We start from the raw sequence: 57671 nt of genomic DNA, 5'->3' as shown, positions 1-57671 counted from the left end.
CCGCAATAATTTTGTCGATTCCATTGCACAAAGTGCAATCTGAGCTATGGTCTTTATAGTGGCAATATAAATGTTGCTTAGGTGATGAAGTTAGTCAGTCAGTTAGTTAGTTAGTTAGTTAGTTAGTTAGCTAGTTAGTCAGTTAGTCAGTTAGTTAGTGGAAGACAATAGCTCTGGTTGAGTTAAATAGTGATCATAGGATCTTGGGAGGTTGTTTATTATGGCTAAACGCAAACAAATCAAATTTGGTGCTTTGATACATGGTGTGGGTGGAAATGTGTCTGCATGGCGGCATCCTGAGGTGCCGGTTGACGCAAGCGTGAGCTTTTCATTTTATAAGCAGCAGGCGCAATCAGCAGAAGCAGGGAAATTTGATCTCGTGTTTATCGCTGACGGTTTGTATATTAATGAGAAATCTATTCCGCATTTTTTAAACCGTTTTGAGCCGATTACGATTTTGTCTGCTTTGGCGGCAGCAACCTCGAGGATTGGTCTAGTCGGTACACTTTCAAGCTCCTATAGCGAGCCGTTCACCGTTGCAAGACAGTTTGGATCACTGGATCATATTAGCGGCGGCCGTGCAGGCTGGAATGTGGTAACCTCACCGCTTGAGGGGTCTGCGAGCAATTTCAGCAAAACCGATCACCCGACGCATGACGAGCGCTACAAAATTGCTGAAGAATATTTGGAAGTAACACGCGGACTATGGGATTCTTGGGAAGATGATGCTTTCGTGAGAGATAAAGAGTCTGGTGTGTTCTTTGATCCGTCTAAGCTTCATCGTTTGGATCATAAGGGTGAATATTTTTCTGTTCAAGGCCCGCTTAACATTGCACGCTCGAAACAGGGGCATCCTGTTATTTTTCAGGCGGGATCGTCAGAGAGCGGCAAGAAGCTAGCGGGGAAAGCCGCGGATGCAGTGTTCACCGGTCACGAAACGATTGAAGAGGCGAAGACCTTCTATAAGGATGTTAAGGACCGCGCCGTTGCTGAAGGCAGATCGGTTGACGATATCGTTATTCTGCCTGGTATTAGTCCAATTGTTGGACGTACGGAGGAGGAGGCTGAGAGTAAATATCAAGAGCTGGCTGAGCTCGTTACGATTGAAAATGCCTTGAACTACTTGGGACGCTTCTTCGAGCACCATGACTTCTCGCAATATCCGCTTGATGAGGCTTTTCCGGAATTGGGTGATCTCGGACATAACAGCTTCCGAAGCGGTACGGACAAAATTAAGAAATCAGCGAAGGAGAATAATCTAACGCTGCGCCAGGTAGCGCTGCAATCGGCTACGCCGAGAGGATTGTTTATTGGAACACCTGAGAAGGTGGCTGATCTCATTCAGCATTGGCATGAGGAAGAAGCTGCGGATGGTTTCATTATCCATTCCTCCATTCCGAGCGGGCTGCATGATTTTGTTGAGCTGGTGGTGCCTATTCTTCAGGAGCGCGGCATTTACCGTAAGGAGTATGAATCCGATACGCTGCGTGGAAATTTAGGGCTGCCAATCCCTACTAATCGTTATGCAGAGAAAAAAGAGAAAGTGAGCAGCTAAGCTATGAATACGAATCCGATTTTTACGCTGCTGGAGGAGCGGGAGCAGGAGTGGACTACGCTAAGGCGAGAATTCCATCGTTTACCGGAGCTGATGTATGACGTAGATCGGACCTCGGAACGAATTGCTGAGCTTTTAGACAGCTATGGTCTGGAGGTTCAGCGAAATGTCGGCAATCATTTTGGCAAAGGCGTCATTGGCTTGCTGCGCGGGAGCAAGCCGGGGAAGACGATTTTGCTGAGAGCAGATATGGACGCACTGCCTATACAGGAGCGAAATGATGTAGACTATCGTTCAAGTATCGATGGTGCTATGCATGCCTGCGGGCATGATGCTCATGTGACCATGCTGCTTGCTGCAGCCTACGGATTAAGTCAGCACCGCGAGGCGCTGGCGGGAGAAGTAAGGTTTGTATTCCAGCCAGCGGAGGAAGGTGCGGCCGAGAGTCCGCTGGACGGAAGATTGCTGAGCGGTGGGCGAGATATGGTAGAAAGCGGAGCAGCGGACGGGGTGTCCGCTTCTTTTGCGTTCCATGTATGGCCGGGGCTTCCGGTGGGACACGCTGCTGTTCACCGTAAATATGCGATGGCAGCCTCGTCGCATTTTCAGGTATCGTTTCGAGGACGATCGGGTCATCATGGTGCCCAGCATTTAGCTGCTGACGCGCTGCTGATGACCGCACATTTTGTAACGGAAACGCGAGCGGCAGTGGCAAGCGCTGTTAACCCGTTTGAGCCGACAGCCTTTGCCTTTGGCAAAATGGAAGCGGGCACGGTTATTAATGCAATTGCAGAAACGGGTCAGATTGAGGGAACCTATCGTGCTTTTGAGCCAAGCACGGTTGAGCGTATTCGCCATATTATCGAGCAATGTGCGAACGCTTGCGCTGAGCGTTTTGGTGGAGAAGCAGAGATCCGTTTCCGCATGGGCAAGGCGCTGATAAATGATGAGGCGGCGGTAACGCTGGTGGTGGCTGCAGCTGAGAAGGTGTTTGGCAGCGCTCGTGCTAGTGTGCTTGATCAACCGAGCCTAGCTGGCGAAGACTTTAGCTATTATTTAGACCATTCGCCGGGAGCAATGGTTTTAATTGGAGTTGGCAATGAGGAGAGAGGCATCATTCATCCACTGCATCATCCGCAGTTTGATTTGGATGAGCACGTGCTTGTGCTTGGTGCCAAGCTGCATGTCCAGCTTGTGTTGGATACGTTAGCGGGCGGATTGGAATAATAGCTGCTAGTTTGCTAGTTTGCTAGTTTAAAGCTGATGAGGATGAGGGCTATTATTTAAGGAGCTGCAGGCTGTTAGGTATGAAAACATAATTGATTTAATCATTCTAACAGTTATAGCGGTATGAAGAAGCATAGGCGTTGTATATGACCTAGAGAGAGGAGAGTAGGCTATCCTGCATATTTGCAGGGTAGAGTGCTCTTTTTACTGTTTCTTGGCAGCTATCCTGCACATTTGCAGGATAGCTGCCAAGAATAGATACAAGATGGCTGAAAATGGACTGAAACGGCGAGCTATAATGCGTGCGTACAGGATAGCTTGCTAGAAGCGCCTCAATAGCACGAAGTTACTGCAAAAGTGCAGGATAGCTCCAGCGTTAGGAGTAGGGGGCGTGGAATTTGGGGAAAAGTATCGAGCGTGGAGTAAGTCGAGATAAGGTGATTGAGTAGCATGATTTAATCATTCTAGCAGCTATAGCGGTATGAAGAAGCATAGGCGTTGCATATGACCTAGAGAGAGGAGAGTAGGCTATCCTGCATATTTGCAGGGTAGAGTGCTCTTTTTACTGTTTCTTGGCAGCTATCCTGCACATTTGCAGGATAGCTGCTAAGAATAGATACAAGATGGCTGAAAATGGACTGAAACGGCGAGCTATAATGCGTGCGTACAGGATAGCTTGCTAGAAGCGCCTTAATAGCACGAAGTTACTGCAAAAGTGCAGGATAGCTCTAGCGTTAGGGTTAGTAGATGGGGAAATTGGGGAGAAGTATCTAGTGTGGGGCAACTTGAGGTAGTAGGCAAGAGAGCAGCATTGAGCTTGGAGCAACTTGAGGTAGTAGGCAAGAGAGCAGCATTGAGCTTGGAGCAACTTGAGGTAGTAGGCAAGAGAGCAGCATCGAGAGTAGAGTAAATTGAGGTGCAAGGCGATAGAGCTGCAATGTCAGTTATTACACGGCGTGATACGAAGTGAATTAACGCTATGCTACTTATGTGCATCATGCGATGCATATGCGATTTATCGGTGAACGAAACTGCAGCTCTCATGTATAATTAGTTTAGAATGAGGGAGAAAGGGAAGGGTGGAATGAAGCTTAACGAGACGGAAATTGAGAGTCGTCTGGCGGCTTGTGAGGGCTGGGAGCGGGAGGATGACAGATGGATCATCAAAAAATACCAGCTTCCCACCTTTTTAAAAGGTATCACATTCGTCAACGAGGTAGCTGAAGCTGCTGAGCAGCTCAATCACCATCCTTTTATTTCGATTGATTATAAAATAGTTACACTCCGCATAACAAATTGGCATATTGGGGGCCTTACAGAGCTTGATTTTAAGGCAGCGGCGGCATTTGATCAGGCATTCGCACGAGGTCAACTACCCGCCGAGTAGTTATCCTGAGCTCGCTTAAAACTATAATAAAATAAGAAAAACCTCGAACTCGCACATGATCATATGTGCGGGTTCGAGGTTTGAAAATGCTACTCCCCGCATGATCATATGTGCGGGTCCGAAGTTTGAAAATGCTACTCCCGCACATGGTCACATGTTCGCGGGATTGAGCTTTGAAATCGCTGAGCCCCGCCTCTCCTTTGAGAGCATCGAGAACCAGCGATGCTCTCAAAGGCTAAACGCCTGAATAGGCTAAGAAGCCGCCGTCAACAGGTATCGTTGTGCCTGTAACGAAGCCTGCTGTCGTCTCATCAGCAAGCCATAACAAAGCGCCGAGCAGATCCTCAGGCTTACCGAAGCGGCGCATAGGCGTGTGGGAAATGATTTTTCCCGAGCGCTCCGTTAATGAGCCATCCTCATTTAGGAGCAGCTTGCGATTCTGCTCTGTGAGGAAAAAACCAGGTGCGATCGCATTTACTCGAATTCCTGATTCTGCTAAATAAACAGACAGCCACTGTGTAAAATTGACGATAGCAGCTTTGGCTGCGCTGTATGCAGGCACCTTGGTCATTGGAGAAGGGGCGCTCATAGATGAAATATTGATGATCGTGGCGCCTTGCCGTCCGAGCATTTGCTCTGCAAAGATTTGAGTAGGAATTAGTGTGCCTACAAAGTTAAGATCCATCACGCTGCGGAAACCATCAACGCTTAAGTTAAACAGCGTGGTCATGCTCTCCGCGTTCAGATGCTCTGGCTTAAACGTTTCGTTCGTCGTATTGGCGCTGGGATGATTGCCGCCTGCGCCATTGATCAGAATATCGCATGGGCCTAGCTGCGCAAGCACTTCAGCACCAGCAGCACGAGTGCTGTCGATGCTCGTCACATCACAGGAAACAGCAATAGCTTCCCCGCCAGCAAGACGTATTTCAGCGGCAACAGCAGCCCCCTTCTCTAAAGTACGGTTGAGAATCGCAACTTTAGCTCCCTGACGTGCAAGCTCAAGCGCCATCACCCTGCACAGTACACCAGCACCGCCTGTTACGACAGCAACCTTTCCAATTAGTGACTCATGCTTAGGCAGCTGTGTCATAAGCAGACCACCTTCTCTCCAGCGGATGCAGATTGATATTGATAGCCATCCCATAGCCCCCATAAATACATGATGCCGAGTGCACGGTCATAGAGTCCATATCCGGGTCTGCATTGCTCATCCCAAATATGTCGGCCGTGATCGGGTCTTGCATAGCCTGTAAAGCCAACCTCTTGATAAGCGCGTACGATTCCCGCAATATCGACTGTGCCGTCCTGTGTACGATGCGAGGTTTCGATAAAATCGCCATTGTCATACACGCGAACGTTTCGAATATGTGCAAACGGAATACGATCAGCAAATTCATGAATCATCGCAATAATATCGTTGTCAGGATTCGCGCCAAGCGAGCCGCTGCACAGCGTAATGCCGTTGTAGGGGCTGTCATACAGCTTTAGAAAAGTTCTGAAGTTCTCTTGGCAAGTCATAATACGCGGCAATCCGAACACTGGCCATGGCGGATCATCCGGATGAATCGCCATGCGAATGCCGCTGCGTGCAGCGACCGGAATAATTTCATTCAGAAAATAACGAAGATTTTCCCATAGCTGTTCTTCTGTTACGTCTTGATAAGCCTCAAATAGTCTCGTCAAATGCTGAAGCCGCTCCGGCTCCCAGCCAGGCATCGTAAACTCGGAGTTGGCATTAATCTTATCGACTAATTGGAAGGGATCGGCATCTTCAATACGGCTCTTCTCATAAAATAGTGCGGTTGCGCCATCGTCCATCTGCTTGTGCAAATCGGTTCGCAGCCAATCGAATATGGGCATAAAATTATAACAGATCACTTTGACGCCGGCACTGCCCAGCTTTTCGATTGTTTTCTTATAGTTCTCGATGTACAAATCGCGAGAGGGCAAGCCGAGCTTAATATCCTCATGAATGTTGACGCTTTCAACCACCTCAATATGCAATCCCGCCTGCTCCGCCTGCCGTTTAACCTCCAATATCCGGTCCATTGGCCATTCCACTCCTGCCGCAATATCATGCAGCGACCAAGCGATCCCATCCGTACCGGGTATTTGCTTAATATAATGGAGAGGGACCGTGTCGTTGCCCTCGCCGAACCATCTGAACGTCATTTTCATATGCGGTAACCTCCCGTTGTTATTTATAATAGTTCGGGTACTTCACTTTCAGCAGTGCTTGATCGGCAATGTTAAGGTTGAGATGTTCAGTCATGAGCCGCTCAGCAACTGCAGCGTCTTTATTTATAATGGCGTCGACCATTAAGCGATGCTGCTCATACAGAGGCTCCCAGTTATGATCTGTTACAATCCTCAGCATCCGGCTGCGGTTCAAATGGGCATTCATTTGCTGCATGATGCCCCATGTATTGCTTTTGTTGCAGCCGTCAAACAAAATACGATGAAAAAGCTCATCCAGCTCAAACATGCTCTTATCATCTTTTTTCTGCACACATGCCTGCTGAGCTTCAAGGTTACTTTCCAACTGTAAAAGAAAAGGCTCTGAAAAGTTAGCACAAGCAAGTCGAATAACAGCTTTCTCCAGCTGCTCACGCATAAATCTAGCTTCTTCAACGAGCATCGTGTCGATTAGGGACACGAACGTACCGCGCTGTGGAAGAACCTGAACGAGTCCTTCTTGGGCAAGCCGCAGGAAGCTTTCACGTACAGGGGTACGGCTAACATTGAATAAGAGCGAGGTTTCATTTTCAGATAGCGGTGTTCCAGGCGGAAGTTCTAGCTTCAATATTTGTTCCCGCAGCTGCGTATATACGGCATCTCTAGTAGAAAGAGGCTGAGGTCGTATCCCAAAATTCATAGTGTAGTTCCTTTCCATTTCACTCTAAAGAACACACTACCATACTACCATACAAGTTGAAGCCCGTAAATTAAAAATAGATCAACGCCAAAAAGGCTGACCCAAAAGCAGAGAATCTACTTTGTGGGTCAGCCTTTCGTGTTGGATCATTTCTGTTAGGATAGGACAGCCAGATAGGGGGAGCTGCCTACTCTTCTTTAGTTATTCTCGTATTTTCACGCTCGAGCAATGTTTTTAAATAGGAAGACATAACTCTTGCAAGCTGATCCGATACCTCGACAAGACTCATATGGCCGACGTCCTCGAACGTAGTTTCTAGAATATGAGGATAATTGTACGTTGTTTCCGGCTGATTGTCGCTTGTTACTGTAAAGGTATCAGCGGGCTTAATGAGGGTATCCTCCGCCCCTGCAATAAGCAGCACTGGAAAATTCGCCTCAGCCAGCACATGGCTGCGGTCGGGACGTCGCATCATCCCTTTGAGAGTAGCGATGGCTGCTTCGGCGTCCATCTGCTGGCCTACACCAATCATCTCATTTACCTCATCACGCATGTCTCCAACCTTTTCATCGGTAAATAGATTCGGAATAATGCTGTAAAGATATTTTGAAATGCCTTTTTCACGAATTTGTTCAATATCTGCTGCCCGCTTCTCCTTTAACGTCTCCGTATCTGCTAATGCAGTGGAATGGATGAGTGCAAAGCCTGTGAGCTTGTCCGGATATTTTTCTGCGAAAGCAGCTGTAACATAGCCGCCTAGAGAATGGCCAAACATGACGACCTGCTCAATTTGGAGCTCTTCAAGCAGCGTTGCGATGTCCTCAGCCATAATTTCCATTGTATAAGTGCCCTCACCCTCGGGGGCCGTGGACTCGCCATGACCACGAAGGTCCGGGATAATGACCCGATATTGCTCGCCCAGCATCGGACATATTTTTTGCCAGTATTGTGATGAACCGCAAAAACCATGGAGCAATACGATGGCGTTTTCGTTATCACTTCCGCATTCTTCATAGACTATATCGATGCCATTGACGTGAACACGTTTTTTGTCCATCGTCCATCACCAGCCTTTTCTCAGATCGATTTGTTTCGTGTAGTCTCTTAACCTCATTGCCGGATTCTGAAACATTCAAAAATCAGCTTTTTTATTCCTTCATTAATAGCACCATATTCAGCTGAGAGATCGTATAATCGGCTGTTTCAAAGAGAGAAGGGCTGGTTATTTACATGACAAGTTAGCAAAATTAATTTTCGAAGAAAGGGTGATTCCAATGCTAGGCTGGGCATTATTGTTTTTTATTTTTGCAATCGTCGCAGGCATATTCGGCTTCTTAGGAATTGCTTCTGCATTAGCAGGGATAGCGAAAGTGTTGTTCGTTATCTTTATCGTACTTTTTATTATATCTCTTATCATGGGTCGAAGAAGAGCCAGTTAGCATCACATTCGACTTTATGAAGAGGGACATAAATACAAAATATGAAATGGAGGAATTAAAATGAATCATTTAAACAATACGCAGGTGCACACGGTGGATAATGCAGTCGAGGTTCAGGAGCAGGTATTTAAATTTCAAAGAGAAGGTTATGCGAAGGAACGAATTTATGTGCTAACGCATGACAAGGACCGGACGAAGCGGATTGTTGACCATACCGACGCTGAGAAAATCGGTGTTGCAGAGGAAGGCATTGGCAGCACGATCGCAAATATTTTTAGGTCACACGGGGACGAGCTCCGAGCTAAGCTGAGATCACTTGGCGTCTCCGAGCAAGACGCTCAGCGTCTAGAGCGCGAGATGGACCAAGATAAAATTCTCGTTATCGCTTGGGGTGGCAAGGAGTATTCCGGTGAGGAATTTGATCCAGCCGTCTACTACTATCCTCAGTACGTTGTTTAAACAAATATAACGATTACGCTAACAGAAGAAACCAAGGCCTATCCGCAGAGGATAGGTCTCTTCATTTAATTTAGCCTATTAAGTTGACGAAGCGATTCGTTATGCTCACAATATGAGATGTAGATACTGGAATAAAAGGGAGCCTGCAAATGCGTATTATAATCGTGGATGACAATGCTACGAATCAGATTATTATAAAGGCTATTTTAAATAAAGCAGGTTATAAGGAATTGAAAACAGCTTCCTCGGCAATGGAGCTCTATAAGCTGCTGGACATTGAATCGGATACGACGGCCGAGCCCAATGTGGATTTAATTTTAATGGATATGATGATGCCTGAAATTGATGGCCTAGAAGCATGCAAGAAAGTTTTAAGGAAAGAGCGCTATAAGGATGTGCCGATCATATTTGTAACCGCGCTTGGAGATTCCAATAAGATGGCTGAAGCTCTTGACGCGGGAGCATCTGATTATGTCATGAAGCCGATCAACAAGATGGAGCTGCTGGCGCGCATTCGATCAGCACTGCGGCTGAAACATGAAATTGATTGGCATAAGGAAAGAGACAAGCAGGTGAATTTTAAGCTGGAGCTTGCCAAAAAAGTGCAAAGAAATGTATTAAGCCAGCCGATTAATGATGAGTTTGTTAATATAAACGCAATTTATCAGCCATCTACGGAGCTGGCAGGTGATTTTTACGCGTGGTATCGAATCGACGAAGGTCGGTACGGGGTTATTTTACTCGATATGATGGGGCACGGTATTGCTTCTTCATTGGTTTGTATGTATATTTCCTCGGTGCTTAAGGATACGATTACACGTATTACTGAGCCAGACCTTGTTATGCATGAACTCAATCGTTATATGAATCAGCTGTATAAGAAGGAAGAACTGCTGAATTATTATTTTACTGCTATTTATTTAGTATTGGATACCAATAAGCGGACGATCGATTATGTGAATGCCGGACATCCTGCAGGCAGGCTGCTGGTCGGCGACGAGCTAATGCTGCTAACAGAGGGTTGCTGTGCGATTGGCTTATTTGAAAGCATCGACATTGCTAAGGGGAGCCTCACCTACTCGGACAATATGAGAATCATTTTGTATACGGATGGTTTAAGCGAAGCCTTGGGAGAGAATGAGGAAGCTAAGCTTGAACTGCTGGTGAATCAGTTAAATGAATTAGATCGTACTCAACATGCTAATTTTGTTCATGATTTTATATCACTGCAAAACAGCGAGCAACAAAAGGATGATATCTGCTTAGTGGTAATTGCTGCAAACTAAGATCATGATTTCCTGAGGAATATATTTAATAAATAAATATCGTGAAGCTGTTTCAAAGCAAAGGAAACGGTGTATAACTTAATATAACAAATCAGAATCATGACAATCCCGCATAGGAGGGAGATCATATGAAGAGCTTTATTCTAATCGGTTGTTTAATTGGAGGCATACTCGCTTTATCTAACGATCTTGAACCAGTCGCCACTACGTATTCCTGGACTGACCATTCAAGCTTGTCGATAGCTGAAGCGGTTGACGATGCAACGAATGAAACAGCGCAGCCTTCTATGCCTCCTTCAAGCGCGGCGGAAGCTGTCTATGCGCAAAACGTATCAACTGAGGTCAAGGCCGCGAAACCAAGCTTTACACTGCAAAGCGTCAACGACATTACACTTTATGATGATCCTGCGGCTGTAATTAAGAAGCTGGGCGAGCCTGACCGTATAACACAGGACCCGCATTTGGCGGGGGTGGTCATTTATGAATATCCGAATATGAACATCGTTTTCAGTGATGAAATGGTTAATTTCGTCGAATTAGCCGAGGGTGCAAAAACGCTGTGGATTGACGGCATTGAAGTCGAAGCTACCATAGCTGGAGTACAGGAGGCTTTAGGAGAGCCTGATTATATGACGGAGGATGGCATCGTTTTCGAGCGTTATGAAGCCTTGTTGAAGCTGTTTATCGATACCGATACACAACAGCTGACGTCTATCCATTATTTCCATATGATGTCCATGTAAAATACAATTTTGATTATTTATCGTACACGCCTTGTACTAGGACAATAGTTTTTGGTACGATTGACTAAACAAATGCGAGCGGAGTGAACGTAATGAAAGTTGAACAATTTCAAGTTATGCAAGAAGAAACGAGAGAGCAATATATTCTTCATGTTATCGGGGAGCTTGATTTATCTGTAGTGCCGCAGCTGCGGGCTGCCTTGGAGCCGGTCATGAACAAAGCAGATAAAGCGTTAGTACTTAATCTTAAGCAATTAAAATATATCGATAGCACCGGAATCGGGATTATCGTCTCTGTGCTAAAGCTGCGTGATGAGCTGAAGGCACCCTTTTTCGTGAAGGAGGTTCCTTCGCCTATTAAACGGCTATTTGACTTGACCGGTATTTCCAGATATTTAACAGAAGGGACCGAGGCTGAGGCATGAATGCCATTCGTTTACAAATACCGGCCCATGCAGACTTTATTGATACAGTCAGAATCTGTCTCTATGGAATTGCATCGAAAATGAACTATTCCTACGAAGAGATTGAAGATATGAAGGTAGCGGTCTCCGAGGCATGTAATAATGCTGTCATCCATAGTAAGCAAGATGAGAATGAAGAGGTAATCGATATATCCTTTGAGTCTGATAAAGACGTGCTTACGATTAAAGTGAAGGATAATGGGACAACGGCTTTGGCTGCGAAAACGTTGGAAGCAGCTGAGCTGCTGCCTGCTGTTGACGTGAGCGGGCTTCGCGTCGGCGGTTTAGGCATCTATTTAATGCAGGCATTAATGGATGAGGTTGAAGTGAATGCGCTGGAGCGCGGCACCGAGGTCATCTTAAAGAAATATTTGAATTATAACCCATAGGTACAACAGAAGAAGCTGCCTGAAAGGTGTATCTACCTTTCAGAGCAGCTTTTTTTGTGAAAATATAGAGCAAGCGATCGATGGAATAGAGCTTAACTCATTGATTTGCGGAAAATACGCTCACTACAATTAATATCATTGTAGTGAGTCTTTTGATTGGAGATGATCGATTCCATATTTCCCAACGCCAAAAAACCGTTTTGAGAAAGGCTTTCGAAAAACAAACGATGCACCCGGCTTTGAAGGTCAGAGTCAAAGTAAATTAACACATTGCGGCATAAAATAAGATGAAATTCATTAAAGGACCGATCCGTTGCGAGATTATGCTGTGCAAACGTCATATTTTTCTTAATATCAGGATGGAATAATGCGTAATCATGATCTGTCGTATAGTAAGCAGAAAACTCCTTCGTACCGCCTGCCTTCAAATAGTTTTTCGTAAACGTCTGCATTCGTTTTAATGGGAATCGTCCTTGCTTCGCAATTTCAATGGCGTATTCGTTCATATCGGTTGCATATAATTTTGTTTTCTCAAGCAAGCCTTCCTCCTGGAGCAATATAGCCATGGAGTAAACCTCTTCTCCGGTCGCACAGCCTGCATGCCAGATCCGAATTTCGGGAAGTGCCCGAAGAGAAGGGATGACTTCTGTACGCAAGGCGGCGAAGAAGCTCGGATCACGAAACATCTCGGTTACTTTAATGGAGAAATCATTTAGCAGCTTATTAATAAATCCCGGTTCATGCAGCACCTTCTCAAGCAGTGCGGTAATCGTACGCAGGCCTTCAAGGCTTAACCGATACTTTATGCGTCTTTGCAAAGAGGAGCGCAAGTAGTTTCGAAAATCAAAGCCGGAGATGCTGTAAATACCCTCCAGCAGCAAGCCTATTTCTATACGCTCGAGTTCATCTTGCGCTACGATATTGCCATCGACGTCTCCGTCTGTCCAATCATTAATCAATTTACCACCTGCTTTGTAAGCCATACCCGCATAAGTGAGAAGAGCTGATCCATATTAAGCGGCTTGCTAATATAGTCAGAAGCACCCGCCTCAAGACATTTATCGCGGTCGCTTTTCATTGCTTTAGCTGTTAACGCAATGATTGGCGTTTCTTGCATAGCTGGATCCAGACGAATGGCTTTCATCGTTTCAAATCCATCCATAATCGGCATCATAATATCCATGAGGACTAAATCAAAGTCGGTTCGCTGTTTAATAATTTCGATGCATTGTTTTCCGTTGCTTGCGATAGTTACGTCAAATGATTTGCTTTCCAGTGCCTTAACGAGGGCGAACACATTACGTGAATCATCTTCAACTAGCAGTACTTTTTTACCGCGAAATAATTCCTCATCCTCTTCGCATATTTCGGTCACTACAGCTCCCATTGTATCTTGTGCAGCAGCAGCAACCTCCTGATGCAGTGATACAAGCTGTTCCCTGTCCATCCCGGGCAGACTAGGCAAAAGCAGTGTGAAGGTACTGCCTTGGCCGGGATGGCTGTCCAGCACGATGCGTCCGCCAAGCAGCCTTGTAAACTCATTGCAGATCGATAAACCAAGCCCGGTTCCTCCGAATTGACGATTCGTTTCACCATCTACCTGCTGGAATGCCTCGAAAATGAGCTGCTGCTTATTTAAAGGGATGCCGATGCCCGTATCGGATACCGTAATGGCGATCACTGCTTTATCCATATGAGCAGGGATATACTTCTCAATGATTTTTCTATCGGCATTTTGAATGCTGAGGCTGACAGTACCACGCTCAGTAAACTTAAAAGCGTTAGATAGCAGATTTTTTAAAATTTGCTGTAATCTTTGACCGTCTGTATGGAGCACGGCAGGGAGATCGACAGCCATGCTGATCTGAAAGGCAAGGTCTTTTTGCTCAGCTACAGGATTAAAGAGCAGCTTCATATGCTCAGGAATTTCACTAACATTCACTTCATCCATCATCAGGATGATCTTTCCAGCCTCAATCTTTGATAAATCCAAAATATCATCTATGAGCATAAGGAGGTCATTGCCTGAGGTGTTAATTACTTGGGCATAACCTTCTTCCTCTTGATTCAAGGTTTCATTCTCGTTCTCAGACAGGAGCTGAGAGAGAATCAAAATGCTGTTAAGCGGTGTACGAAGCTCATGCGACATATTGGCCAAAAAATTTGTTTTGTATTGCGAGCTTTTTCGAAGCTGCTCGGAATATGTCTCAAGTTCCTGTTTTGCTTTTTGCAATTCCTCTGTTTTTTGCTGAGCAAATAGATTTTGCTCCTCCAGATGCTCGGTCGTCATGCGCATTTCCTCTTGCTGCATTTGCAGCTCCTCGGATTGCGTCTGAAGCTCCTCCGTCTGTGTCTGAAGTTCCTCTGTCAATACTTGTGATTCGCTTAGCAGCCGCTCGACCTCCATGCGACTGGCGACACTGTGGATGGCTACGCCTAAGGAATGCTCAATTTGCTCCAAGAGCTTCAGATGCTGTGAGGTGAACGATTCTGTGGAAGCGAATTCGACGACGGCAGCAACCGTTCCCTCAAATTCAATGGGGACGATTAAGACACTTTTAGGCTGATGCACGCCAAGCCCGGATGTAATGGCGATGGTATGATCGGGTGTTGTGTTCAGTAAGAACGTACGATTATCGAGCGCTGCTTGACCGATTAAACCCTCGCCTAGCCGAAAGCTCTCAAGGCCCATATTATCATTTGCTTCGGCATAGGAGGCGATCTTGATCAGCCTCTGCTTATCTCCCGTCCCTTGTTTAATATAAAATAATCCATAGGCTGCATTTAGTATAGGTGCGAGCTTGGATAAGAAGGAATCCGCCAGCTCGTTCATATTGTTAATCCCCTGATTCATAGTAGCGACTTCTGCTACTTTCGTTTGAATCCAGTTTTGATCGCTTAAATTATCGAGCAATAGATTGGTTGCATTTGCCAGATCACGAATTTCATCTCGTGTATTGACTTTAATGCGTGTGGACAGATCACCGCCGGAGGAGGCAATATCCGATATCGTTGTTACAACATCCTTAATCGTTTTGACAATGATTCCGGAAACATAAGCTACAATAAAGAAGGCAACAATGGAAACGATTAGCAGCATGAGATATAGACTAATAATGAGCAAATCATTACGGCTTTCCAGCTTCAAAATATAGTTTTGGGTTGCTGTAATCTCTTTTTGACGAAGTGCTTCCAATTGTACTCGAAGGGCATCGATGTCTGTCTTGCCGCTGTCATTATTAAAAAACTCGATAATGCCCTGAGTATTGTTCGACTTTCGCATTTCGACGATGGGCTCGCCGGCTACCCGTATCCAATTTTGAATTGTAAGCTTGATTTCCTCCAAGCTCTTTCGCGTAGTAGGATCGTCAGAGAGGTACTGGTAAAGTGCATTGTAATTGGCTTCCCACTCCGCTTTCCCTTTGGCATAAGGCTCCAAATAATCCTCATTGCCTGTAATAACATAACCGCGCTGACTGGATTCCATGTTGATCGCATTATAGCGAATTGTTGTAATTAAATTATGGATCTCGATGTCACGGCTGGTGATCGTTTCGATATCAATTTGCAAGGATGAAATTCGATCACTCACGATAACAATGGAAGCACCCAAACAACAAATAATAAGAAAATAGCCGATTAAAATTTTGGCACGTATATGTAATCGTAAATTACGCAATGGAATAAGCTCCTTTAGTATGAAAAAATTTAATTTAATGGACGTTTACTATTATAGCATGAATGCCATAAGTGAGCTCTCTCCTAAATTTAGAATATAGCTTTTTCCCCTATTGTTTCAAAAGGGAGTTTATCGGGTAACTAATGAAAAAAAGGAAGTGATGAACACAATGGATATTCTTATGCAAATTAGTATTGCTGTTATAGCGGTAGCTTTTCTCATTCTGATGTATTCTCTTATTCAAACGTTGAAGGCTTTGCGAGCTGGGCTTGAAGAGATGCGGCAAACCATTGGCACTTTAAGAATTGAGGTTACACAAATTAGCGTTGAGGTGAAGGAAGCTGTTCACAACACCAATGCGATGACACTTGATGTAAGAGAAAAGTTAAGCTCGCTGGATGGTTTGTTTGCTTCCGTCAACGATATTGGTCATGCCTTGCACTCGTTTACTGGAGCGGCGAGAGAATCAGCGGCAAGTGTAGTTGCTTCCATAAAAAAAGAGAGCAAGAAGCCTTCGGAGGAGCCGAGAATCGTTAGTACGATTTATAAGGGCGTTATCTCCGGTATTAGAGTTTGGAACAAGCTAAAAAAAATATAAGCTATCATGAGAACAAACAAGAGAGGACAGAAGAAACTATGAACTCTTTCATTCGGCTGACGATCCCTGCGCGGACGGAATATATCGATTTGGTTAGACTTACATTGTTTGGTATTGCGACTAAAGCAGGTTTCTCCTATGAGGAAATAGAAGATATGAAGGTAGCGGTAACCGAGGCATGCACGAATGTGGTGCTTCACGCGTATAGCAATGTGCAAAACGGAGAAGTGGACATTACTTATGAGATTGAAGAAGAAGGCATCTCCATTCGAATTAAGGATGAAGGCAGCAGCTTTAAATACGAGCCGGCAAGCAAGTCTTCTTCTCTTCATGATAAGGAGCTAAACGAGATAACGGCAGGTGGACTTGGTATTTTTATGATGCATGCTTTAATGGATAAGGTTGAAGTATTATCGGGAAGAGGTACAGAGGTGATTCTCACCAAGCTATTTGGTAGGAAAGAGGAGATGGCATGAATACAAACTCATCCTGCCTGGGTCCGCAAGAAATTATTGAAAAAATGGAACGGTATCGAGAAACCGGCTGCAACGATGCAGCAACGGAATTGCTGCAGCACTTTGAGCCTATCGTTAAAATAGCAGCAACAAAAATGTCGCGGAGCCGGCCTGACCTTTATGAGGATTTGTATCAGGTCGGTCAGTTCTCTATGCTGCGCTTGTTTAAGCAGTTTGACGGATCACGGGGAATTCCGTTTGAAGGCTATGCGATGAAAAGCATCATTGGCCATTTGAAAAACTATTTGCGTGATAAGTCTTGGTATATCCAGGTACCAAGACGGATCAAAGAAAAAGGTTTGCTTATTCAACAGGCGATTGGTTATTTAACGGTTGAGCTTAGCCGTTCGCCTAAGATGGAAGAAATAGCAGCTTATTTGGGTCTCACAGTGGAAGAAACGATTGAAGTGCTTTCCTGTAGAGAATCCTATCATTATGTATCGCTTGACACTCCTCTATCGAGTGAAGGTGAAAGTGCTGCTACTATTGGCGATCTCATCAGCTCGGATAGGGATGACTATGAGAATGTCGATCATCGTCTTGATCTGGAGGAGGCGCTTGATCAATTGAAGACGGAGGAGAAAACGGTGCTGGTGCTCGCTTATCACAACGGCAAATCGCAGCGTGATATTGCCGAGGAGCTCGGCGTCTCCCAAATGAGTGTTTCCCGTATCCAAAAGCGGGCGATGGAGAAGCTGAAGCTGCTCCTTGTTGATCATCATCCAGATTATAGTACATAAGTATTATAAAATAGTTAATAAAAAAAAGATCCTCTCCAGAATGAATATGGAGAGGATCTTTTTTTTATGGTTTTATCGATTTGCGGCAGCAAGATCTTCCTTCACGTCTTCCTTAGCAGAGGATATAGAATTCATAACACTCTGATTCGATTGCTTAGCATGGTCTATGAGGTCACCGGTTTCTTCCTTGATGCTTGTTGCCAAATCCTTTGTATTTTCTCCCACAGCTGTGGCGATTTCCTTTGTTTTCTCACTGATGGATTTGAATTTGCTTGAGAGATCCTCTCGAAGGTCTGCACCTGCTTTTGGAGCAAATAGCAGAGCTGAAATGGCACCGATGGCTCCTCCTACAATTGCGCCTACCAATACGCTAGAACTTGAATTTTCTCGTGACATTTGTCATCTCTCCTCGTCATTGTATTGTTGATCAGATTGATCAACGTATAATTGAACTTCTTAAAATATAGGAAAGTATATCATTTCTCCATACGATCTCTATATTTCCCCGGAATGAAACGCGCTACCGCCATAAGGGCGGCGACAGCCGTTTCACCTTGCTTATATATAAACAGTAACTGAACTTTTGAAACAAGTAGAAAAGGAAACTATTGACATAAAATATGAGGAGTGCTACGATATGTTACAATTTACCTATTTTTATATTAAGCGATTAATTATTTTAGTTTTGTAAATGGAGGGAGGCTATTATACATAAAGAGGGTATTATTATTGTGTTACTATATTAAATTTATTGATACTAGGTTGTAAATCGTTTATAAGTATGAAGTTTTAAGCTAATTATTCCGATAATAAGAGTGCCTACATATTATACTTGCGATGAAATCTAATAGAAACTAGAGAGACTAGGGAGAGAATTCATGTTTAAACGAGTGGAGAACGAGCTGGAATTAGCTATGTTTAATGGTATTTGGACAACTGTCTGGATGGAGAAAGGATTTGAACTTGAATTTTCCGAGCATACGCTTGATCGCTTCATCGTTGTGACAACAGAAGGATATTGTGTAGGAACGTCGGAGATTAAACCTTACAGCTTGACTACAAGCGCGATAAACGCCGCAGGACCGTTTCAAACGAATCGTAAAATTATTGAAGCAGGCCATGCAGTCGCGGAGATTGATAAGATTGCATTGCTTAAAACGTACCGGGGTCGTTTTATTTCTGAGCTTCTATCTTCGGCAGTTTATAGTGCAGAGAAGCTAAAAATGAAGTATTTTGTCTCGCTGCTTGAGCCGGTGTTTATGCGGGCGCTTCGAATTTCGTATCAGGTTCCGTTAGAAAAGATTGGGGAAAAGGTGTTCTACAAAGGCGATGATGTAGTGCCCGTATTGTTCGATATGGAGCAAATGTATCTTAATAAGCAACTCTATGAGTGGCTTGTTTATCCAGAAGAAACGATATTGTCAAACACCGAAAGAGGTGAGCTAAGCGAAACCGTTAAGCGTTAGAATTTAATAGTTTATTTAGAAAAGGCGGAAATGTCATGAAAAAAGAATTAACAGAACTAGACAAGCGTAATCGGTTGTTAATAAAAATTCTCTGGAGCTTGCTGGCTCTAGGTATTCTCACAGACCTTGCGATCGGCCTCGGAATGGAACTTGTGCTTTTGCTGGCAGGTGTAGGGGTATTTATGTGTGGCGCAGCTACTTTCATGACATACCGAGGAATTTTAACGAACTACATTAGGTTTGTTGTACCGTTTATATTGACGGTTATCGTATCTCTATTAATCATATCGGACCCTAATCCGATTGTTAGCACTTATTTTTTAGTTTATGTAAATCTTGCAATCATTACTTTGTATGCGGATTATAAAGCTATTATTTTGACAGGTATTTTGGGGGCGGTGCTCAGCACTTATTTGTTTTTTGATCCTGTATTGCAGCCAAAGCTGTTTCCAAATGAGTCGCTTGCCTATTTGTTTCTATATTTGATCTTCGCGACTGTTGCGCTTGCATTAACAGCGAGCTTTAGCGGGAAGCTTCAACGTCAGGTTACAGAAAAGCAGCAAGAGGCGATCGCGTCGAAGGATATGGCAGAGGCACTGCTCACCAAGCTGAAATCGTCTATTATTGTGTTGACAGAGTTTAGCAATAGCCAGCAAACAACAGTAGTTTCCACCGGAAATATTTCCAAGGAAGTGACGATTACGTTTTCGGAAATGTCTGCTGCGATCGAGAAGCAGACAAGTACTGTATTGAACATTAGCGAATCAACACAAGTGATAGACACCTTTGTTAAGCGTCTGCTTGAAGGCACAGAGCAATTGCAGCAGTATTCAGCAGACAATGCTTCCTTGACGGTGAAAAACCGTGAGCAAATGGCCACGCTATCTGCTGAAGTGGAAAGCGTACGAATGATCATTACTCATACAGTTGAGATGATGTCGCAGCTAAACGAGCAAAATGAACGTGTTGGCTCCATTGTAAGCACAATCAGCGACATTGCTGAACAAACGAACTTGCTCGCGCTTAATGCTGCAATTGAAGCGGCACGTGCAGGTGAGCATGGCCGCGGCTTTGCGGTTGTATCCGGTGAGGTTCGCAAGCTGGCAGACAATTCAAGGGCAGCGACAAACGAGATTTCAGAAATATTAACCGGTATTCGCTCGCAAATTATCGCCGTTCATGAGCAGGTGGAAAATGGACAATTAGCGGTGACGACTAGTAGAGATGTATCCCTTCAGGTACAGCAGCTTATTGAACGTATCGACGAAAACACAGAGCTTGTGAAACGACACTCCGATACGGTAGGCAGCTCTGCACACGAGCTGAATAATCGCTTTGGAGATATGGCTCATGAGATGGTTAACATTGCAGCGATTACGGAGGAGAATATGGCTTCTGTAGAAGAGGTACATGCAAGTATGGAAACGCAGGATATGAAAATTCATACAATGGTTGAAGAATATGAACAGCTGGACCAGCTCTTGTCGGAGCTTAAGGAAATGATTGCGAAGCATTAAGCTAAGATTGCAGTACTGGGGATAGACTCTTCCAGTAAATCCCTTTATATGGTAACCTACAAGGTATGAACATGATCTTGGGAGGTGTAAATGGATGGACTGGATCTGGATGATTTCCGTTTTTTGTTCCCTTGTATTGCTGTATTTGCTGTATAGAAAGCGTCAAGAAGAGGAGCGCGGCTTATTTGTTAAGCTGCTGCTGTACTCCTTTCTTGGCGCTTTTTATTTCTCGATAGACGAATTGCGGCTGCCCGTAGGTTATGCGGTTTGCCTGCTCCTATTAGCTCGTGTCAGGCCAAACAAAGCTGTGAAGCATTTAGCTTGTTTCCTCGGGCTGCTGTTCTTTATTTTTCAATTTTTTATACCGGCAGTAGAAAATGCGTGGTTTGAACGGCCGAAGAGCATTGCCGCTTCAGTTGATAATTGGTATTCGCAAAATCTGAATCAGATGTGGATCTCCCTTGAAGAGGAGATTGGCATGCAAAATGCCCATTTAGAGAGCTTTCAGGTCGCATATCAAGCCGATGGCTACATAGAGCAGCTGCATTTTATAGTCGTACAGCAGAAAGACGGATTTATTTATTCGGATATTCAGTTGAATAAGCAGAAGAGCCAATTACTCGTAAAGCAGCACAAAATCGATGGTCCTTGGCATCAATACGAGAGGTCGATTGAAGCTCATTATTTTTTTGCGAAGCTGGATAGTCTTGATCGAGCTCAAATAAAGCCAGAGTCAGAGACGGAGCTTTCTTTCTATACGCTAACGGCACATGACGGGGAATTCTCTACGTATGCCATTAAAGAAACCGAAAAGTATGGGGTTAAGGGTAACCAAGTCATCCCGATCACGAATGATCAATTGCCCGTAACGGGCTTCTGGCTAGCAGCAAGAGGCTTGGAGAACAGCGAAGCGATAAACGGCAAGGACTCTAGTGAGCATCAAGCGGATTTCTTCTTTGATTATCGATTTGAACAATAAAATGAGCAGCAAAAAGTGTTGACGAATAGAAAACAACATGTTAAATTAAATTTATCCTATTGAATTAGTCGGAAATAAGAATTTGGAATTTAATAAGAATGGCATTGGTATTACTTCATTGTATGACACTGCAATTCGCGCTCACTAGACAACCTGAGGCGCAGGCCAACCGAATACCGAATCGGTTGTCGTGCGTCTACTTGTTTTTCTACCTATATAAGTTGAACTAGAAATTTACGTGTTGGGCACTACGCGAGTAGATCATTCTTACGATCGCTGTTGCAGCCAGATTCTTTGATTTCCTAAGACATTTAAAGGTAAGAATAAGGCTGCAAAGGCGAACACTTCGTTTCTACAGAACGATCTTCTCGCTTCGCTTACACTTCATTTTTCAAGCTCAACTTATCTAGAAATCGAAAAATTTAGAAGCCGCTTTGTAGTTGTTGTACACATTACTTTTGAGAGGGTGTTGATTATGTCCCGAACGGTTGAGGTTGCTGATGAATGGCTGCAGCGGATCAAGGAGCAATTGGTAGGCGTTCAGTATGGCATTGTTCAAATTACGATTTATAATGGTCAAATCGTGCAAATAGATCGAACAGAACGCAGTCGCTACGATACGGAGAAGTCGTCTTCTGCTATTAAGAAGCAAAGGTAGCGAAATCGGATGAAGAGCGATCAGAACAGCAGCCTGTATGAATGGCCGGACCTGGCCTTTCACCATTATTGCTTGCAAATGTATCAGTTGAATAAGGGCATCTATAATACGATTGATCAATGGCTGTACGATAACGGATATCCAGAGATTAAGCGTAGGCGGAGAATGATCATTCAGTTCCTTGATACGATGCAGCAATCGAGGTCGGAGGAGAGAAGGAAGTTTTTGTCCTTCGGAAAAGGAAATCTTGTTGTAGAGCTAAGCCAGTTTACTTATCAGAACAGCATTCATGAGAGGAGCTCATTGGCTGCTTATTAGATTTTAATCTAAAGTTAGTAGTTGACAGAGTACTGCAGCAGTCTTATGATAATAAACATACTATTTTAATGCGAATACTATTATATCTACCGGAAAACCGGAGACACTTTGGAATACAGTGTCTTCGGTTTTTTGTCTTTAATGAAACTAAATTTAGGGGGCGACGAAAATGGAATATAGAAAATTGGGAAGAACAGGATTGAAGGTTTCTGAGGTGAGTCTAGGCACAATGGCATTTGGACGGTGGATTGATGAGAAGGCTTCGTCAACCATTTTGGATTTAGCGCTCGATAACGGCATTAATCTTGTGGATACAGCCAACGTCTACGGAGAGGGAGCATCTGAGCGAATTCTTGGCAATTTGCTGAAGGAGAGACGTCAGCAAATTGTTCTTGCAACTAAAGTACACGGCCGAGTGGGAGAAGGCGTCAATGATTCAGGGCAAAGCCGCTATCATATTTTCAAAGCGGTTGAAGATAGTTTGAAGCGGCTCCAGACAGACTATTTGGATCTATATCAGGTTCATCGCTTTGATTCGAATACTCCGCTCGAAGAAACGCTCCGAGCATTAGACGATCTGGTTCGTCAAGGCAAAGTAAGGTACATAGGCGCATCAAACTTTGCTGCATGGCAGCTGGCAAAAGCTCATGGCGTCAGCGCATTGCATAACCTGCATCGATTTGAAAGTCTGCAGCCGGAATACAGCTTGATCTCCCGTGAGATTGAGAAGGAAATTATACCTTTTGTACAGTCGGAGAATGTTGGCGTTATCGTGTACAGTCCGCTAGGCAGAGGCATTCTTTCAGGCAAGTACCGCGCTGGAGAAGCGCCTCCAGAGGGCTCGCGGCTTGCGGCAGGCGAACAACGGCTGGAGGCGCTGTTAAAGAAAAATGCGATTGCATTGGCGGAAGCTATCCGGCCGCTGGCGGAGGAGCGTGGGCTCACTCAGGCACAATATGCGTTAGCTTGGGTGCTAAGTCGTCCCGGGATTACATCCGCTATTCTGGGAGCATCGAAGCCGGAGCATATAACGGAAGCAGCAAAGAGCTGGCATGAGAGGTTAAGTGCGGAAGAGCTGGCGAAAGTAGATGAAGCTCTCGCGCAGCTGCAGCCAGCGAAAGAGTCCGTATTCAGCTAATCGATCAGCCTCATACATTTGACGGTATCAATGGGGGATATCAGAGCGTCATCGGATATCCCCATTTTTTTGAGATTCTTTTTGAATAGGGGGGCGTATTGTGGCGGGTGTTACGATCAATCATTTATATAAGCGCTATGGAAAAGATAAGCACGCGGTCGTGCAGGACTTTCAGCTGGAAATCAAGGATAAGGAGTTTATCGTTTTTGTAGGGCCTTCCGGCTGCGGCAAATCAACGACACTTAGAATGATTGCAGGACTTGAGGATATTTCGGAGGGAGAGATCTATATTGGAGATCAGCTGGTTAATAAGCTGCCTCCCAAGGATCGAGATATTTCCATGGTGTTCCAAAACTATGCGCTTTATCCTAATCTGAGCGTGTACGAAAATATTGCATTTGGTCTGCGGATGCGGAAGCTGCCTAAGCATGAGATTGATTTGGCAGTTAAAAATGCAAGCAGAGTTTTGGAAATCGAGCCTTACCTCAATCGTAAGCCAAGGGAGCTGTCGGGCGGACAGCGTCAGCGTGTGGCGCTTGGCCGGGCTATCGTACGTGATCCAAAGCTGTTCTTGATGGATGAGCCGCTTTCTAATCTGGATGCCAAGCTTAGAGTAACGATGCGAATGGAAATTACGAAGCTTCACAAAAAGCTCGGCACGACCTTTATTTTCGTTACGCATGATCAGGTTGAAGCGATGACGATGGCTGACCGTATCGTCGTTATGAAGGGCGGCGTCATACAGCAGTGCGATACACCGGAAATTATTTATTCCAAACCGGCGAATACTTTTGTAGCCAGCTTTATCGGCTCTCCACAGATCAATTTTATTAATGGTCGTATTCAGGAGACAGCTCAAGGGAAATTGGAGTTTCATACGAATCGCTTTAGCTTGAAGATCAATGAAGCCATGGAGGAAATTTTGCGTCATAATAACCAAGTAAGTAAATCGGTTATATTGGGTATAAGGCCGGAGAACGTTAAGCTCGAAGGACTATTTTCCGAGACGATTATAACTGGAATCTATCTAGCGAATGAGCTAATGGGTGCGGATCGTTTTCTTTATTTGGATATCGGGCAGGAAAAGCCGTTAATTGCACGCGTGGACCCTGATAATCGTTTCTCTGAGCAGGAGAAGGTGAAGGTTGAGCTGGATATGTCCAAGGCTCATTTTTTTCATAAGGATACCGGAGTAAGATTTACGGAAATGATTGGATAGATGCGAAGGAGGGAGGCAGCTTCTCGTTATGAATAAGAAACGGAATTGGTTTTTGCTTGGGGGAAGTATTGCAATCGCGGCTCTGCTATTCTCAGCTGGAGCTGCAGGGAGCGCTGAATCCGCGAAGAATAGCGTAACGGTTAATTATGATGAGCTTATTACGACGTTTAATTACGAGACAGATCCCTACTTTAGTGAAGTGCTGGCGTCGTGGCGGGAGCAGGGGATTCAGAATGCAACGCAATCGATACCCATTGAAGCGGCAGAGCCTGCTCTAGTTTCGAACACGGAGGAAATTAAAGTAGGGGAGTATGAAGGGAAATTGAATGTGCTGCTGTGGAATACGAGCAGCACAGAGTGGGTGGAATATAAAGTTGACGTTGCAGAGAGTGCGCTGTATGAAATTGAGGTTTCTTATCACCCGCTGAAGGATGTGGGTAGAAAGGGACCGATTGGATGGGAGGTTACTATAGACGGCAAGAGACCATTCCGAGAAGCTTCCTCTATTTCGTTATACCGCAAATGGGAGGATGTCCGTCCTATTCTGAAAAACTCAGACGGTGATGAGATTCGGCCTCGGTCCATTGATGCTTCGGGCTGGAGTACAGAACCTCTGATTGATTCAGGGGGGGCATATGCGCAGCCTTTGCAATGGCATTTCACACAAGGAACGCATACCATTCGCTTGCAAGGGTTTGATCCTGTGGCGCTGGAGAAAATTGTGCTTGCTCCAAGCAAAACGATTCCAGCTTACTCGGAGGCTGCAAAGCAGAATTCCGATGTGTCTGCGATCGATGGGGAGATATTGACGCTGCAGGCTGAGGAGTTTGCATCTAAGAATGATACGGCAATTAAGCTGTTCTCGGACAAAAATTCCCGTACCCTGCCGCGTTATACCGGAAGGATCAAGTACAATACGGTTGGCGGCCCGCGTTGGCTGGAGCAAAACCAGGAAATCACATGGTCGTTTGATGTACCGGAGACGGGGCTTTACAAAATTGGCTTTCGTGCTCTGCAAAATACGATCGCGCAAAAAACATCCTATCGAGCGATCAAAATCGACGGTGAAGTGCCCTTTAAGGAATTTCTTGCCTATGGCTTTCCTTATTCAACGGGCTGGAAAGGGACGATTTTGCAGGATGCAAGCAAAGAGCCTTATCTCCTAAAGCTGGAGAAAGGACAGCATACATTATCGCTTGCCGTTACACAGTCGCCTATCAAATCGATTAACGTCGATCTGGAGAAGCTGATTGCCCATCTGGATGCGATTGATTGGGATTTGCGCACAATTACGGGCGCAAGCACGAAGAAGATGATCGACCGCAACCGTTCTTGGAATATGGAACAGGATTTTCCTGGCTTGACTGAGCAAATGGCACTGGCAGCTGATGTGATGGATGATTTATCTGAGCGGCTCGTCAAAGCGAATGGCAATAAGGATTCCATTAGTCAAGGACTGGATACCTCAGCGAAGGATTTGCGCTCCTTGCTTAGGAAGCCAGAGGAGATTCCTTATCAGGTGGAAGAAATATCATCGATGAGAGAGAAGTTTGGAACCTTTATCGATACGCTGATCAAGCAATCACTGCAGCTCGATGAGATTTATATTATTCCGGAGAAGGCAGATGCCCCTAAGATGGAAGCAGCTTTCTTCAGCCGTTTGTGGGGCGGCGCTGAAAACTTTATCTACTCGTTTGACGCAAGGGATAGTCTGAATGATATGGATAATACGAAGCTGAATATATGGGTGCAGCGTGGCCGGGATTATGTCGATCAGCTGCAGCAAATCGCAGATGAGTCGTTTACGCCGGAAACGGGCATTGAAGTGAAGGTTAATCTGCTGCCTAACCCCGAGCTGCTGCTCATGTCTAATGCGGCAGGCGTACAGCCTGATATTGCGCTTGGCTTGACGCAGGATTTGCCGGTTGATTACGCCATCCGCGGCACGCTGCAAAATCTAGCCGAATTTGAAGATTTTGATCAGCTTTATCCGAGGTTTAGCCCAGGCTCTTGGCTGCCGCTTCATTATGATGGAGGCTACTACGGCGTGCCGGAGACGCAGTCATTTCAAGTGCTCTATTATAGAAAGGATATTTTGCAGCGCTTAGGGGCTGACGTTCCGCAGACATGGGATGATGTATACAATTTGCTGCCTACGCTGCAGCAAAACTTTATGAACTTCTACGTGAACCCGAAGGAGTTCACCCACTTCTTCTATCAGAACGGAGTGGACTTTTATGAGCAGGGCGGTTTGAAGTCAGGGCTTGATACACCGGAAGCATACCGTGCCTTTAAGCAGTGGACCGATTTGTTCAACACCTACGCCGTGGAGCGCGAGGTGCCAAGCTTCTATCAGCATTTCCGTACCGGTACGATGCCGATAGGCATATCGGATTACAATATGTACGTTCAACTGTCGGCAGCGGCGCCTGAGCTGAATGGCCGATGGGGCATTGCGCTTATACCCGGTACGGAGCAAGCGGACGGAACGATCAGCCGCTGGGCTGGAGGGGGACAGCGTACAGGTGTTATTTTTGACAAATCGGATAAAAAGACAGAGGCTTGGGAGTTTCTGAAATGGTGGCTCTCTGCTGAAGTTCAGGAGCAGTACGGCTCCGATCTTGAGGCAGTTAATGGCGTAGCATTTCGCTGGAATACATCGAATGTAGAGGCATTTAATAATCTTCCTTGGAAGAAGGAGGATGCTCAAATTATTTTGAACCAGTGGAAATGGTATAAGGATATTCCGAATGTGCCGGGTGGCTATTTCCTCGAGCGCGAGACGAATAATGCGTGGATCAGATCCGTTGTCAGGACGACAAACTATATGTCCTCGTTAGAGGAAGCGGTAAGAGATATTAACCGGGAACTGCTGAGAAAACAACAGGAATTCGGCTTTGTTGATGCACAGGGCAAGCCGCTCAAAACGCTCAATATTCCAATTGTCGATCAGCCTTGGGAAGGGATTGATCGTTATGTGGAGTAGGCTGTGGTCGTTTCGGATCTCCTATTTGTTTATTGCTCCTTTCTTAATTTGTTTTGCTTTATTTATTGTTATTCCGATAGTGGCTGCGGTTGGCTTAAGCTTCACGTACTATAACGGAATTGAGCCGCCGCGGTTTATAGGCTGGAGCAACTTTCAATATTTGATTGCGCAGGATTTGTTGTTTTTAAAATACGCGCTGCCGAATACGTTCAAATTTGCGATTATTGTGGGACCGGGCGGTTATGCAGCCGCCTTTCTGCTCGCTTGGCTCATTTCCAAGCTGCGCGGCAGCTTTCGCAAATGGGTGGCGCTCGCGATGTATACACCGTCTCTCACTGTTGGAATCGCGATGACGATCATATGGCTGCCATTGCTTTCGGGCGATAGAATCGGTTATTTGAACAGCTTCCTATTAAAAATCGGCTTCATTGACATTCCAAAGCTGTGGGTAACCAGTCCGGATTTGCTAATGAACTCGATGATCGTTGTAACGTTATGGTCCAGTATGGGCGTAGGTTTTCTGGCTATGCTTGCGGGTATTCTGAACGTGGATACGACGCTTTACGAAGCGGGGAAAATTGACGGCATCAAAAATAATTTGCAAGAGCTGTGGTTCATCACGATACCGTCTATGAAGCCGCAAATGCTGTTCGGTGCTGTCATGGCAATCGTCACGACCTTTAAGACAGGAGCAATCGGAGTCGAGCTTTCCGGTCAAAACCCAACGCCGGAATATGCAGGCCACCTAATCGTTAATCATATTAACGATTATGGGTTTATCCGTTTTGAAATGGGCTATGCGGCGACGATTTCCGTGTTTCTTCTTATATTAATGTATTTTGCGAACAAGCTTAGCTGGGGATTGTTCGGTACGAAGGAGGAATAACACCTGAAACCATCTAGCCTTGCTGCAAAAATTAGCTTCAATATCATCATGCTTGTGTTGTCCGTCGTTATGATCCTTCCGATCATTTACATTTTCAATCATGCGTTTAAGCCTTATCACGAATTGTTTATTTATCCGCCAAAGTTTTTTGTGCAGGAGCCGAATATTCAGAACTTCGTCGAGTTATTTTGGGTAACCTCAAATTCGATCGTTCCGGTATCTCGTTATTTGTTCAACAGCCTGTTCATTTCGGCAGCGAGCGTTATTGGCGTAACCGCTGTGAGTGCACTGTGCGCTTATCCGCTCTCCAAGCATCCTTTTCCAGGGCGAAAGTTTATTTTTGCTGTGATTCTGCTTATGCTGATGTTCACGCCGGAGGTCATCCAAATTCCGCGTTATTTGGTCGTCAGCCAGTTAGGCATTATGAATACGTATTTGGGTCATTTGCTGCCGGTGCTCGCTTTGCCGGTAGGTGTCTTCCTGCTCAAGCAATTCGTAGACCAAATTCCAGACTCGCTGCTGGAGGCTTCCAGAATTGACGGGGCAAATGAGTTTATCGTTTTTTTTCGCATTATTATTCCAATGTGTATGCCGGCAATTGCGACAGTCGCTATTTTGTCCTTTCAAAATTCATGGGGCAACGTAGAGACGTCGATGCTGTTCATGCAGGATGATGAAATGAAAAACTTTCCGTTTTTCTTATCAACACTGACGAATAATTTGGCGAATAATGTGGCGCGGCAGGGCGCCGCGGCAGTGGCGGCATTAATTATGCTCGTGCCGAATTTAGTTTTCTTTATTATTTTACAAGGAAAGGTCATCTCTACTATGGCACATTCAGGCATTAAATAAATAAGGGGGGAATCGAGTGAAGAACAGGAGGCTGCGGATTCGTCCGGTCATCATTGTCCTGATTACGGCGATTTACATAGCGTGGCCCAGTTTACAGGCTGCAGCCTCACAGTTACCGTATGAAACCTACTATAAGGATGGATTCGGACAGCTGGTGAAGACGCAAGCAGCTTACATTCCTGCTGGCATTATCGGCACGAATGTGCTCACTGCTGAAGCAAGTGAGCTAACTAGCGCTGAGGGAGCATCTAAGCTGCAGCTAAATCTGCCCAAGGATATTTTTGTGGATGAGAAGGATCACATTTATATTGCAGATACAGGGAATAATCGGATCGTTCACTTAGATGAAAAAGGACAATATGTACGTGAAATCATAGTAAGCGAGAGCCCGCTTAAGAAGCCAAGCGGCGTATACGTCGACAAAGCAGGAGAGGTTTATGTTGCGGATACGGGCAACAATAGGGTGGTTAGGCTCGATTCATCCGGTAAGCTGTTGAAGTCATTTGGCCGTCCTGAGTCCAGCTATTTGCCCGCAGACTTCAAATACGATCCGGTTAATCTGATTGTTGATAAACGTGGATTTATTTATGTCACAACGCTGGGCGCTTATCAGGGCTTAGTGCAGCTTGATCCCGAAGGCAGCTTCGTCAGCTTCTTTGGACCGAATAAAGTGTCGTTCTCTTTATTCGATGCGTTTAAACGGTTTGTGTATACCCGGGAAATGTATCAAAGAGAGCTGAGGAAGCTGCCTGGAGCTATCGCGAATTCGACGATAGACCAGAATGGCTTTATTTATACAGTGACCAAGGAAGTGCAGACGGACCAGGTTAAGAAGCTTAATATTGCAGGCCTCGATCAGCTGCCGGGCAAGGGGGAGTTTGCAGCGCTGCAGCCAGTCAAATCCTATGGCGAGTTTTTTTATTATACGCAGCGGGACATTAGTCCCCAGCTGAATGACATCACGGTCGACCTCGCTGGCAATATCACGATCATTGATTCCGTGTGGAATATTATTAGCCAATATGATTTGAATGGAAATCTGCTGTTTTTCTGGGGAGGCGATGTCATTACCGCCACCTCGAAAACGGGCGTCGTTAAGACGCCAGCGGCCATTGCAAGCAATTCGAAGGGCGAGCTGCTGGTGCTCGACAGCGTCAACAACCTCGTTCAGGTGCTGCGCTTATCGCAATTCGGCAAGCTGGTGCATGAGGCAAATCAATTGACGCAGGAGGGCAGATACGAGCAAAGTGAGCCCTTGTGGAACGAGGTCCATCGTTTGAATACTCAGTACACACCGGCCTTGATTGGACTGGCAAAGGCGGCCTATAAGAAAGAGGATTATGCTAAAGCGGAGAAGCTGTTTTATCAGGCGGGTGTCGTGAACGGCTATTCAGACTCCTTCTGGCAAAATCGATTAAAATGGTTTCAAAGCCATTTTGGTTTGTTGATGAACATTGCGATTGCGTTCAGTGCTTTATATCTGCTATGGAATACGCTGTCCAAAAAGCATCGTCTGAAGAAAAAGCCAAGCGCCAAAACTCGAAAGCTTCCCTTGCTGCTTCAGCAGCTTAAGCATGTGTTTTATTTGATCAAGCATCCGGTGGACGGCTTTTATGCGATTCGCTATGAGAACAAAGCGGGCTTCCTAAGCAGCTTGATTATATTCGTGCTAGCGGTGGCATCGTATTTGTATATGCAAGCGGGCACTAGCTTTATTTTTAATCCAGCGGTACATGTCGGTATTGATTTGCTGCCGATTTCGGTACAATTCGTAGGGATCTGGCTTGGGTGGGTCGTTTCCAACTATTTGATCAGCTCGCTGCTCAGAGGCGAAGGACGCTTCAAAGATGTATTTTACAGCAGTGCCTACGCCTTATTTCCGATTATTCTCATAGGAATACCTGTTACTCTAATTTCCAATGTATTAACGTTGAATGAGGCAGCCATCTTTCAGTTCTTGAAGCTGTTTATCGTCTTGTGGACGGTGCTGCTGCTGATATGGATGGTTCAGGGGATACACAATTATACGTTTATTGAAGCGATCTTTATTATTCTGTTATCGCTGCTTGCGCTTACGATCATTGTCATTTTAATTTTCATCCTCATTAGTCTAAGCATTGAATTCGTCAACTTTATTAATTCCTTGTACCAGGAGGTGATTATCCGATGACTACCGTCAAACTTAACTATAAGCGCATCACGAAGCTGGTGCTCATCGTTATTTTGCTAGCCTTGATAGGCTGGGTCTCTCTTGTGGTAGGAGGTCTTTGGAACAAACAAGTGGTAAAGCCGGCAAATGACACAGGCAAGTTCGAAGCAAATGGAGCTAGCCTGTATAAGGAAGGACTGCCAGCCGAGGAGCGCTTTGAGCTAGTGGCAGAGACGGATACCTTGAGGCTGTTCGCTGACAAGACAAGTGCTCATTTTCAGGTCATGAACAAGGAAACGGGCAGCATTTGGCGCTCCTATCCAGACCCAAAATATTGGCAGGAAGAGACAGTGCCGGCAACTTGGAAAAATAATTTGTCTTCTCCGGTTATGGTGGAATACGTCAATGCCAAAAACTATAAATCCTCCTCGGCTACGACAAGCCTAATTGAGAGCCAAGGCTATCTGGAAAACTTTCAGAATACGAATGCGGGATTTAAGGTCACCTTTGTACTGCCGAAGGTAGAGATTAAGATTCCAATCGAGGTAAGTCTGCATAAGGATTATGTGGAGACGAGAATCATCGACGCTGAAATCGTGGAGGGCGCTTTAAGCCTGCTTAATGTTAAGCTGTATCCATTGTTTGGCGCCCAGCCGTCTGTCGGGCAGGAAGGGTATATTTTATTGCCGGATGGCTCAGGCTCGCTCATTCATTTCAAGAGTGATCGTTTGATGCAGCAGTTGACCTATAACGAGAGCGTATACGGGCAGGATCTATCCTACTATAACGAAAATACGGGCAGGCAGAGAATTGCTATGCCAGTATACGGAATAAAGTCAGGCGATCAAGCGTTTGTTGCGATTATCTCGCAAGGGGAAGCGTTCGCGAACGTTTATGCGGCGCCTTCAGGCGCGGTAGGACAGTCGAACTGGACGACGACCGAATGGCAGTATCGCAAACGGTTCTTCCAGAGCGTCAGTAAAAGTACGGGCGAGGGCTTCTATACGTACAGCGGGGATAAGTTTTTGGCTGATGCGCGCGCCACACGCTATTATCCGCTGCTGCCGGAGAAGAGCAATTATGTAGGAATGGCTGAGGTATACCGTAATTATTTAATAAACGAGCAGGGCGTGAAGCCGCTGGAAGCGACTGAGAAAGATATTCCCTTGTTCCTTGATTTGGTAGGTGCTGATATTGAGAAGGGATTGTTTTCCGATTCTTACTTGAAAGCAACCACGACTGATGAGGCAGCAGAGCTGGTTGGGGAAATTTACAGCAAAGGGATTCATCATTTGCAAATTCATTTCTCGGGCTGGCAGCAGGATGGCTACAGCACACATGGCGGCTATTTTCCTGTAGATAAGCGTATAGGAGGGGATAGCGGGATGAAAAGCTTCATTTCATTTGCCCATGCGCTTCAAATTCCCGTTTATTTGACCGCCAACTATACACTGAATACGAATGGCGATGATCGGTTCTGGTGGCGGCGCGACGGCTTGCGCAATTTGGCTGGCACAGTGCTGGAGGAGCAGGAAAATCAGGATCAGGATGCTGCTGTATTTGTGAGCCCTAAATTTTATGAGAAGGTTGTTGCTAGAGACTTAAATGACTATAAGAGCTTAGGTGCAGACGGCATCTATTTTGAGGATGGCATCGGGCAGCAGGTCAATACCGATTTCAACAGCCGCTATCAAGCCAGCAGAGCGGATGTTGTAGAGGTGCAGCGCAGTATACTTGAGAATAGCAAAAAATCGCTGGGCTCGCTTGTAGCGAACAACGTAAATTTCTACGCGCTAAATGAGCTTGATCATATTCATCGATTAACGGATGACTATTCGTATGATGTATTTATTAGCGAGGAGATACCTTTTGTCCAAATCGTGCTTCATGGCTTACGCACGTATACGCTGGAATGGTCGAATTTGCGCGATGAATATGAGGATGAGTTTTTGCGGAGCATTGAGTATGGCGCATACCCGGCATACGTGCTTAGCGGTAATCATGCGGATGATTTGAAAAAGTCGTATTCGTTATGGCACTACAGTCTAAATTACAAGGATTGGATCGACGATCTAACTGAAGAATATACCAAGGCCAATGCTGCGCTAGCCGCTGTTCAGGATCAATTCATAACCGCTCATCGCACGCTTGCGCCTCAGGTAAAGGAAACGGTATTTGGCAGCAGCTATCGGATTGTCGTCAATTATAATGAGACGGATTATAACAAGGATGGCGTATTTGTTCCGGCAAAAGACTTTGTGGTCATTAAAGGAGGAACGACGCCATGAGATTTAATCGCAAGCTGGAGAGCGCAACGCTGCGGAAACTAGAGGGCTCGTTATTTATTGCGCCATGGGTGTTTGGCTTCATGGTGTTTGTCGCTTTTCCGCTAGGCTATTCGCTCTACATGAGCTTTCATCAGGTCAAAATTACTGTAAGCAGCGTCAATTATACGTTTATAGGACTGAGCCACTATAGAGAAATTTTAATTGCGAACGGAAGTCTGCTCTATGAGGAGCTGTTTCCGTTTCTAAGGGAGTCGGCGATGATGATTCCGATCATTCTTGTCTTTTCCCTGCTCGTCGCTATCTTGCTTAATTTGCGTTTTCCTGGCCGCACGTTGTTTCGGGTTATCTTTTTCCTTCCGGTCATTTTCTCCTCAGGCCAAATCGTACAGGAGTTTATTGCGCAGGGTGAGGGCTCGCTCAGCATTATGGAGACGCTGCGCATTGACTATTATTTACGGGAATACGTCCCTGGAGGGTGGGCAGCTCCCATTCAGAAGGTTATGAGCTCGTTTGTTCTCGTTCTCTGGTATTCGGGCGTGCAAATTTTAATCTTCCTCGCCGGAAGACAAACGCTGCCGGCTGCGGTCTATGAAGCGTCGCGCATTGATGGTTCTGGGCCGTGGAACACGTTCTGGAAAATCACGCTTCCGGGGCTTGTTCCTTATATTTTCTTGAATTTAATGTACACGGTTGTCGATCTGTTCACTTTCCCTTCCAATCCGATTGTCAGTCGTGTGAATACAAGCAATTATGGCAGCTCCAGCGCACTGGCATGGATTTATTTTTTGATTATTCTAACCGTGGTGCTCCTGACTCTATTTCTTTACAGCAGGGTCGACAAATCGCTTTCAGGTAAACGATAAATAGGAAAGAGAGGTGAGCTAAGGTGAAAATAGTCAAAAGAGGCAGTGAAACAGCGGCGAGGCTTTATGCTGACCATAGGCTGAGGAATGGGCTTGAAGTATTGCGGTATCGGCTCCTAGGCGCCGAGATTGATAAGGGTCTGCTCTTTAAGCTGTTTGTTTATGTGATCCTGATCAATGTCGCTTTTATTTATATTAAGCCCATTCTTTATATGGTGACGACAATGGTGAAGGATGCCCAAAATATTCTTGACCCCACCGTTATTTGGGTGCCGAGAACGATCTTTCTCGGACATCTGCAGCAGGCGAGCGAAATGCTGAACTACGGCAAGAGCTTTCTTATTAGCATATCACTCGCATCCTCAGTGGCTGTGCTGCAAGTGTTTTCTTGTGCAATCGCTGGTTATGCATTTGCGAGGCTTGATTTTCCATTCAAAAAGGTATGGGGAGCGCTGCTGTTATTTACGTTTATTATGCCTCCGCAAATTACGATTTTGCCGTCAATTATGCTGTTTAAGGAGTTTGGCTGGTTGAACACCTTTTTGCCGATGGTCGTGCCTGCGATATTCGGCCATGGCTTGAAGGGCGCAATGTTTGTTATTATTTATCGCTCCTTTTATTCCACACTGCCGAAGGAGCTTGACGAGGCGGCAAGAATGGATGGCGCGGGGCCCTTCCGGATGTTTTTTCGAGTCATGTTTCCGATCTCCCGCTCGGCTACCGTTGTCGTTGTGCTGTTCTCGTTCGTATGGAACTGGAACGATTTCTATTTTCCATCGCTGTTCATGTTTACGGCTGAGAATGTTCCCTTATCGATTACGCTGGCTAGAATGGCCGGCGAGATGAAGCTTGCTGAGGGAGCCGGGGAAATAACGGTGTATGCGGAGGCGATCAAAATGGCTGCTTCGTTCTTAATTATTATGCCGCTGCTCGTCGTTTATTTGTTTGCTCAGCGCTGGTTTATTGAAGGAGTGGAACGAACCGGCTTGGTAGAGTAATTCCCGCATTGTTTAAAATGATTGACATATAGGAAGTCGAGTGGTAAATTATTTTCACAGAACTAATTCCATCTAATTTGATATGAATAGTATGTAATGATCGACCGGATAACCGGAGATTGCCTAAGGGCATCTCTGGTTATTTTTTTTGAAATATAAGTTGGGGGGGATTCAACGATGAGTGGATCGGAACGAAAGCTTAACTTGAATGCTTTTCTGGCAGCATCAGGCCATCACGAAGCATCGTGGAGGCATGCGGATACTAAGCCAGAGCTAGGCGTGGATATCAATCATTATGTAAAGATAACGCAAATTGCTGAAAGAGGATTGCTGGATTCGGTATTTTTAGCTGATGGGTATTGGGCGCATTCAGGCTCGCTAGAGCCTTTCACGCTGCTGTCGGCACTGGCGGCAGCCACGAAGCATATCGGGTTGATCGCAACGGTTGAGACGACATACAATGAGCCTTTTCATATTGCTCGAAAGTTTGCGTCTCTGGATCATATCAGTAAAGGCAGGGCCGGCTGGAATATCGTTACGGGTGCCGGGCCAGCTGCAGAGCAGTTCAGCAGGAGCAAGCATCCCGAGCATCATGAGCGCTATGAATCGGCTGAGGAATTCGTTGAGGTGGTTAAGCGGCTGTGGGATAGCTGGGAGGATGACGCGGTACGAAATGACAAAATAAATGATCTTCTTATCGACCCAGCCAAGGTCCATAAAATCGGCTTTGCAGGAAAGCATTACACCGTTCAAGGACCGCTGAATATTGCTCGTCCGCCACAGGGCTATCCCGTGCTTGTTCAGGCAGGCTCCTCAGAGACAGGGAAGGATTTTGCTGCAAAGCTAGCCGAGGTTATCTTCACTGCGCAGCTGACGTTTGAAGAAGCACGCTCCTTTTACACCGATGTGAAAGGCCGATTGGCTAAGTTTGGACGGACACCGGAGCAATTGAAAATATTGCCCGGCTTAAGCCCAATATTGGCGGATACAGAAGCAGAAGCTCAGGACATAGAAGCGGAGCTGTTCGCGCTTATCGATCATGAGGGAGCAGCTAAGCGGCTTTCCTCCCGCCTTGGTATTGATTTATCCAATCATGCCTTGGACGATCTAGTGAATTTGGATGGGGCGCAGACTACGGAGCAAGTAAGCGGGATGAAGAGCCGCCATCAGCTTATTTTGGATTTAGTGGAGCGGGAAAAACCGACGCTGCGGCAATTAATTAACCGTCTGGCAGGTGCGCGCGGACATTTCACCTTTACGGGAACACCGCTGCAGCTAGCCGATGTGATTGAGAAATGGTTTCGCAACGGTGCAGCCGACGGATTTAATATCATGCCGCAAATATACCCAAGCGGCTTGGAACGCTTCGTAGAGAAGGTTATTCCAGAGCTGCAAAATCGCGGCTTGTTCCGTACCGCTTACGAGGAATCGACACTGCGAGGAAACTTGGGGCTTGCTCGTCCATTGAACGCAATAACTGTATAAGCTGGACTTGGAGAATGAAGTTATAGCGAAGCGAGAAGATCGTTTCTCTAGAAACGAGGTGTTCGCCTTTGCAGCCATTCAGAATGATCTTCTTGCGCAGCGCCCAAAACGTAAATTTCTAGTTCAACTTATATACCAATAAAAATAAAAAAGAGGTGCATCTATAATGAGCGAAGCAAGCCGCAAGGTTCATTTGAATGTGTTTTTAAGAGCAACTGGCCATCATGCAGGAGCATGGCGACATGATGATTCCCACCCTGAGCTTGAATTAGACATCGATTATTTAGGACAGCTGGCAAAAATTGCTGAACGCGGCAAGCTCGATTCCGTATTTCTCGCGGATGGCTACGCCGGAGGCGGCAGCAAGCTGGAGCCATTTACGCTGCTCGCTGCATTAGCATCGGTAACGAAGCATATTGGCCTGATTGCAACGGTAGGAACGGTGTACAATGATCCATTTCATGTTGCTAGAGCCTTTGCTTCGCTGGATCATATTAGCGGAGGCCGAGCAGGCTGGAATATCGTTACGGGTGCAGGCTCTGCTGCTCATAATTTCAGTAGAGATGAACATCCTGAGCATGCGGAGCGCTATGAGACGGGTGAGGAGTTCGTTGAGGTCGTAAAGCAGCTATGGGACAGCTGGGAGGATGATGCTCTCATTTTTGATAAAAAAGCAGGTAAGCTGATTGATGCGAGCAAGGTGCATGAGATCAACTTCAAAGGCCATAGCTATTCGGTTAAGGGGCCGCTTAACATTCCTCGGCCACCGCAGGGCTATCCGGTACTCGTGCAGGCGGGGTCCTCTGAGCAGGGCAAAGAGCTGGCAGCTAAGACAGCGGAGGTTATTTTCACCGCACAGCAAACGTTTGATGCAGGCAGAGAATTTTATAGCGATGTAAAGTCTCGCTTGGCGAAGTATGGGAGAGCGGCTGATGAGCTCGTTATATTGCCTGGCCTCGCTCCTATTGTTGCGGATACAGAGGCTGAGGCACGCGAGCTTGAGGAGGAGCTGCATTCCTTCGTCAATACGAAGCGGGCGCTGGATAGCTTGTCCGAAAGATTTACGGTTAATTTGAACGACTATTCGCTAGATGCTCAGGTGCCGCTCGATAAAGCAAAGCCTGCTGAACAATTTAACGGCATTCGCAGCCGGCAGGAGGTTATTCTCGACGCGGCTCGCAGAGAAAACTTTACGATTCGTCAACTGCTATACCGCAGCAACGGCGGACATGGACATATCACCTTTACAGGCTCTGTTCTGCAAACCGCAGATCTTATCGAGAAATGGTTTAAAAACCATGCGGCAGATGGCTTTAATGTTTTGCCTCAGCTGTTCCCGACGGGACTTGAAATCTTTGTAGATAAGGTTATTCCTGAGCTGCAAAACCGCGGACTGTTCCGTACAGAGTACGAAGGTACGACCCTGCGTGAGAGCCTTGGGCTGAAGCGTCCAGCGAATACGCGCCATTTGCAGCAAATCTAGCAGATCTAGCAGATCTAGTCATATGACAACACTAACGAATAGAAATGAGAGGGTATCTAATGAAAAAAATTAAATCTTTGATGATTATATTGGCTATAACTGTGCTGGCAACGGCCTGCGGAGAAGGCAATACGGCACCAGCAAGCAAGGCTTCCAATAAGCCAACATCAGACAGCGGCTCGACAGAGAAGGCGGATTTCAAGAAGCTGGGCGATGAGCCGCTCAAGCTAACGCTTTATACTACGGGAGCAACCTTCACAGATGTGGAGTTCGAAACGATGATTGCTGGGCCGATTCATGCCAAATATCCGAATGTAACGATTGAACGCATCACACCTGCCGCAACAACGACGCCAGAGGAAGTATTGTCCACGCATGTACCGGATATAATTTTTGGCAGCGTGCAGCAGCGCGTCATCCGTACGGGTGTTTATCAGGATTTAAGAGAGCTGATCAAAAAACATAATTTTGATGAAAGCCGCCTTAAGCCAATTGGATATGAATATATCAAGGACATAACGAAAGGCAAGGGAGATGCGGTTCTCGCTCTGCCATTTAATATTAATCAGCATGTGCTCTACTATAATAAAGATATTTTTGATAAATTCGGTGTTCCGTATCCAACTGAAAAACAGCTGACATGGGACGAGGCGGTAGAGATTGGAACGAAGCTGACGCGTACGGAAAATGGTGTAAATTATATCGGTCTTGTTGTAGATAATTTAACAGGCTTGTCCAAATCGCTCGGTATTCCGTATCTGAACCGTGAGACAGGCCAAGCTGCGCTGGATACACCGGAATGGCTGCGCGTGTTCGAGCTGCTGAAGAAAATTTATGAAATACCAGGTTATGTCACGCCAGATGGCACCTGGAACTGGACACGCGACAACTTCATGAAGGATCAGAACGTTGCCATTCGCGTTTCATGGCTGGCTAATATGGTCGGTCCGCTTGAAGAACTTCGTCAGCAGGGTGTGGAGTTTAATTGGGATTTTGCTCCTGCTCCTAACTTTAGCGATCAGCTCGGCAACACAAGAGAAGCACAAATTCACTCGATTGCGATTAATAGTCAAAGCCCGCATCAAGATGAGGCGTTTCAGGTTATCGCAGAAATTTTGTCGGATGAAGGACAACGAATTATTGCCAGAAATGGTCGTGTCCCAGCCATTATTAATTCGGAGCTAGAGAAGGATTATGGCGCGGAAATTCCTGTATTGCAAGGGAAAACGGTTCAAAATGTGTTTATCGGAGAGCCGATTCAAGAGCATTATATTCATCCGTATGAGTCGAGCATTACGATTAGGTTGACAGAGGCCGCTGAGGATTTGGCCATAAATGGGCTGGATGTCAACTCAGCCATTCGCAAGGCGACGGATGCGATTAATAAGGATGTTGAGACGTTAAAAACGACCATCGGCGAATAAGTAAACAGTTGGAAGGGGAATGAATATGAGTCAACCGCGTCGTCAATTGAATCTCAATGCCTTTTTGTTTGGAACCGGCCACCACGAAGCATCGTGGCGGCTTCCTGAGTCCGAGCCGAGCAGCAATTTGGATTTTCAGCATGTGCTGGAAATTGTTCAGACGGCTGAACGGGGGCTGCTGGACTCTGTTTTTCTAGCGGACGGCTATTCGGGACGCTCGAATAAGCTGGAGCCCTTCACGCAGCTTGCCGCTCTTGCGAGCAGAACGAAGCACATTGGTCTAATAGCGACTGTAGGTACGACCTATAATGAACCGTTTCACGTTGCCCGGAAGTTCGCTTCCCTGGATCATATCAGCAAAGGCAGAGCGGGCTGGAATATTGTTACAGGCAGCGGCTCGGCTGCTCATAATTTTGGCAGAGAAGAGCATCCCGAGCACTCGCTGCGGTACGAAGAAGCCGAGGAGTTTGTAGAGGTAGCGAAGCGGCTTTGGGACAGCTGGGAGGATGATGCCGTCATTAATGACAAGGAAGCAGGCACCCGCGTTATTAAGGACAAGGTTCATACGATCGACTTCAAAGGCAAATATTATTCGGTACAAGGACCGTTGAACATTTCACGTCCGCCGCAAGGCTATCCGGTGCTTGTGCAGGCTGGCTCATCTGAAAGCGGCAAGGAATTTGCAGCTAAGGTGGCTGAGGTTATTTTCACAGCTCATCAGACGTTTGAAAATGCGCAGGCGTTTTATACAGATGTGAAAGCAAGACTGTTGAAATATGGCAGAACGGCTGATCAGCTCAAAATACTGCCGGGAATTAGCCCGATTCTTGCAGATACAGTAGAGCAGGCTAGGGAGATAGAAAATGAGTTGTTTGAATATGTCAATAAACAAGCTGCCATTTCACGTTTATCTGAACGACTAGGCATTGATTTATCCAACCATCCGCTTGATGAACCGCTGTCGCTAGTCAACGTGCGGGAGATCGAAGAGGTAAACGGCAACAAGAGCCGCCATCAGCTAATACTGGATCTGATTCGCGACGAGCAGCCTACGTTAAAGCAGCTTGTCAATCGATTGGCTGGCGCAAGAGGACATTTTACCTTTACAGGCACACCGCTCCAGCTGGCTGATGAAATTGAAAAATGGTTTCTGAATGGGGCAGCTGACGGCTTTAACGTCATGCCGCAAATTTATCCGAGCGGTTTAAACATTTTTGTGGATAAGGTCATTCCAGAGCTGCAAAACCGAGGGCTGTTCCGGACCGAATATGAGGGTGCAACGCTGCGTGAAAACCTTGGCTTGACGCGACCGGCTAATATTCGTTATGAGAGCAATTCCATCGTTTAAAACAAAATAAGCTTCGAATAGAAGGCGTAATTAAAGGGAGAGAAACGGACATGAAGAGGCTTGCTTTAAGTACATCCATTTTGATTTTATTGGCAATTATGACTGCTTGCGCCAGCACAGGCAATGCCCCTTCAAGCACCGCAGCAAATAATAAGGAGCCAGCATCAGCCCCTCAAACAGCTGAAACGGAAAAAGCGGATTTCAAAAAGCTTGGAGACGAGCCGCTTAAGCTGACCTTTTATAGCACAAGCGGGACCTTTCCAGATGTAGAGTTCAACACCTTAATCGCCGACCCTATCAAGAAAAAATACCCGAATGTGACGATTGAGAGAATTACGCCTGCTGCAAATACGACTAACGAAGAGGTCCTGTCCACGCATGTACCGGATATTATTTATTCCTCATCCTCTTCGCATCAGCGTATTATTCGTACCGGAGCTTATGAGGATTTGCGAGAGTACATTAAACGCCATAATTTTGATGAGAGCCGAATTAAGCCAATTCTCTATGATTACATTAAAGAAATTACGAGTGACAAGGGCAACGAGATTTATGCGATCCCATTCAATGCCAATCAACATGTTCTCTATTACAATAAGGATATTTTCGATAAGTTTGGAGTCCCGTACCCGACAGAAAAGCAGTTGAACTGGGATGAGGTGCTGGATATTGCAGCCAAGCTGACCCGTACCGAGAACGGCGTAAACTATATTGGATTATCAGTCGATAATTTGACGGGACTATCCAAAGGGCTGGGACTGCCCTACGTGGATCGTGAGACGGGCAATGCGGCGCTGGATACACCGGAATGGCTGCGTGTCTTCGAGCTTAACAAGCGTATCTTTGAAATTCCCGGCTATGTTACGCCAGAGCATACTTGGAACTGGGGACGCGACCAGTTTATGAAGGATCAGGTTATCGGTATGCGCGTGACGTGGCTGGCGAATATGGTCGGACCGCTTGAGGAGCTGCGTCAGCAGGGCGTTGAGTTTAACTGGGACATTGCGCCGGCTCCAAACTTCAGCGATCAACTGGGGAAAACGAGAGAGGCCCAAATTCACTCCTTGTCCGTAAATAGTCAAAGCAAGCATAAAGACGAGGCATTCCAGGTCATTGCTGAAATCTTATCCGATGAGGGACAGACGATTCTAGCTAGGAATGGACGTGTACCGGCCGTTATCAACCCGGAAATTGAAAAGGAGTACGGCTTGGACATCCCGGTGCTGCAGGGTAAATCCGTGCAAAATGTATTTATCGGAGAGCCGCTGCAGGAGCACTATATTCATCCGTATGAGCTTGAAATTGGGGTAAGGCTTACGGAGGCTGCCGAGGACTTGGCAATTAACGGGCTGGATGTCAACTCGGCAATTCGGAAGGCGACAGATGCCATTAATAAAGATGTCGAAACGTTAAGAACGACGTTAGGCGATCTATAAGCATAAGCGGATTCAAGCAAAGGTGCAGCGAATGATGCGGCCCCTTTGCTTTGTGCTGTGTTGTTTTATGGCGTTGGAACGCTGCCTTGGCTAAAGCAAGAACAAGAGCAAGCCGACTAGGAAGTCGCTTGCTCTTGTTCTTGTGTTTTAGATTGAGATAGATAAGGAATGATCGTTCGGCAGGCTTTGCGCACCCCTGCAATAAAGCCAAAGGCGGGACCGTGAGTGTGCGAGGCAAGTGGGCCGGTAAAATAAAGTCCAGGCATACTGCTCTCAAATTGGGAGCTAAGCATTGGAAAGGAGGCGGATTTTCCGGATTCTCGTTGAATAGCTTGCCGTAAATAGTCAGGCAGAAAGGGGACCTGATCAAGATTAATCCGGTAACCGGTAGCGGCTATGACATGATCGACGAGTCTAGTTTGCTCGTTAGCCAGGCTTAGCAACACTTTGCCGTCCTTCGTGGGATCAACTCGCAGAATAGTAGCTCCACCGGTAACGGGAAGCTTGCCTTCTACGAAGGGCCGCAGGAAGTGGGCGACGCTGCCTTGCCTTGGCGTGTTCCATTTCTCCGCCTTCAGCTCCTGAGGCAGCCCGAAAAAAAGCTCGGCAGTTTCAAGCAAGCGCTGGCCAGATGCCGTATTGTCTTCGCCGGCAAAGTTGACAGCCTCGCGCCGAAAGAGAATCTCCGCCTCGCTGCCCGCCATATGAAGCAGTGCCGCAGCTTCCCATGCGCTCTGTCCACTTCCGATTACGGCTACTCTTTTACCGGCAAAATGATTGAAATCAGTATGTCCAAACGTATGAGTGCAAAGCTCGGAGGGCAGTTCACTTAATATCTCGGGGATGTAGCTATAGTGCTGTAAGCCAGTCGCGACAATGACGTTTTTAGCTTCGAAATGGTTGCCTTCATTGGTGGTTGCGCGGTATCCGGTAGGTGATGAATCAAGCTGTACGGTGAGCTCGGGGGTGAAATCGACTCCTGTCATTGCTGCAAACCAAAAAGCATAATTGACAAAGTCGGGGCGGGGAAACGGAGAGCGCAGCTCTACGCCCTTTTCGCTGCAATAACGTTCAATTGTGAATGCATCGTTTTTGTCGGAGAGGCTGATGTAACGAGGGTTAGTACGAATAAACATATTTTGGGGCATTTGTTCACTCCAAAAGTGCATCGGTTTGCCCAGCAGCACGTAGGATAATTGGCTGGCGGCTGCATGTGCTGCGAGGGAAATGCCATAGGGACCAGCGCCAATGATGATAAGATCGACCATTGTTTTTTCCTCCAAACATTTTGAGAATCGTTTTATACCGAGTATTATACTGGGAAAAGTGTGGAAAGCAACGCTTTTTAATTTTTACTTTTAATCGACTAAAGGCTCGATGAGCAAATAGAGGCTGAAGAAATATTGACAAATAAATTAGTTCATGATAAATTTTTCATGATATTTCTCACTAAATCTCTTAGAATAATAGGAATTTAGTTTCTACCGGACGACCGGAGATAACAGTTAGCTGTGTCTCCGGTTTTTTGTTTTAAAAATTGAAACAAACTAAGGGGATGAACACATGAACGAGGTAATTGAATTATTAAAAAAGCATCGCTCAATTCGTAAATACAAGCCGACTCCAATTCCTGATCAGGAATTGGAGCAAATACTGCTGGCGGGCCAAGCGGCCTCCACCTCCTCGAATATTCAAGCATACAGCGTAATCGCCGTTACTGATCCGGAGCGGAAACGACAATTAGCGGAGCTTGCAGGAAACCAGCAGCAAATCGTTGAAAGTCCAGTATTTCTCGTGTGGTGCGCAGATTTGAATAAAATTCATATTGCGACAAATTTACACGAGAATATCCAGCTGCATCAAAACGTTGAGTTGTTTCTTCTAGGCACGATCGATGCGACACTAGCTGCTCAAAACGCGGCCATTGCAGCGGAGTCGCTTGGCTACGGAATGGTCTATATCGGCGGTATTCGCAATAATCCGCAGGGAGTTACAGATTTGCTGAATCTGCCGCCGCTTGTTTATCCAGTCTTCGGCATGTGCGTTGGCGTGCCTGATCAAGAGCCCGATATCCGGCCGCGATTGCCGCTTGAAGCTGTTTACCACAAAGAGGTTTATAAAGATGCGAGGAGTCTAGAAAAAGAAATACATGCGTATGACGATGTCACTCGTGTATATTATGCTTCCCGCAAGGGCGAAGCCAAAAGTGGTGAGAAGGAGACAAAATGGTCTCTTGAAATGCTGAGAAGATTCAGTTCGAATCGGCTGCGCGGTCATTTGCATGATTTCCTAACAGGGCAAGGCTTTGATTTGAAATAAATGGAGAGCGATCCCAAGCGAATCCATTGACAAAGAAAAGGTATCGTACTATTATTAATTCATAGTATGCAACTCAATATAATCGGAATTAAACGACCGGACAACCGGAGATTTGGCTTTTTTTAAAGCTGAGTCTCCTTTTTTTATGGTCAAAATGAAATGGGGGGCTGCCATATGAGTGGAACAGAACAGGACAAGAAAGCACATTTTAACGTGTTTCTGCGGGGAGCGGGGCATCATGCGGCTGCATGGAAGCATCCGGCTTCAAGTCCAAAAGAGGATTTGGATTTGGGCTATTACGCCAAGATTGCCCAAATTGCCGAAAGAGGACTGTTCGATTCCTTGTTTACCGCAGATAATTACTCAGGTCTTGGCAGACGGCTCGAGCCTTTCACTCTTCTAGCAGGACTAGCTGCATTGACTAAGCATGTTGGCTTAATTGCGACGGTGAGTACAACGTACAATGATCCTTATCATGTGGCAAGGAAGTTCGCTTCGCTGGATCATATCAGCAAGGGCAGGGCGGCATGGAATATTGTCACAGGACACTCGCAGGCAGATGCTGAAAATTTCAATAGGACCGAGCATCCCGAGGTGACCAAGCGTTATGAGATCGGCGATGAGTTTGTCGAAATCACGAAGCAGCTGTGGAACAGCTGGGAAGAGGACGCGCTCATCTATGATAGAGAGACGGATGTAACGCTGGATAAGAGCAAGGTGCACGAGATCAACTTTAAAGGCAATTATCATTCGGTAAAAGGGCCGCTCAACATTCCTCGTCCACCGCAGGGCTATCCTGTATTGGTGCAGGCAGGTTCCTCAGAGAGCGGCAAGGAGCTGGCAGCTAAAACGGCTGATGTCATCTTTACAGCACAGCAAACGCTGGGCGCCGCGCAATCGTTTTATAAGGATGTCAAAGGCAGGCTGCAGACCTATGGGCGGACGCCTGAGCAGCTGCTGATCATGCCTGGGCTTAGTCCAATCGTTGCGGATACGGAAGCGGAGGCCCGTGATATTGAGGATGAGTTTAACGCATTATTGAATACGAAACAGTCGCTTAAGCGGTTATCTAATTACTTCACAGTCGATCTGACGGAATATCCGCTTGATAGTCTAGTGCCTATTGATAAAGCAAAGCCTTATGGAGCGATTACGACAGGAATTACAAGCCGCCAGGAGGTTGTAGTCGATGCTGCCATTCGGGATAAGATGACGATTCGCCAGTTCCTTGCGCGCAGTGCTGCAGGTCATGGACATGTATCCTTCACAGGCTCGGTTATTCAAACGGCTGATTTTATTGAAAGCTGGATTAGAGGAAATGGTGCGGATGGCTTTAATATTTTACCGCATATTTATTACAGCGGCTTTGAAACGTTTGTCGATAAGGTTGTCCCTGAGCTGCAAAACCGCGGACTGTTCCGTACTTCATATGAAGGCACGACGCTGCGGGAAAACTTAGGACTCGCCAAGCCGGAAAATAATCATAAAGCGATATGGGCGTTAGGCAGCGCTGCAGAAAAGCTGAAAACGCAAAACGGTTAAACGGACAGATTGGTCAAGGCTCAAAAATACATTCAATTGAGGGAGGATATTTAAATGTCAGTAAAATATCGGAATTTGGGTGCAAGTGGTCTTAAGGTCAGCGAAATTAGTCTAGGAAGCTGGTTAACCTACGGCGGGTACGTAGAGCGTGAAAATGCAGTGAAATCGATTCAAACAGCCTATGATTTAGGTGTTAATTTTTTTGATACGGCTAACGTCTATGCGAAGGGTGAGGCGGAGAAGGTTGTTGGAGAAACGCTTCGCGCTTATCCACGCGAATCCTATGTTTTGGCAACGAAGGTATACGGCAAAATTGGCGATGGCCCCAATGATCGTGGACTATCTCGCAAGCATGTTATTGAATCAGCAAATGCCAGCTTGAAGCGCCTTGGACTTGATTATGTAGACGTTTTTTATAGCCATCGCTTTGATCCTGAAACACCTATTGAAGAAACGCTTCGCGCTTTTGAGGATTTGGTTCGCCAAGGAAAGATTCATTATGTAGGCGTCAGCGAATGGACGGCAGCACAAATAACAGAGGCGTTTGCGATTGCTGATAAATATTTGCTTGATCGGATTGTTGTTAACCAGCCGATCTACAATTTGTTTGATCGTTACATTGAGAAGGAAATTATACCGCTTGGCAGCAAAAAAGGATTTGGACAGGTTGTCTTCTCTCCGCTTGCCCAAGGCCTGCTTACAGGCAAATATTCAGCCAATGATCAAGTGCCGGCTGAGTCTCGCGCAGCCAAGCATGAGAACTTTAAAAACAGAATTACCGAGGAGAAGCTGGCGAAGGTTGAAGGGCTCAAAGTCATCGCTTCCGAGCTTGATATTACGGTTGGTCAGTTAGCGCTGGCGTGGATTTTACGGCAGCCTAACGTTTCGAGTGCTTTGGTCGGAGCAAGCCGTCCCGAGCAGGTGGAAGAGAATGTGAAGGCGTCGGGGATCGTGCTCGACGATGCTGCACTAGAGAGAATTGCGGCTGTTATAGATAATGATCCTGTCGCCGCCAAAGGGAAATTCTAATTCTTCTTCTTCTTCTTTAAACAGCTGCAACAAAATCCAGTAAAGTACGTTAATTTACTGGATTTTGTCATGGGCAATTTTGAACTGCGGTTATTTTTTTATAACTATATAAGTTGAACTTAAAAATGAAGTGTAAGCGAAGCGAGAAGATCGTTCTGGAGAAACGAAGTGTTCGCCTTTGCGGCCGGATTCATACCTTTAAATGTCTTAGGAAATCAAAGAATCTGGCTGCAACAGCGATCGTAAGAATGATCTTCTCGCGCAGCGTCCCAAACGTAAATGTCTAGTTCAACTTAGATAATTATTGCCAATTAACGATATATCGTTTAATATTTAAATCAATACGATATATCGTTAACGGAGGAGATCGCATCATGACGAAGGAATGGCAGCCAGACGAAAGATTGTTTTTGCATCATGAACATGAAAGGGATATTAGCGGAACAGGAAGACGATATTTTAGCCGCGGCGGAGTGAAGTATGCACTGCTGGAGCTGCTGGAGAAGGAGAGCATGCATGGCTATCAAATGATGAAGGCGCTAGAGGAGCAGTCGGGAGGTACCTATAAGCCAAGTGCCGGGTCGATTTATCCTACCTTGCAGATGCTTCGGGATCAGGGATTTGTGGAATCCTCGAAGCAAGATGGCAAGAAGGTGTTCGAAATTACCGACAATGGCAGAGTTTACTTGTTCGAGGAGAAGGAGAATACCGTTATCAGTCCAGAACGCCGAGAGCAGGGAGAGGCTGAGGAGGAAGGCGTTCCTTGTGATCGAAGCAGGCCGAATCGGCGCTTAACACCAGCGGGTAAAGAGCTGCTGCATTTGCTAAAGGCTGCAGAACGCGCAGTTGTAAGCGATAGTGAAAAGGCCGCAGAGCTGCGTATCATACTTGAGCAGCTGCGTTTTTCTCTTCGCCAAATTGCTGCAGGCACGACCCGCGTCAGCGAAGAGGGCGAAGGAATATGAACAGCAACTTCAATTCCGTATCTACGCCTAGACAAGGCGGGGGAACGGGTGGTATGCGGAAATTCGGAACTGGCGAGAAGGTGAAGCCCGCGAGCATACTGAGCATGTTCGTGAGAATCTATACGCATGCAAGGCTGCAAATGCCTTTGCTGATCGTTGCCGTCGCCTGTGTCATCGGAATTTCATTGCTTGAGTTTATTGTTCCGCAATTGACACGTATGACGATCGACAGCATTATTCCGAATAAGCTTTTTCATAAGCTGTTTCTAATTGGCGGCGGTGTGTTGGGTGCAGCGCTGGCACTTGGCGCTTTGCGTTATATTAGTACGTCGCTTATGGCTTCTATCGGTCAAAGGGTGCTGTACAATCTCCGCAACGATTTGTATCGCCATATGCAAAGCTTGGATGTGTCGTTCTTCGATCGTAATCGTACTGGTGATTTAATGTCCCGGGTCACGAATGATGTAAGTATTCTTCAACAAATGATTTCCTCCAGCATGATGCAATTGTTTACCGACTTTTTCACCTTTACAGCGATTGCGGTGTATATGCTCTGGATTGATTGGAGGCTGACGGTGCTGCTGCTTGCAACCTTCCCCTTTATGATCCTGACAACGAAAGTATTCGGCAAAAGAATGAGGTCCTCGTTCCGAAAGGTACAGGAATCCGTAGCGGATGTGAGTGATCATTTGCAAAACACGCTTACGGGCATAAGGCTGATCAAGGCGTTTACCGCCGAGGATTACGAGTCGGATCGTTTCTCAGAGCACACGCAGAGAAATATGGATGCGAATGTACAGGTGACCCGCTTGCGAGCTGCTTATGAGCCTATTATTGATTTTCTTAATTTTCTTGGTCTTGCCATTGTACTTGTATTTGGAGCATGGCTGGCCATGCATGATCAGATGACAGTGGGAACCATCGTTGCGTTCATCGCCTACTTGCGGCTTCTGCAAAATCCGATACGCCATTTTAGCCGGATTATTAATACGATTCAGCAATCTGCAGCCGCCTATGAACGAATTATGGAGGTTATGGATACAGAAGCTGAAATTGTTGAGAAGAAGGAAGCGATACAGCTGCCGAAAGTGAGCGGTCATATCGTTTTTGATCATATTGATTTTGCTTATTCAGGAAATGCAACGGTGCTGAAAGCATTTCACCTGGAGCTTGAGGCTGGCAAAGTAACTGCGCTCGTCGGATCATCGGGCTCGGGGAAAACAACGATTGCTAATCTTATCGCTAGATTCTATGATCCACAATCTGGTGAAATAACGATTGACGGCTATTCGCTGAAGGATATTACGCTTTCCTCGCTCAGAGAGCAAATCGGCATTGTGTCGCAGGATGTTGTGCTGTTTAATGGCACGATTGGTGAGAATATTCGCTACGGAAATCCTCACGCGTCGAATGCGGATGTGATCGCGGCAGCTCATGCAGCCAATGCAGCGGGGTTCATCGATTCGTTTCCGCTAGGGTACGAGACTCAAATTGGTGAACGGGGAGTTAAGCTCTCTGGAGGGCAGAAGCAGCGGCTTTCCATTGCCAGAGCGATATTGAAAAATCCTCGCGTTATTATTTTGGATGAGGCAACTGCTTCGCTTGACTCTGAGTCGGAGCAGCATATTCAAGACGCACTGGCGCAATTGCTGAAGGGCCGCACCTGTCTGGTCATCGCGCATCGTCTATCTACCATCTCACAGGCGGATCAAATTTATGTGCTGGAGCATGGAGGAATCGTAGAGAATGGAACGCATGATGAGCTGCTGACGCAGCAAGGGCGCTACAGCCAACTGTATGAATTACAATTTCCGCAAACAATTGAAGCGTAATAACATACTTTTACACTAGGAAGTGATCGTTTTATTGAAACCCAAACGAATATTAGCTGATTTTTTTCGGAGAACGTGGTATGTGTATCTGTTTTCTGTTTTCTTTCATTTGCTTTCTAATGTGATTAACGTTTTTTTTCCCAAGGTGCTGGGAGAATTTACGGATAAGCTGCAAAGCAGCGGCTTAACAAGCAGCTTGATTGTTGATTACAGCTTAAAGCTTCTAATTATAGGTGTGGGGCATGTGCTGTTCAATGGCATTGCAATGTATCTAATTATGTATGTAGGCAGAAAATTCGAATTTCATGTTCGGAAGGTGCTGTTTAAGCATTTTACGGAAATGAGCGAACGTTTTTATTCGAAAAATGGTGTCGGCAAGCTGCTAAGCTACTTTATGAATGACGTAACGGCGGTACGCGAGTCGATATCGATGGGCTTCAACGCTACAACTAATGCGACAATGCTTCTCATAGCGGCGATTACAATGATGCTGCTGAGCAGCATACCCTATTATTTAATTTTGGCATCCATATTTCCGCTCCTGCTTATTCCGGTTATCGTGGTCTATTTGGGACCCATGATTAGAAAACGTTCGCTTGAGGTGCAGGAAGCGCTCGGCACGATGACGGAAACAGCAGAGGAGCAATTCGGCGGTATTCGGGTGACGAAGAAATTTGCGGTAGAAGACATTATGAATGAGCGCTTTGGCAGCACAGTCGACGAGATTCGGCATAAACAGCTGCGTTTGGTGCGTGTCTCATCTTTTTTCCAAGCACTCATTCCATTTCTCGGTACGCTAGCTTTAGTTGTTGCGCTTGCCTTTGGCGGTTATATGACGATAACGAAACAGATCACGTTAGGCAACTTTGTTGCGCTCACGTTATATATCACGATGCTGATGAATCCGCTTCAGCAAATCGGAAACGTCATTAACACCATTCAACGCTCACGCGCTTCTTTAGAGCGTCTAAATGGCTTGCTGTCACAGCGTTCAGATATTGTGGAGCTGGAGGATGCGAAGGTTGTAAATTTGATTTCTGAAGCGATCTCGGTTCGGAATTTGTCCTTTGCTTATGATGAAGCTTCAAGCCCTGTGCTCAAAGACATTAGCTTGAACGTCAAGGCAGGCAAAACGCTTGGCATTATAGGCCGAACGGGCAGCGGGAAAACAACATTGATGAAGCTGCTGCTGCGTACCTATGACCCGCCGCCAGGAACAATTTTGTATGGAAATACAGATGTACGCAAGCTGACGCTAAAAAGCCTGCGGGAGCAAATTGCTTACGTTCCGCAGGATGGATTTTTGTTCAGCACGACCATTAGGGAGAATATCGCCTTCTCCGATCGCGATCGGGGGCTGGAGGAGGTTGAAGCCGCCGCAAAGCATGCGCAAATCTACAGCAGTATTGATGAATTGCCGAACAAGTTCGAAACTCGGCTCGGCGAACGCGGATTAACGTTGTCCGGCGGCCAGCGTCAGAGAACGAGCTTGGCGCGAGGCATCATTAAGGATGCCCCGATTATGATTCTTGACGATAGCGTAAGCGCGGTCGATGCAGTGACGGAGAAGGATATTATGAATTCCATTCAAAAGGAACGAAATAACAAAACGACGATTATTATTGCTCATCGCATTAGTGCAATTAAGCATGCGGATGAAATCATCGTTCTTGATGAAGGTGTGATCGTGCAGCGCGGCACGCACTTGGAGCTATTGGAGCAGCAAGGACTCTATGCGACACTTCATGCCATACAGGAGGAGGGGAGTCAATATGCGACCGGCACAAGCCATTCATAATTGGCAGGCGGATCAGAAGGGTGATCCTAATTTGCCTGAGCAGAAACCGGAATATGTACCGGCGTTTCGTACGCTTTTTAGCTATGCGAGACCACATATTTGGTCCTTTATCGGCGTATTTTGCTGCACGATCATTGCGATCCTATCGGATTTGCTGCAGCCTTTTTTGATGAAGATTGCCATTGATGATAATTTATTGTCGGGAAAGAACGATTATAAAGGGCTTCTTACGATTTGTTTTGTATATTTGGGTTTATCTGTATCGAGCTTAATATTCACTTATTTTCAAAGCAATTTGCTTCAAAATATAGGGCAGAGCATCGTATCCCGCATTCGTAAGCAGCTGTTTGGCCATATTTTGAAGCAGTCGATGCGATATTTTGACCGGATGTCCAGCGGCAGTCTCATCACTCATGTATCCAGTGATACGGAGGCTCTGAACCAATTTTTTAATCAGGTGCTCCTCAGCCTCTTTAGGGATGGCCTCACACTAATCTTTATTATCGTGATGATGTTTCAGCTGGATACACAGCTTGCGCTGTATTGCTTGATTTTGCTGCCTATTATTTGGGGGATTGCTATTGGCTTTCGTTCCTTTATGCGCAAGACCTATCAGCTTGCCAGAACGAGGCTCTCTCGCCTTGTTGCCTTTGTAGCGGAAAATCTATCGGGCATGAACTTAGTGCAGGTGTTCCATCAGCAGAAGGAGCAGGAGAAGCAGTTCGACGAACGTAACGAACTGTATTTCAAAGCTAATCTCAGAGAAATTCGGACGAATGTTGTGTTCGGACGGACCTTTGATATTTTGAGCAATTTATCGATTGCATTCGTCACTTGGATTGGCGGAAATGCGGTACTTGGCCAGCAACTTGAATTTGGCGTATTGTATGCTTTTATTACGTATATTCGCAGGTTTTTCCAACCGATTAATACGATCACTCAGCAATGGAACACGCTGCAGTCCGCTACGGTTGCCATAACAAGAATTTGGAGCGTATTCGCAAATAAGCCAGACATTATGGATCGCGAGCAGGAGCCGGTGGATTTGTCCAAAACGGCGGCAGACGATGACGCGGATGAGCGCCAGGCTGCGCTGTCGAGCTTAAGCTTGGAGCAGGTGAAGGGCAGAATCGACTTTGACCGCATTTCGTTCTCCTATGAGGAAGGGATACCGATCATTCGCGATTTGGATTTGCATATTAATTCGGGCGAGCTCATTGGCGTTGTAGGAACGACAGGGGCGGGCAAGAGCTCGCTGATCAGCCTGCTGTGCCGTTTCTATGATGTGAAGAAAGGCAGCATCCGAATTGATGAGACGGATGTGAGGGATATTCCGCAGGCAACTCTTCATAGGCTTGTAGGGCTCGTACAGCAGGAGCCTTACCTTTATTCAGGCAGCATCATCGAAAACGTTAGAATGTTCGATGAGACGATTTCCCGCGAGGAGGTTATTCGTGCCTGCGAATTTGTTGGAGCGGATACGATCATTAAGCGGTTGAAAAACGGATACGAGACGAAGCTATCGGAGCGCGGCAGCGGTTTATCTGCAGGCGAACGCCAGCTGATCTCCTTTGCGCGAATTATCGTATTTAAGCCTAAGGTGCTTATCCTGGATGAAGCTAGCGCAAATCTTGATTCACATACCGAGCAGCTGATTCAGAATGCGCTATCGGTCGTATCACAGGATCGTACTACCATTGTCATTGCCCATCGTTTGTCTACCATTATGCAGGCGGATCGCATCATTGTCATGAGCCATGGTGAAATCGTGGAGCAAGGCAATCATCAGCAGCTGCTGGAGCATGACGGACATTATAAAGAGCTGTATGAGCATTCGCAGGGCAATGTTGCTGTGTAACAAGCTTGTTTTAACCCATTTCGGCACGTGCCGCAAGGCTATTTATTATAGAGGAGTATATAGGAGGTAGGCAGGATGAGTCTCGTGGCTGATAATATTACAGATTTAATTGGGAATACACCTTTGGTCCGTCTTAACAAGGTAGTGCCGGAGGGCAGCGCAGAAATATTATTGAAGCTGGAGTTTTTTAATCCAGGCAGCAGCGTGAAGGATCGCATCGCGATTAGTATCATCGAGGAGGCGGAACGGGAAGGAAGATTGAAGCCGGGCGATACGATCATTGAAGCGACAAGCGGCAACACAGGCATTGGCATCGCTTTGGTAGCGGCAGCCAGAGGCTATAAGGCTATTCTCGTTATGCCGGAAACGATGAGCTTGGAGCGTCGCAATCTGCTCCGGGCTTATGGCGCGGAATTAGTGCTGACACCAGGGTCCGAAGGGATGAAGGGCGCTATCCGAACTGCGCAGGAGCTGCAGGCGAAGCATCCTGATTATTTTCCAGCGCTGCAATTCGATAATCCGGCCAATGTGAAAATCCACCGCGAAACGACTGGACCTGAGATCATTAGGGCAGTTGAATCGCTGGGCGGCAGCTTGGACGGCTTTGTAGCAGGCGTCGGCACAGGCGGCACCATTACGGGCGCCGGCGAGGTGCTGCGCGATCGGTATCCACATATTCATATTGCGGCGGTTGAGCCAGCCGGCTCGCCTGTTCTTTCGGGGGGGCCTTCCGGACTCCACAAAATTCAAGGGATAGGCGCAGGCTTCGTTCCCTCGATACTAGATACGGACGTTTATAATGAAATTATTCAAGTCAGCAATGAGGATGCCTTCGAGACAGCCAGAAGAGTGGCTAAGGAGGAAGGCATTCTCGGCGGTATTTCTTCCGGTGCGGCAATCTATGCAGCTATTCAGCTTGCCCAGAAGCTGGGAACGGGCAAACGTGTAATAGCCATCATTCCGAGCAATGGGGAGCGCTATCTATCCACGGTGCTTTATCAGCAGGAGCAGCAGTTGTAGGGGCCAATAATCAGTGAGTCGTAACGCGATTGCCGAGTCTGCATTGTACTTTGTACAATGATATCTGCTGCTTAGCTAAGTCGAACGAGCGTAGAGTGTAGTTATTACAATAGATTCGCACCGATGGAGGCTTAATAGGCCAAATAGGAGCGAATCTATTGTTTTTTGTGCAAATATAGGAAATGATATCATTGCGCCATACGATCTCTATATTTCTGGGAATGAAACGTGCTGACGCCGCCAAAGGACGGAGACAGCCGTTTCACCTTGAGCGCAGCTCAAGGAATAGAACTAATGAGATCGCTGCATTGTACTTTCTGCAGTAGAAATCTCACATGAGAGCCGATCTGGACAGCTACATTGTAATTATGCATTAGGATTAGCTCCTAACGGATGATTTCCACCAAAAAACAGGTAAACTACTGCAGAAAGTGCAGTGTAAGCTAGCGGCTGCTCATGGCACATCGATTCTATTGCAGAAAGTGCAGTGTAAGCGAACAACTGATGGAGTAATATTGAGTTTTAGGAAGAGTTGGCTGTTAGGTTGATAGAGTGCTCGTGCTCCGACTTTCTCCAATCTAGCTCCTATCAAGCTTGCCTAATCGTCCATAAGCTATTAAAATGAGTGAAGCGATTATAGGCTTAGTATCTAATCCTCCTATAATTCCCAACTATATAATAGAGAGAAGTAGCTGCAGCCATGAATATTTTCCTTCACATCTTGTTGACAAATGTACTTCCCATGGTCATTATGATCGGTCTCGGTATTATTCTTGGGCGGGCATTCAAGCTGGATATTAAAACCTTATCGAAGCTGAACTTTTATTTATTTTCGCCAGCGATTATGTTTAATTTGTTATATAAAACCGATATATCTGCCTCAGTGATCGGAAAGATTTTGTTTTTCTTCGTGCTGTTTATGGTTGCGCAATATATGTTGGTTGAGGTAGTTATCCGGATTAGGGGTTATAAGCCAAGTATGAAGAGTGCGATGCGAAACAGCGTTCTCTTCTATAATAGCGCTAATTATGGCATACCGCTTAATCAGCTCGCATTTGCCGGCAATGAGAAGACGCTCGCGATTCAGGTGCTGATTATGATGACACAGTCATTGATACCGAATACGTATGGCATCTATAACGTGAACGCACACAAAGCGGATATGCGCACCATTTGGCGCACGATCATTTCAATGCCTATTATTTATGTCATACCGATTGCCTTTCTATTAAGAGGCTTCGAGGTCGCTATTCCTCAGCCGCTTGCTACGCCGCTTGGTTATTTATCGGATGCGTTTATCGGTACAGCGCTTATTACGCTCGGTGTTCAGCTTGGGAATATGGAGTGGAAAATTAATCGTTCACTTCTCATCGATGTCAGCTTGTCAGGGATGCTGCGGCTCGTTGCTGGACCGCTGCTTGCTTGGCTAATCGTATGGACGATGGGACTGGATAAGCTAACCGCTGCCGCGCTTATCGTGTCCTCGGCGGTTCCGACCTCGCTTAGCAGCGTGCTGCTGGCAGTCGAGTTTGACAATGAGGCTGAATTTGCCTCACAGTCGGTATTTGTTTCTACTATTATTAGTATTTTAACCGTTACAGCCGTTATTTTTTTCTTGAAGCTGGAAATGTAAAACCTCCAAAAAGCCTGTCACACCTAATTTTATGGTGGTGATAGGCTTTTTTTTAGTATAGGAAAATTCATAGGGCAATCTAATATTCACTCTAGATTTACAACGGAAATTTTGTATTTTCGCCAAGAACAGCGAGTACTGAGTACGTTCATTACAAGAAAGAGTAGATAGACTTGTGCAGAATACTAGACGAGGTTAAAATGGAAAAAGATACAAAAAGAAAACGTTTTATTTGGAAACGGAGGTATACCATTACATGCTGCCGACTAAGCATGATATTATTCATGCAAGCGCTTTAAAAAGAACGTTTGGACGCGGTAGCGGAGCAGTTACTGTATTGAAAGGTGTCGATCTATCGATTCCTTCTGGTAAGCTTATCGCGTTTAAAGGGAGATCTGGCTCTGGAAAAACGACGCTAATTAATTTGTTAAGCGCGCTGGACCGACCGACTGAGGGACAAATAACGTTCGATGGACGTGATCTGACAGCGATGTCCAATCAAGAGCGGGATCTTGTGCGACGGAACGAAATGGGACTTATTTTTCAATCCTTCGCCCTGATTCCTCTTATGTCCGCTTATGAGAATGTGGAGTTTATTTTAAGAGTCGCGGGATTAGGGGCTAATGGCCGCAAGGAAGCGGCAGTAGAGGCTTTGGATCAGGTTGGTTTAAAAACAAGGATGCATCATCGCCCGTTCGAGCTGTCGGGCGGGGAGCAGCAGCGTACGGCCATTGCAAGGGCGATTGCTCATAAGCCAAAGCTGCTGCTTGCCGATGAGCCTACAGCAGAGCTGGATAGCCGGACAGGCTTGCAAATTATGAAGGTG

Annotated in this window: 50 protein-coding genes (1 of these 50 running past the window's edge); 42 read left to right on the top strand and 8 right to left on the bottom strand. The window is 46.0% G+C overall.

Features of this window, described 5'->3' with window-relative positions; genetic code table 11:
• The first annotated feature begins 220 nt into the window (after positions 1-220).
• The 4 genes from MHI37_RS24065 (at position 221) to MHI37_RS24050 (ending at position 4169) form a co-directional block, all read left to right on the top strand.
• Positions 221-1555 (top strand): LLM class flavin-dependent oxidoreductase, encoded by a 1335-nt coding sequence (locus MHI37_RS24065; RefSeq protein WP_076340013.1) that lies wholly within the window; start codon positions 221-223, stop codon positions 1553-1555.
• 3 nt (positions 1556-1558) lie between these two features.
• Positions 1559-2782, top strand: coding sequence for an amidohydrolase (locus MHI37_RS24060; RefSeq protein ID WP_076340014.1), 1224 nt, complete (start codon positions 1559-1561; stop codon positions 2780-2782).
• A 775-nt stretch (positions 2783-3557) separates the two neighbouring features.
• A complete protein-coding gene (locus MHI37_RS24055) occupies positions 3558-3692 on the top strand; it encodes a hypothetical protein (protein ID WP_256710662.1) in 135 nt (44 codons plus the stop codon).
• Between the two features lie 174 nt (positions 3693-3866).
• A complete protein-coding gene (locus MHI37_RS24050; protein WP_076339028.1) occupies positions 3867-4169 on the top strand; it encodes a 4a-hydroxytetrahydrobiopterin dehydratase in 303 nt (100 codons plus the stop codon).
• 235 nt (positions 4170-4404) lie between these two features.
• Here MHI37_RS24050 and MHI37_RS24045 read toward each other — a convergent pair whose 3' ends face one another.
• The 4 genes from MHI37_RS24045 to MHI37_RS24030 form a co-directional block, all read right to left on the bottom strand.
• Complete coding sequence (locus tag MHI37_RS24045) at positions 4405-5259, bottom strand: SDR family oxidoreductase (protein ID WP_076339027.1); 855 nt, start codon at positions 5257-5259, stop codon at positions 4405-4407.
• On the bottom strand, positions 5256-6347 hold the full coding sequence (gene uxuA, locus MHI37_RS24040; RefSeq protein ID WP_076339026.1) for a mannonate dehydratase: 1092 nt from the start codon (positions 6345-6347) through the stop codon (positions 5256-5258). The genes MHI37_RS24045 and uxuA overlap by 4 nt, the downstream gene beginning before the upstream one ends.
• A gap of 19 nt (positions 6348-6366) precedes the next feature.
• A complete protein-coding gene (locus tag MHI37_RS24035; RefSeq protein ID WP_076339025.1) occupies positions 6367-7044 on the bottom strand; it encodes a GntR family transcriptional regulator in 678 nt (225 codons plus the stop codon).
• 187 nt (positions 7045-7231) lie between these two features.
• Positions 7232-8101: an alpha/beta hydrolase gene (locus MHI37_RS24030; RefSeq protein ID WP_076339024.1), complete on the bottom strand. Its 870-nt coding sequence runs from the start codon at positions 8099-8101 to the stop codon at positions 7232-7234.
• A 217-nt stretch (positions 8102-8318) separates the two neighbouring features.
• Between MHI37_RS24030 and MHI37_RS24025 the strand changes: the two genes are divergently transcribed.
• From MHI37_RS24025 to MHI37_RS24000, 6 genes are all read left to right on the top strand, one after another.
• On the top strand, positions 8319-8483 hold the full coding sequence (locus MHI37_RS24025) for a DUF1328 domain-containing protein (RefSeq protein ID WP_076339023.1): 165 nt from the start codon (positions 8319-8321) through the stop codon (positions 8481-8483).
• A 60-nt stretch (positions 8484-8543) separates the two neighbouring features.
• Positions 8544-8942: a general stress protein gene (locus tag MHI37_RS24020; protein WP_076339022.1), complete on the top strand. Its 399-nt coding sequence runs from the start codon at positions 8544-8546 to the stop codon at positions 8940-8942.
• Positions 8943-9091: 149 nt separating this feature from the next.
• Positions 9092-10228, top strand: coding sequence for a fused response regulator/phosphatase (locus tag MHI37_RS24015; RefSeq protein WP_076339021.1), 1137 nt, complete (start codon positions 9092-9094; stop codon positions 10226-10228).
• Between the two features lie 128 nt (positions 10229-10356).
• A complete protein-coding gene (locus tag MHI37_RS24010; protein WP_076339020.1) occupies positions 10357-10971 on the top strand; it encodes a hypothetical protein in 615 nt (204 codons plus the stop codon).
• Between the two features lie 92 nt (positions 10972-11063).
• Positions 11064-11396, top strand: coding sequence for an STAS domain-containing protein (locus MHI37_RS24005; RefSeq protein ID WP_076339019.1), 333 nt, complete (start codon positions 11064-11066; stop codon positions 11394-11396).
• Positions 11393-11824: an ATP-binding protein gene (locus tag MHI37_RS24000; protein WP_076339018.1), complete on the top strand. Its 432-nt coding sequence runs from the start codon at positions 11393-11395 to the stop codon at positions 11822-11824. Before MHI37_RS24005 ends, MHI37_RS24000 begins: the two co-directional genes overlap by 4 nt.
• Before the next feature lie 92 nt (positions 11825-11916).
• Here MHI37_RS24000 and MHI37_RS23995 read toward each other — a convergent pair whose 3' ends face one another.
• Both MHI37_RS23995 and MHI37_RS23990 read right to left on the bottom strand, forming a co-directional pair.
• Positions 11917-12783: a protein-glutamate O-methyltransferase CheR gene (locus MHI37_RS23995; RefSeq protein WP_256710661.1), complete on the bottom strand. Its 867-nt coding sequence runs from the start codon at positions 12781-12783 to the stop codon at positions 11917-11919.
• Complete coding sequence (locus MHI37_RS23990) at positions 12780-15503, bottom strand: response regulator (protein ID WP_076339017.1); 2724 nt, start codon at positions 15501-15503, stop codon at positions 12780-12782. The genes MHI37_RS23995 and MHI37_RS23990 overlap by 4 nt, the downstream gene beginning before the upstream one ends.
• Positions 15504-15672: 169 nt before the next feature.
• On the opposite strand from MHI37_RS23990, the gene MHI37_RS23985 reads away from it, so the two are divergent.
• Genes MHI37_RS23985 through MHI37_RS23975 form a run of 3 tightly spaced genes read left to right on the top strand, consistent with a single transcriptional unit; the run spans position 15673 to position 17356 of the window.
• Positions 15673-16101, top strand: coding sequence for a DUF948 domain-containing protein (locus MHI37_RS23985; RefSeq protein ID WP_076339016.1), 429 nt, complete (start codon positions 15673-15675; stop codon positions 16099-16101).
• A 38-nt stretch (positions 16102-16139) separates the two neighbouring features.
• Positions 16140-16577 carry an anti-sigma B factor RsbW gene (gene rsbW / locus MHI37_RS23980; RefSeq protein ID WP_076339015.1) on the top strand — a complete coding sequence of 146 codons (438 nt, stop codon included), beginning with the start codon at positions 16140-16142 and terminating at the stop codon, positions 16575-16577.
• Positions 16574-17356 carry a sigma-70 family RNA polymerase sigma factor gene (locus MHI37_RS23975; protein WP_076339014.1) on the top strand — a complete coding sequence of 261 codons (783 nt, stop codon included), beginning with the start codon at positions 16574-16576 and terminating at the stop codon, positions 17354-17356. Before rsbW ends, MHI37_RS23975 begins: the two co-directional genes overlap by 4 nt.
• A 72-nt stretch (positions 17357-17428) precedes the next feature.
• Here MHI37_RS23975 and MHI37_RS23970 read toward each other — a convergent pair whose 3' ends face one another.
• Positions 17429-17752, bottom strand: a complete 324-nt coding sequence (locus tag MHI37_RS23970) for a YtxH domain-containing protein (RefSeq protein ID WP_076339013.1) — start codon at positions 17750-17752, stop codon at positions 17429-17431.
• A 482-nt stretch (positions 17753-18234) separates the two neighbouring features.
• On the opposite strand from MHI37_RS23970, the gene MHI37_RS23965 reads away from it, so the two are divergent.
• The 19 genes from MHI37_RS23965 to MHI37_RS23875 all read left to right on the top strand — a co-directional run bounded on the left by MHI37_RS23965 (position 18235) and on the right by MHI37_RS23875 (position 42849).
• Positions 18235-18822 (top strand): hypothetical protein, encoded by a 588-nt coding sequence (locus MHI37_RS23965; protein WP_076339012.1) that lies wholly within the window; start codon positions 18235-18237, stop codon positions 18820-18822.
• Positions 18823-18857: 35 nt separating this feature from the next.
• On the top strand, positions 18858-20339 hold the full coding sequence (locus MHI37_RS23960; protein ID WP_076339011.1) for a methyl-accepting chemotaxis protein: 1482 nt from the start codon (positions 18858-18860) through the stop codon (positions 20337-20339).
• A 94-nt stretch (positions 20340-20433) separates the two neighbouring features.
• Positions 20434-21318: a hypothetical protein gene (locus MHI37_RS23955; protein ID WP_076339010.1), complete on the top strand. Its 885-nt coding sequence runs from the start codon at positions 20434-20436 to the stop codon at positions 21316-21318.
• Positions 21319-21793: 475 nt separating this feature from the next.
• Complete coding sequence (locus MHI37_RS23950; RefSeq protein ID WP_076339009.1) at positions 21794-21976, top strand: YezD family protein; 183 nt, start codon at positions 21794-21796, stop codon at positions 21974-21976.
• Positions 21977-21985: 9 nt separating this feature from the next.
• The gene (locus MHI37_RS23945) at positions 21986-22294 is read left to right on the top strand and encodes a hypothetical protein (protein ID WP_076339008.1); all 309 of its coding nucleotides are present in this window, start codon (positions 21986-21988) and stop codon (positions 22292-22294) included.
• Between the two features lie 169 nt (positions 22295-22463).
• Positions 22464-23432, top strand: coding sequence for an aldo/keto reductase (locus tag MHI37_RS23940; RefSeq protein ID WP_076339007.1), 969 nt, complete (start codon positions 22464-22466; stop codon positions 23430-23432).
• A 100-nt stretch (positions 23433-23532) separates the two neighbouring features.
• Entirely contained in the window at positions 23533-24651 is a 1119-nt protein-coding gene (gene ugpC / locus MHI37_RS23935; protein ID WP_076339006.1) for a sn-glycerol-3-phosphate ABC transporter ATP-binding protein UgpC, read from the top strand.
• 28 nt (positions 24652-24679) lie between these two features.
• Complete coding sequence (locus MHI37_RS23930) at positions 24680-27637, top strand: extracellular solute-binding protein (protein ID WP_076339005.1); 2958 nt, start codon at positions 24680-24682, stop codon at positions 27635-27637.
• A complete protein-coding gene (locus MHI37_RS23925) occupies positions 27555-28523 on the top strand; it encodes a sugar ABC transporter permease (RefSeq protein WP_076339004.1) in 969 nt (322 codons plus the stop codon). Before MHI37_RS23930 ends, MHI37_RS23925 begins: the two co-directional genes overlap by 83 nt.
• 48 nt (positions 28524-28571) lie before the next feature.
• Complete coding sequence (locus tag MHI37_RS23920; RefSeq protein WP_083676476.1) at positions 28572-29375, top strand: carbohydrate ABC transporter permease; 804 nt, start codon at positions 28572-28574, stop codon at positions 29373-29375.
• Positions 29376-29391: 16 nt separating this feature from the next.
• Positions 29392-31545, top strand: coding sequence for a YIP1 family protein (locus MHI37_RS23915; RefSeq protein ID WP_256710660.1), 2154 nt, complete (start codon positions 29392-29394; stop codon positions 31543-31545).
• Entirely contained in the window at positions 31542-33812 is a 2271-nt protein-coding gene (locus MHI37_RS23910; RefSeq protein ID WP_076339002.1) for a DUF5696 domain-containing protein, read from the top strand. The genes MHI37_RS23915 and MHI37_RS23910 overlap by 4 nt, the downstream gene beginning before the upstream one ends.
• The gene (locus MHI37_RS23905) at positions 33809-34675 is read left to right on the top strand and encodes a sugar ABC transporter permease (RefSeq protein ID WP_076339001.1); all 867 of its coding nucleotides are present in this window, start codon (positions 33809-33811) and stop codon (positions 34673-34675) included. The genes MHI37_RS23910 and MHI37_RS23905 overlap by 4 nt, the downstream gene beginning before the upstream one ends.
• Positions 34676-34698: 23 nt before the next feature.
• Entirely contained in the window at positions 34699-35673 is a 975-nt protein-coding gene (locus MHI37_RS23900; RefSeq protein ID WP_083676475.1) for a carbohydrate ABC transporter permease, read from the top strand.
• A gap of 177 nt (positions 35674-35850) precedes the next feature.
• Entirely contained in the window at positions 35851-37158 is a 1308-nt protein-coding gene (locus MHI37_RS23895) for an LLM class flavin-dependent oxidoreductase (RefSeq protein WP_076339000.1), read from the top strand.
• 166 nt (positions 37159-37324) lie between these two features.
• Positions 37325-38641: an LLM class flavin-dependent oxidoreductase gene (locus MHI37_RS23890; RefSeq protein WP_076338999.1), complete on the top strand. Its 1317-nt coding sequence runs from the start codon at positions 37325-37327 to the stop codon at positions 38639-38641.
• A gap of 59 nt (positions 38642-38700) precedes the next feature.
• Positions 38701-40065, top strand: a complete 1365-nt coding sequence (locus MHI37_RS23885; protein ID WP_076338998.1) for an extracellular solute-binding protein — start codon at positions 38701-38703, stop codon at positions 40063-40065.
• A gap of 25 nt (positions 40066-40090) precedes the next feature.
• Positions 40091-41413, top strand: a complete 1323-nt coding sequence (locus MHI37_RS23880) for an LLM class flavin-dependent oxidoreductase (RefSeq protein ID WP_076338997.1) — start codon at positions 40091-40093, stop codon at positions 41411-41413.
• Between the two features lie 50 nt (positions 41414-41463).
• Positions 41464-42849 (top strand): extracellular solute-binding protein, encoded by a 1386-nt coding sequence (locus MHI37_RS23875; RefSeq protein ID WP_076338996.1) that lies wholly within the window; start codon positions 41464-41466, stop codon positions 42847-42849.
• Between the two features lie 116 nt (positions 42850-42965).
• On the opposite strand, the gene MHI37_RS23870 is transcribed toward MHI37_RS23875, so the two are convergent.
• Positions 42966-44117: an NAD(P)-binding domain-containing protein gene (locus MHI37_RS23870; RefSeq protein WP_076338995.1), complete on the bottom strand. Its 1152-nt coding sequence runs from the start codon at positions 44115-44117 to the stop codon at positions 42966-42968.
• Positions 44118-44412: 295 nt separating this feature from the next.
• Here MHI37_RS23870 and nfsA point away from each other — a divergent pair, with 295 nt between their 5' ends.
• The 10 genes from nfsA to MHI37_RS23820 all read left to right on the top strand — a co-directional run.
• Complete coding sequence (gene nfsA, locus MHI37_RS23865) at positions 44413-45168, top strand: oxygen-insensitive NADPH nitroreductase (protein WP_076338994.1); 756 nt, start codon at positions 44413-44415, stop codon at positions 45166-45168.
• A gap of 174 nt (positions 45169-45342) precedes the next feature.
• A complete protein-coding gene (locus tag MHI37_RS23860) occupies positions 45343-46710 on the top strand; it encodes an LLM class flavin-dependent oxidoreductase (RefSeq protein ID WP_076338993.1) in 1368 nt (455 codons plus the stop codon).
• A 54-nt stretch (positions 46711-46764) separates the two neighbouring features.
• Positions 46765-47739, top strand: a complete 975-nt coding sequence (locus MHI37_RS23855) for an aldo/keto reductase family protein (RefSeq protein WP_076338992.1) — start codon at positions 46765-46767, stop codon at positions 47737-47739.
• 374 nt (positions 47740-48113) lie between these two features.
• Positions 48114-48704, top strand: a complete 591-nt coding sequence (locus MHI37_RS23850; RefSeq protein ID WP_076338991.1) for a PadR family transcriptional regulator — start codon at positions 48114-48116, stop codon at positions 48702-48704.
• Positions 48701-50536 (top strand): ABC transporter ATP-binding protein, encoded by a 1836-nt coding sequence (locus MHI37_RS23845; RefSeq protein WP_144023775.1) that lies wholly within the window; start codon positions 48701-48703, stop codon positions 50534-50536. The genes MHI37_RS23850 and MHI37_RS23845 overlap by 4 nt, the downstream gene beginning before the upstream one ends.
• A gap of 34 nt (positions 50537-50570) precedes the next feature.
• A complete protein-coding gene (locus tag MHI37_RS23840) occupies positions 50571-52334 on the top strand; it encodes an ABC transporter ATP-binding protein (RefSeq protein WP_076338990.1) in 1764 nt (587 codons plus the stop codon).
• Positions 52309-54192, top strand: coding sequence for an ABC transporter ATP-binding protein (locus MHI37_RS23835; protein ID WP_076338989.1), 1884 nt, complete (start codon positions 52309-52311; stop codon positions 54190-54192). The genes MHI37_RS23840 and MHI37_RS23835 overlap by 26 nt, the downstream gene beginning before the upstream one ends.
• Positions 54193-54267: 75 nt before the next feature.
• Complete coding sequence (cysK, locus tag MHI37_RS23830) at positions 54268-55212, top strand: cysteine synthase A (RefSeq protein ID WP_076338988.1); 945 nt, start codon at positions 54268-54270, stop codon at positions 55210-55212.
• Positions 55213-55912: 700 nt separating this feature from the next.
• On the top strand, positions 55913-56845 hold the full coding sequence (locus tag MHI37_RS23825; RefSeq protein ID WP_076338987.1) for an AEC family transporter: 933 nt from the start codon (positions 55913-55915) through the stop codon (positions 56843-56845).
• A gap of 256 nt (positions 56846-57101) precedes the next feature.
• Positions 57102-57671, top strand: partial view of an ABC transporter ATP-binding protein gene (locus tag MHI37_RS23820; RefSeq protein WP_076338986.1) — the 5' portion only. It continues 123 nt past the right edge of the window; the window shows 570 of its 693 coding nt (coding positions 1-570); it begins with the start codon at positions 57102-57104; its stop codon lies off the right edge, out of view.

Origin of the sequence: Paenibacillus sp. FSL H8-0548 (assembly GCF_038630985.1) — a bacterium.
In the GTDB taxonomy this organism is placed as follows: Bacteria; Bacillota; Bacilli; order Paenibacillales; family Paenibacillaceae; genus Pristimantibacillus.
This window is presented reverse-complemented; position numbering and strand designations above follow the sequence as displayed.

Bases quoted from the DNA above. Each gene is read 5' to 3' on its own strand.
- MHI37_RS24065 (WP_076340013.1), top strand. From the start codon at position 221: ATGGCTAAACGCAAACAAATCAAATTTGGTGCTTTGATACATGGTGTG.
- MHI37_RS24060 (WP_076340014.1), top strand. From the start codon at position 1,559: ATGAATACGAATCCGATTTTTACGCTGCTGGAGGAGCGGGAGCAGGAG.
- MHI37_RS24050 (WP_076339028.1), top strand. From the start codon at position 3,867: ATGAAGCTTAACGAGACGGAAATTGAGAGTCGTCTGGCGGCTTGTGAG.
- MHI37_RS24045 (WP_076339027.1), bottom strand. From the start codon at position 5,259: ATGACACAGCTGCCTAAGCATGAGTCACTAATTGGAAAGGTTGCTGTC.
- uxuA (WP_076339026.1), bottom strand. From the start codon at position 6,347: ATGAAAATGACGTTCAGATGGTTCGGCGAGGGCAACGACACGGTCCCT.
- MHI37_RS24035 (WP_076339025.1), bottom strand. From the start codon at position 7,044: ATGAATTTTGGGATACGACCTCAGCCTCTTTCTACTAGAGATGCCGTA.
- MHI37_RS24030 (WP_076339024.1), bottom strand. From the start codon at position 8,101: ATGGACAAAAAACGTGTTCACGTCAATGGCATCGATATAGTCTATGAA.
- MHI37_RS24025 (WP_076339023.1), top strand. From the start codon at position 8,319: ATGCTAGGCTGGGCATTATTGTTTTTTATTTTTGCAATCGTCGCAGGC.
- MHI37_RS24020 (WP_076339022.1), top strand. From the start codon at position 8,544: ATGAATCATTTAAACAATACGCAGGTGCACACGGTGGATAATGCAGTC.
- MHI37_RS24015 (WP_076339021.1), top strand. From the start codon at position 9,092: ATGCGTATTATAATCGTGGATGACAATGCTACGAATCAGATTATTATA.
- MHI37_RS24010 (WP_076339020.1), top strand. From the start codon at position 10,357: ATGAAGAGCTTTATTCTAATCGGTTGTTTAATTGGAGGCATACTCGCT.
- MHI37_RS24005 (WP_076339019.1), top strand. From the start codon at position 11,064: ATGAAAGTTGAACAATTTCAAGTTATGCAAGAAGAAACGAGAGAGCAA.
- MHI37_RS24000 (WP_076339018.1), top strand. From the start codon at position 11,393: ATGAATGCCATTCGTTTACAAATACCGGCCCATGCAGACTTTATTGAT.
- MHI37_RS23985 (WP_076339016.1), top strand. From the start codon at position 15,673: ATGGATATTCTTATGCAAATTAGTATTGCTGTTATAGCGGTAGCTTTT.
- rsbW (WP_076339015.1), top strand. From the start codon at position 16,140: ATGAACTCTTTCATTCGGCTGACGATCCCTGCGCGGACGGAATATATC.
- MHI37_RS23975 (WP_076339014.1), top strand. From the start codon at position 16,574: ATGAATACAAACTCATCCTGCCTGGGTCCGCAAGAAATTATTGAAAAA.
- MHI37_RS23970 (WP_076339013.1), bottom strand. From the start codon at position 17,752: ATGTCACGAGAAAATTCAAGTTCTAGCGTATTGGTAGGCGCAATTGTA.
- MHI37_RS23965 (WP_076339012.1), top strand. From the start codon at position 18,235: ATGTTTAAACGAGTGGAGAACGAGCTGGAATTAGCTATGTTTAATGGT.
- MHI37_RS23960 (WP_076339011.1), top strand. From the start codon at position 18,858: ATGAAAAAAGAATTAACAGAACTAGACAAGCGTAATCGGTTGTTAATA.
- MHI37_RS23955 (WP_076339010.1), top strand. From the start codon at position 20,434: ATGGACTGGATCTGGATGATTTCCGTTTTTTGTTCCCTTGTATTGCTG.
- MHI37_RS23950 (WP_076339009.1), top strand. From the start codon at position 21,794: ATGTCCCGAACGGTTGAGGTTGCTGATGAATGGCTGCAGCGGATCAAG.
- MHI37_RS23945 (WP_076339008.1), top strand. From the start codon at position 21,986: ATGAAGAGCGATCAGAACAGCAGCCTGTATGAATGGCCGGACCTGGCC.
- MHI37_RS23940 (WP_076339007.1), top strand. From the start codon at position 22,464: ATGGAATATAGAAAATTGGGAAGAACAGGATTGAAGGTTTCTGAGGTG.
- MHI37_RS23930 (WP_076339005.1), top strand. From the start codon at position 24,680: ATGAATAAGAAACGGAATTGGTTTTTGCTTGGGGGAAGTATTGCAATC.
- MHI37_RS23925 (WP_076339004.1), top strand. From the start codon at position 27,555: ATGCACAGGGCAAGCCGCTCAAAACGCTCAATATTCCAATTGTCGATC.
- MHI37_RS23920 (WP_083676476.1), top strand. From the start codon at position 28,572: ATGCTTGTGTTGTCCGTCGTTATGATCCTTCCGATCATTTACATTTTC.
- MHI37_RS23910 (WP_076339002.1), top strand. From the start codon at position 31,542: ATGACTACCGTCAAACTTAACTATAAGCGCATCACGAAGCTGGTGCTC.
- MHI37_RS23905 (WP_076339001.1), top strand. From the start codon at position 33,809: ATGAGATTTAATCGCAAGCTGGAGAGCGCAACGCTGCGGAAACTAGAG.
- MHI37_RS23895 (WP_076339000.1), top strand. From the start codon at position 35,851: ATGAGTGGATCGGAACGAAAGCTTAACTTGAATGCTTTTCTGGCAGCA.
- MHI37_RS23890 (WP_076338999.1), top strand. From the start codon at position 37,325: ATGAGCGAAGCAAGCCGCAAGGTTCATTTGAATGTGTTTTTAAGAGCA.
- MHI37_RS23885 (WP_076338998.1), top strand. From the start codon at position 38,701: ATGAAAAAAATTAAATCTTTGATGATTATATTGGCTATAACTGTGCTG.
- MHI37_RS23880 (WP_076338997.1), top strand. From the start codon at position 40,091: ATGAGTCAACCGCGTCGTCAATTGAATCTCAATGCCTTTTTGTTTGGA.
- MHI37_RS23875 (WP_076338996.1), top strand. From the start codon at position 41,464: ATGAAGAGGCTTGCTTTAAGTACATCCATTTTGATTTTATTGGCAATT.
- MHI37_RS23870 (WP_076338995.1), bottom strand. From the start codon at position 44,117: ATGGTCGATCTTATCATCATTGGCGCTGGTCCCTATGGCATTTCCCTC.
- nfsA (WP_076338994.1), top strand. From the start codon at position 44,413: ATGAACGAGGTAATTGAATTATTAAAAAAGCATCGCTCAATTCGTAAA.
- MHI37_RS23860 (WP_076338993.1), top strand. From the start codon at position 45,343: ATGAGTGGAACAGAACAGGACAAGAAAGCACATTTTAACGTGTTTCTG.
- MHI37_RS23855 (WP_076338992.1), top strand. From the start codon at position 46,765: ATGTCAGTAAAATATCGGAATTTGGGTGCAAGTGGTCTTAAGGTCAGC.
- MHI37_RS23850 (WP_076338991.1), top strand. From the start codon at position 48,114: ATGACGAAGGAATGGCAGCCAGACGAAAGATTGTTTTTGCATCATGAA.
- MHI37_RS23845 (WP_144023775.1), top strand. From the start codon at position 48,701: ATGAACAGCAACTTCAATTCCGTATCTACGCCTAGACAAGGCGGGGGA.
- MHI37_RS23835 (WP_076338989.1), top strand. From the start codon at position 52,309: ATGCGACCGGCACAAGCCATTCATAATTGGCAGGCGGATCAGAAGGGT.
- cysK (WP_076338988.1), top strand. From the start codon at position 54,268: ATGAGTCTCGTGGCTGATAATATTACAGATTTAATTGGGAATACACCT.
- MHI37_RS23825 (WP_076338987.1), top strand. From the start codon at position 55,913: ATGAATATTTTCCTTCACATCTTGTTGACAAATGTACTTCCCATGGTC.